A 57,671-nucleotide genomic window follows, 5' to 3' on the forward strand; every position below is an offset into this window, starting at 1 on the left:
CACGATCCACGGCCGCGACTGACGCTTCCCCATGTTGAAACCAACGAGCATCCGAACCGAAAGTCACATGATCAACAACTTCTGTTAGGACCTCTTAGCCTCCCCCTGGCACTCGACGTTCGCCGGTCGACCAGCAATTCGGCCTTGGCGCTGCGTGGCCAGAACCCGCGATTCACCCCGCTCACGCGGGCCCGTTTGGACGGCTCTAGAGGAAACACGGGACTGCTCTGGTGCCAACGACCACCGCTGCTCGCGTTTCGCGTGAGTGTGGTGCGGTGTTGACCTTTCGGAGGATGGCGGTCGTAGGGTCGTGTACGGCCAGACTTGATCACGACTCGAACGGGCTGTACGCCCGGGACGGGGTGGCACGGTGGGCGCGGAAACCAGCCGGGCACGTACGGGCATGGACGGCGAACTGGCGGAGGCGCTCGTGCGCAGCCGCCGGTTCTTCACCCGGGCGGAGGTGTCAGACGACCTGCGCTCGGTGTACAAGGAGGGCGGCCGGCAGGCGGACGACTTCTACCGGGACCGCTGGTCGCACGACAAGGTGGTGCGCTCCACCCACGGCGTGAACTGCACCGGTTCGTGCTCGTGGAAGGTGTACGTCAAGGACGGCATCATCACCTGGGAGGCGCAGCAGACCGACTACCCCTCGGTCGGCCCGGACCGTCCTGAGTACGAGCCTCGCGGCTGCCCCCGCGGGGCGGCGTTCTCCTGGTACACCTACTCGCCCACGAGGGTGCGCTACCCGTATGTGCGGGGCGTGCTGCTTGAGATGTACCGGGAAGCCAAGCAGAGGCTGGGCGATCCGGTGGCGGCCTGGGCGGACATCGTCTCCGATCCCGAGAAGGCGCGCCGCTACAAGCAGGTGCGCGGCAAGGGCGGCCTGGTACGGGCGAGCTGGGATGAGGCGGTGGAGATGGTCGCCGCCGCGCACGTCCACACCATCAAGGAGTACGGCCCGGACCGGCTCGCCGGCTTCTCGCCGATCCCGGCGATGTCGATGGTCTCGCACGCGGCCGGCGCCCGCTTCTACTCCCTGCTGGGCGGCGCGATGCTGTCCTTCTACGACTGGTACGCCGACCTGCCGGTGGCCTCACCTCAGATGTTCGGTGACCAGACCGACGTACCGGAGTCCGGGGACTGGTGGGACGCCGGCTATCTGATCATGTGGGGCTCCAACCTGCCGGTGACCCGCACGCCGGACGCGCACTGGATGGCCGAGGCCCGCTACCGCGGCCAGAAGGTCGTCGCCGTGTCGCCCGACTACGCAGACAATGTCAAGTTCGCCGACGAGTGGCTTGCCGCCCAGCCCGGCACCGACGGTGCCCTGGCGATGGCCATGGGGCACGTGATCCTCAAGGAGTTCTTCGTCCACCGGGCCACCCCGTACTTCACCGACTACGTCAAGAAATACACCGACCTGCCCTTCCTGGTCTCCGTCGACCAGGTGGAGGGCAAGCCGGGCACGTACCGGCCCGGCAAGTTCCTGACCGCCGCCGACCTCGGCGGCGAGTACGCGGAGACTGAGCACGCGGAGTTCAGGACCGTGCTACTCGACGCCGCCGCCGGGACGCCGGTGGTGCCGAACGGCACGCTCGCCGACCGCTACGGCGAAGCGGGCTCCGGAAAATGGAACCTGGACCTCGCCGGCACCGACCCCCTGCTGTCCGCCGAAGGCAGTGCCGACGCGCCGGTCGCCGTGGAGCTCCCCCGCTTCGACGCCCCGGACGGCAGCGCGGGGCGGCTGCGGCGCGGCGTGCCGGTGCGGCGGGTTTCCGGGCGCCTGGTGACCACGGTCTACGACCTTCTGCTCGCCCAGTACGGGGTGGCCCGCGAGGGGCTGCCCGGCTCCTGGCCCACGGGCTATGACGACGCGCAGGAGCCGTACACGCCTGCTTGGCAGGCGGCAATCACCGGCGTCGCGGCGGACAAGGCGGCTCGTATCGCTCGGGAGTTCGCGACCAACGCGGAGGAGTCCGGCGGTCGGTCGATGATCATCATGGGGGCGGGGACGAACCACTGGTTCCACTCCGACACCATTTACCGGGCGTTCTTGACTCTGACGACGCTGACCGGCTGCCAGGGCGTCAACGGTGGCGGTTGGGCGCACTACGTCGGTCAGGAGAAGGTGCGTCCGATCACCGGCTACTCGGCGATCGCGACCGCGGCGGACTGGAACCGGCCGGCGAGGCTGATGATCCAGACCGCGTACTGGTACCTGCATTCCGACCAGTTCCGTTACGACCCTTTCTCCGCTGACACCCTCGCGGCGAGCGGTGCAGGGGGGCCGTTCAGTGGGAAGTCCACGGCGGATGTGATCGCTCAGTCGGCGCGGATGGGCTGGATGCCGTCGTACCCGACCTTCAATCGCAACCCCCTGGACCTCGCCGATGAGGCAGAGGCGGCGGGGCGTCCGGTCGCCGAGTACATCGTGGACGCACTCAAGAAGGGCAGGCTGCGGTTCGCGGGTGAGGACCCGGACGCGCCGGAGAACTTCCCGCGGGTGCTGACCGTGTGGCGGGCCAATCTCCTGGGCTCCTCGGCGAAGGGCAACGAGTACTTCCTCAAGCACCTGCTGGGCACTGACTCCTCCGTACGCGCCACCGAGGCACCGCCAGAGGCCCGGCCGCGGGAAGTGGTCTGGCGGGAGGAGGCCCCCGAGGGCAAGCTCGACCTGCTGCTGACCCTGGATTTCCGCATGACGAGCACGACTGTCTTCTCCGACGTGGTGTTGCCTGCGGCGACCTGGTACGAGAAGCACGACCTGTCCAGCACGGACATGCACCCGTTCGTGCACGCCTTCAACCCGGCGATCTCCCCTCCGTGGCAGACCCGTACCGACTGGGACGCTTTCCACACCCTCGCCAAGGAGTTCAGCCGCCAGGCAGCTGGTCGTCTAGGGGTGCGTAAGGACGTGGTGGCGGCTCCGCTGCTGCACGATACGCCGGACGAGATGGCCAACCCGCGCGGCAGGGTGCGCGACTGGAAGGCGGGGGAGTGCGAGCCGCTTCCGGGCCGCACCATGCCCAAGCTCGTCACGGTGGAGCGTGACTACGGTACGGTCGCTGACAGGATGGCCGCCCTCGGCCCCTTGCTGGACACCCTGGGCGCCACCACCAAGGGCGTCACCTTCAAGGTCGACCGCGAACTGGATTACCTGCGGCACAAGAACGGCACCGCCCGAGGCGGCGCGGCCGACGGACGGCCCTCGATCGCCCGCGACGTGCACGCCTGCGAGGCGATCCTCGCTCTGTCCGGCACCACCAACGGCCATCTCGCCATGCAGGGCTTCCGCACCCTCGAAGCCCGCACCGGCACCCAGCTCGCGGACCTGGCAGCCGAGCACGAGGGCAAACAGATCACCTTCGCCGACACCCAGGCCGCGCCCGTGCCGGTCATCACCTCCCCTGAGTGGTCCGGATCGGAGACCGGAGGGCGCCGCTACTCCCCGTTCACCGTCAACGTCGAGCGGCTCAAGCCCTGGCACACCCTCACCGGACGCCAGCACTTCTACCTCGACCACGACTGGATGACCGCGGTCGGCGAGCAACTCCCCGTCTACCGGCCCCCGTTGAACATGCACGCCCTGTTCGACGAGCCCCACGTCGGCGATACCGGCGAGCTGGGTGTGACGGTGCGCTACCTCACCCCCCACAACAAGTGGTCGATCCACTCCGAGTACCAGGACAACCTGTTCATGCTGTCGCTGTCCCGCGGCGGCCCGACGATCTGGATGAGCACCCAGGACGCGGCCAAAGCCGGAGTGAAGGACAACGACTGGATCGAGGCCGTCAACCGCAACGGCGTCGTCGCCGCCCGCGCGGTCGTCTCGCATCGCATGCCGGAAGGCACCGTCTACATGCACCATGCCCAGGACCGGCTGATCGACGTACCCCGCACCGAGACCACCGGTCGGCGCGGCGGGATCCACAACTCCCTGACCCGCCTGCTGATCAAGCCCAGCCACCTCATCGGCGGCTATGCCCAGTTGTCGTACGCGTTCAACTACCTCGGCCCGACCGGCAACCAGCGTGACGAGGTCACCGTCATCCGACGCCGCAAGAACCAGGACGTGGAGTACTGACATGCGTGTGATGGCCCAGATGGCGATGGTGATGAACCTCGACAAGTGCATCGGCTGCCACACCTGCTCGGTCACCTGCAAACAAGCGTGGACCAACCGCACCGGCGTCGAATATGTGTGGTTCAACAATGTCGAGACCCGGCCCGGTCAGGGCTACCCGCGCCGCTACGAGGACCAGTGCACCTGGCAGGGCGGCTGGGAGCTGAACAAACGCGGTCGGCTCGCGCTGAAGGCGGGCGGCCGTTTCAAGAAGCTGATCCAGATCTTCTCCAACCCGAAGCTGCCGACGCTGGACGACTACTACCAGCCCTGGACCTACGACTACGAGACCCTGACCAACGCGCCGCTGCAGGAGCACACCCCGGTGGCCCGCCCCAAATCGTTGATCACCGGTAAGGACATGAAGATCGCCTGGTCGGCGAACTGGGACGACGACCTCGGCGGATCGGCCGCGACCAGCGAGAGGGACGTCCTGCTGCGCGAAGTCTCCGAGAAGATCAAGCTGGAGTTCGATCAGACGTTCATGTTCTACCTGCCGCGGATCTGCGAGCACTGCCTCAACCCGTCCTGCGCGGCCTCCTGTCCATCCGGTGCCATCTACAAGCGGGAAGAGGACGGCATCGTACTGGTCGATCAGGACCGCTGCCGAGGCTGGCGCATGTGCGTCACGGGCTGCCCCTACAAGAAGGTGTACTTCAACCACCGCACCGGAAAGGCCGAGAAGTGCACCTTCTGCTTTCCTCGGGTCGAGGTCGGCCTGCCCACCGTCTGCTCCGAAACCTGCGTCGGCCGACTGCGCTACATCGGCCTGATCCTCTACGACGCGGACAAGGTCCTCAAGGCCGCATCCACCCCGAATGACACCGATCTCTACGACGCGCAGCGGCAGGTCTTCCTCGACCCGAACGACCCCCAGGTCGTGCGCGAGGCAGAGAAGGCGGACATTCCGCGGGACTGGATCGAGGCCGCCCAGCGCTCCCCGATCCACTCCCTGATCAACACCTACAAGGTCGCCCTGCCGCTGCACCCGGAGTACCGCACCCTGCCCATGGTCTGGTACATCCCTCCACTGTCCCCGGTCGTCGACGCCGTCCGCGACACCGGCCAGGACGCCGAGGACCACCGCACCCTGTTCGCCGCCGTCGGCGCCCTGCGCATTCCCGTCGACTACCTCGCCCAGCTCTTCACCGCCGGCGACTTGGCACCCGTCGACGCCGTGCTACGCCGCCTGGCGGCGATGCGCGCTTACATGCGCGACATCAACCTCGGCCGCCAACCGGACGCCTCCATCCCCCAGGCGGTCGGCATGGGCGAGGAGCAGATGTACGACATGTACCGGTTGCTGGCCTTGGCCAAGTACGACGAGCGGTACGTCATCCCGCCCGCGCACGCTGAGCAGGCCCACCGACTCGAAGAGCTGGCCACCGAGTGCAGCCTGGACTACGAGGGCGGCCCCGGCATGGGCGGCTCCGGCCCCTTCGGTGAGACCTCCGGCGGCGCCGCCCCAATCGCGGTGGAGAACTATCGGGCCCTGCGTGACCGGCAGAGCTCCGACACCCCCGCCGCCCCCACCCGCAAGGCCACCCGCGTCAATCTCCTCAACTGGGACGGCAAGGGCTCCCCACCCGGCCTGTTCCCGGACAGACCAACCAGCGGCAGCAGCAGTACCGGGGAAGACAGCGGCGGGGAGGTCGAGCCGAAGCCATGAAGAGGAAGACCATGCGCACCGTCGGCATGCAGCCTTGGCATCCCTACGCCTGGCAGGTCCAGTCCCTGCTGCTCGCCTACCCCGACGAGCAGTTCGAGCAGCGCCTGGCCCTGACCAGCAGGGTCGCCGCCACCCTGCCGGAACCGGTCGCCCGCGCCCTGCACCGCTTCACCGCCCAGGTCGAGAAGACCAACAGTGCCGACTTGGCCACCGCCTACGTCGCCACCTTCGACCACCGCAAGCGCTGTTGCCCGTACCTGACGTACTACGCGCACGGCGACACCAGGAAGCGCGGCATCGGCCTTCTGCGGCTGAAGCAGACGTACGCCGCGGCCGGATGGCGCCTGGGCGACGACGAACTGCCCGACCACCTCGCCGTCGTCCTCGAGTTCGCCGCCACCGACCCGGAAACCGGACATCGTCTGCTCACCGAACACCGCGCCGGCCTCGAGATGTTGCGCCTGGCCCTGAACGACGACGGCTCGCCCTGGGCGCATGTGCTGGACTCCGTCTCGGCCACCCTGCCCGACCTCGTCGGCGACGAGGGCGAAGCCGTCATGCGCCTGGCTGTCCAGGGCCCGCCAGAAGAGCAGGTCGGCCTCGATGGGTACGCATCGCCAGTGTTCCTGCCCGACCCCGTCCTAGGAGGTCCCCGATGACCGCACCCGAGCAGCCCTTTATCCTGGCGGCCGAGGCCGGCATCGGTGGCATCCTGCTGTGGGTCGTCCTGCCCTACGTTGCCCTCGCGGTGTTCGTCCTCGGTCACGTCTGGCGCTACCGCTATGACAAGTTCGGCTGGACGACTCGCTCCTCCCAGCTCTACGAGAACCGTCTGCTGCGCATCGGCAGCCCCTTGTTCCACTTCGGCATCCTGATCGTGCTCCTCGGCCACGTCGGCGGCCTGGTCATCCCCAAGAGCTGGACCGACACCGTCGGCATCAGCGAGCACACCTACCACATTGGTGCGGTCCTGCTGGGCACGATCGCCGGCGTCGCCACGCTCGGCGGGCTGGCCATCCTCATCTACCGGCGCCGCACCGTCGGCCCGGTCTTTTCTGCCACCACCCGCAACGACAAGGCCATGTACCTCTCCTTGAGTGCGACCATCGTGCTCGGCCTGGCCGCCACGGTGGCCGCGAATGTCGTCGGCCGGGGATACGACTACCGCGAGACCATCTCCCCGTGGTTCCGCTCCATCTTCTACCTCCGGCCCGATCCGGACCTGATGAGCGGCGCCCCGGTCCTGTTCCAGCTGCACGCGGTCAGCGCCCTGCTGCTTTTCGCGGCCTGGCCGTTCACCCGGCTGGTCCATATGCTCACCGCGCCGGTGGGCTACCTGACCCGCCCCTACATCGTCTACCGCAGCCGCGACGCCCGGCTCGGCACCCGCTCCCCGCGCCGCGGCTGGGAACACGCAGGGTCATGAGTGTCCGATTCACGTGGCCAGGGGTGGGCAGGAGACCCAGCTGCCGCCGCAGCAGGGCAGTGGTCGGTCAGAGACCGTTGTCTGGCCGGTAGCCACCCCTGGTCGAACAGGTCAGGGCTTCGGGAAGATCGATGAGAGGGGTTGCTGAAACCCCAGTGCCCATCCACAAGGAGGCCGTTGTATGACTCGCCCTGTCACCGTCGGAGTGGACGGATCGCCCGAGAGCCTGGCCGCAGCCGATTGGGCTGCCCGTGAAGCGACGCTCCGAGGTGCACCTCTCCGCATCGTGCACGCCTGGCTCTGGCAGCCCCTTGACGTAGGGATCGTGCAGGACAGGGAGGCCCAGGCCCAGTCGGCCAACGGTCTGCTGAGGGAGGCCGAGACGCGTGTGGCAAGCCGCCGTTCCAGCCTGAAGGTGACGGCCGAGGTGGTGGCGGACACGGCGGTTACCGCGCTGCTGAGCGAGGCTGAGCGGTCCGAGATGCTGGTGCTCGGCTCACGGGGGTACGGCGCCCTGGCCGGCTTCCTTCTCGGCTCGTACGGGCAGCAGGTGATCGCCGCCGCGCCGTGCCCGGTGGTGTCGGTCCGGGACCCAGGGGGGCAGTCGGCAGCGCCGGAGGGCGGTGAGATCGTCCTGGGCCAGCAGGGTGGGCCCGAGGACTGTGACGCTGTGCTCAAGTTCGCATTCGAGGCGGCTGCTGAGCGAGGCACGAGCGTGCGTGCCGTGCGGGCGTGGAGCCTGCCGCCGATCTTCGCGTACAGCCCGGGCTCGATGCGCCTCGCCGATGAGGCGGGAGGGCTGGAACCCTTCGAGAAGAAGGCCCTGGCGCAGGCACTCGCTCCGTGGCGAAGGAAGTTCCCCGCCGTGCCTGTGACCGAACACGTGGAAATCGGAAGCGCCGGACAGGTGCTGCTGTCGGCTGCCGCAAAGGCCCAGTTGCTCGTGGTGGGGCGCCGCGCACGCCGTGCCCCGGTGGGCCCCCGCATCGGCTCTGCGGCCCATGCTGTCCTGCACCACTCCACTTGCCCGGTCGCAGTTGTTCCGCACGCCCGAGAGTAACTGCCCTTCGGGCCGGGGCGAGCAGTCCGTCTCGCTAGGCGTTCGCAGCCCGGTGAGGCTGTTGGTGGAGCCGGTCTCGCAGCTCGAAAGGCGCTCGGAATCTGCCATGTGGGCAAATCGTCCGAGCAAGGCTGCAGAGCGGCTTCCTCGCCCCTGCGCACCGCGAGTGCGATCTGGTCGATGACAAGCCGCGCTGAAGGCGGTACTGGTTCTTAAGGCAGCCACCACCAGCGCATAACCCACCAGCCTCGGATGGTGGCCACTCGTGTGGGTGAAGCCTTGACGCCGACTGCCGGTCAATGATCGTCACTGGTATGGCGTCAGAGGCGGACGACGACGAGGGCGATGTCATCGTGGGCACCGCCGGCGACACCGAGCCGCGCGAGCAGGGCATCGGCCAGCCGCTCCGGGGCAAGGCCCGTGAGGTCGCCCAAGGCGCTGGTGAGCCGGTTCAAGCCGGTGTCGATGTCCTCCCCGCGGTGTTCGATCAGCCCGTCGGTGTAGAGGAGGAGGGTGTCGCCTGTCCGGTAGGGGATGCCGGCCTGCGGCCGGGGGACGTGCTCGGACCGGGCTCCGAGCGGCGGGTCGGTGGCCTGGTCAAGCAGCTCGCATCCGCCGTCGGTGTGCATCAGCACCGGCGGCGGATGCCCGGCGCTTGAGTAGACGAGCAACCTCGCGCGGGAGTCGACGAGCACGGTGACCGCTGTGGTGGCAAGCGCCCCGTCGATCGAGCGGGCATACATGCCCAGCACCTCCAGGGCCTGGGCAGGTCCGGCAACCGCCCGGCTGGCGGCGGAAAGAGCGCTGCGGAGCATGCCCATGACGGTTGCGGCCTCCAGGCCATGTCCGACGACGTCGCCCACGGCAACGGTGAACCGTCCCTCGGACAGGTCGAGGGTGTCGTACCAGTCGCCGCATACATTCAAGGAGCCGGTCGCCGGCAGGTAACGCACCGCGATATCACTGTGCCGGGCCAGATCCGGGGTGTGCAGCATCGCCTCCTGAAGAGTGACGGCCACCTCCCGCTCCCGGGCATGCGCCGCGCGCAGCTCCTCGTTCAACCGCTGCAGCTCCCGCGCCCGGGCATACAACTCCGCCTCCATCCCCACCTCGCGCTCAGTCAGCCGCCCACCTTCCCCATGGTCCCCGAACTGGCGCGCCTGCACGAACGCGGTCACGTCTTCCACCCGGTGGATGATCCACGCCACCCGCCCGTCCGGACCCTTGACCGGAGTATTGACCGGGGACCACCACCGCTCCTCGAACTCGCCCGGCCGCTCGGCTACCGGGATGTCGTACTTCTGCACCGCCATGGTGTCCGCCTGCCCTGTAGCCAGCACCCGGCCCAGCGACGCCCTCAGATTGCGCACCCCATCTGCGGCCGGGTCGGCAGGGTTGTCCGGGAACGCCTCGAACACATGGCGACCGAGCAGGTCCTCCCGGGTACGCCCGGTCGCCCGCAGATACGCCTTGTTGACATCCACGATCACGAGATCCGGCGCCAGCACCAGATAAGGGCTCGGCGTGGCATCGAACAACGCCCTGCAGTCGACCTCCGGCCTCACGGACCACCGGCTCCTCATTCCGGACACGACGCCCCTGACACCAACCTACGCAGCCTTCGGACCAGCCGCGCGCCGGGAATGTTCCATCCGGCACGACGCAGATGGTGGAAGCGGTCACCTATGGCGGCGGGCGGCCGGATCGCAGGCGGCAACGTGCGCAGCGACCGCGCCGACGCCGGGCGTACCGCTCCAGGTGACCGTCCCTGGTGGCCGACACGGACGGTTCGCGTGGGGACTGCGGCGCTCGACGCGGAACTGCACTGCGCCCGCGCGGACGGCTCCTGCGTGTGCTGGCGGGGTAGCCCGAGGGCGGACGGATTCACCGAATGCGGGCTGCGGACGCCCTCATGGACGTCGGCCGGGTCCGTCATCGGCTGGTGGGCGGAAGCCGGTTGCGGTGGCCCTCACGCCGTGGGCCCGATGCCGAGTTCGGCGAGCAGGCCGCGGATGCGGAGTGCGATCTCGTCGCGGATCGGCCGGACCGCCGCGACGCCCTGCCCCGCCGGGTCGTCGAGCTGCCAGTCCAGGTACCGCTTGCCGGGGAAGTAGGGGCAGGCGTCGCCGCAACCCATGGTGATCACCACGTCCGAGGACTGCACCGCCGCACCGGTCAGGATCTTCGGGGTTTCGGCGGAGATGTCGATGCCGGATTCCCGCATGGCCTCCACCACGGCCGGGTTGACCGTGTCGGCGGGGGCGGAGCCCGGCGCGGGGTCAGCGTCCTCGACCGCGGTGGCCGGGCGGCCGAAGCAAAGCGCGACCAAGCCGAGACCAGCGGCGGCGCCGAGCAGCTGGGCGGCGAGGAAGGGCAGGGCTGCGCCTGCGGCGGCTGAACGGTGCCGCTCACCCCTCTTCCGCCTCGTCCTACTGCGCGGCGTCCGGGTCGCGCAGCTGGCGCAGTCCCTGGCCGGGGCCGCTGGCCTTGATGCTGAACAGGTAGCGGCCCAGGAAGCTGATGTGCCGGTCCTTGAGCGGGGAGGCCCTTGCTTCGTCCTCGTCCTTGACCTCGTGGCCCTCGGTGCGCAGCTGGGCGACGGCGGTGTCCAGGTAGTGGGTGTTCCACAGGACGACGGCCTTGAGGACCAGGCCGAGGGTGGCGAGCTGGTCCTCCTGGCCATCGCGGTACGCCTGGCGGGTCTGGCCCCGGCCGCCGTGGCATCGCGCGGCGAGCCGGTGGCGGGACTCCTGCACGGTCAGCCGCCGGTTCATCAGCCTGCGATAGGTGTCTTCGACGGGTCGACCAGGGCGAGCAGGTGCATGGCCTCGTTGATCCGCCCGTACTCGGCGAACGCCGCTCCCAGCGGGGTCGGGTGACCCTCGCGGCCGCTCTACGAGAACAGGGCCGACCCGGACGCGGCCGGGCCGAACGGCGAAGAGGACTGCACCGAAGACTGAGAACCTCGTCCTCGGCCAGGGGCTCGCGGGGGCAACGGCCCGATCTCGACTTTGTGTGTGGCGCCACCACGGCGGCCAAATAGCCCACTGCGCTGGGCCCACAACAGGCGTGCCCCGACGGTGAAGCCTAACTTCACCAATGGGCAGTAACCCAAGGATTCGGACAGAGGCGTAAGGGCTGTAAGGAGCCGGGACATGACGGTGCGACAACCGAGGGCCCGTAGTGCGAGACGAGGACTGAGCCGCACGGCAGGCGTCTGCGCGCTCGCCGCGGCATTTGCCTTCGCGGGCCCGCCGCTTGCAGCGGCGGGCCCGCGACCGAACCCGCCGCGCCCGTGTGCGACGGAGCCCGCTCCGCCGACTGGCGATGCGACCACCCCCTCGCCGATCACGTCAGGCAGCGGTGTGTGGAGCTTCGTTTCCGAGCCGGGCCTGCACCCGCAGCGGGTGACGGTGACCGCGCGCGAGCCGGGGACGGCTCCCGGCAAGATCTTCGTCGGCCCCTATGCCATCGGCACCGCCGTGTACGGCCAGACCGGGGCACTCATCTCGGACAACTCCGGTGATCCGGTCTGGTTCCGCCCTCTGTCCTCTCCAGACCTCCAGAACGCGGACTTCAAGGTCCAGAGCTACCACAATCCCAGGACCGGGAAGGCGCAGCCGGTGCTGACCTGGTGGCAGGGATCCATCGCCATTCCGCCCACGTACACGAACCTACCGGGTGGCGCTCCCGAGCCGGGGGGGTGCTACTACATCTACGACAACCACTATCGGCTGCTCAAGACGGTCTTCGCGCATCACGGCTTCTATCCGGACGAGCACGAGTTCCTGCTGACCCGCAGGGGGACCGCGCTGTTCATCGCGACCAAGCCGGTCCCCATGGATCTCAGGCCCTACGGGGGCCCTGAGGACGGAGCCATCCTGGACAGCGAGATCCAGGAGGTCGACCTGGAGACGGGCAGGCTCGTCTTCTCCTGGGACCTGCTGGACCACCTGGACCCCGCCGACTCCGAGGTGCCGGCCTCCGATGCGGCGACGTCGGGCGGAGTGTGGGACGCCTACCACCTGAACTCGCTCGATGAGGGGCCCAACGGGGAGCTGTTGATCTCGCTCCGCAACTTCTGGGCGATCTACGACATCTCGAAGAAGACCGGAAAGGTCAAGTGGCAGCTCGGCGGTAAGGACAGCGACTTCACCTTTGGCCCCGGCGCGGACTTCTACTGGCAGCACGACGCGCGGTTCGGGCCGAAGGGCACGATCAGCATGTTCGACGACGGCTGCTGCAACCAGCCGGACGGCACTCCGGAACAGGAGTCCCACGGCCTGGTCCTGGACCTGGCCTTCGATGAGCGCCGCGCGAGCGCCGTGCGGACCTACTATCACGAGCCACCGCTGTTCTCGGCGTCCCAGGGGAACACCCAGGCCCTGGACAACGGCAACAAGTTCATCGGATGGGGACAGAGCTCGTACTACTCGGAATACGCCAACGCGGGAAACACGGCGGGCGACGGCTCGGAGAACCTGCTGTACGACGCGCAGATGCCGGGCTCGAACATTTCGTACCGGGCCTTCCGGAACAAGTGGGTCGGCAAGCCCTACTATCCGCCGAGGGCAGCGGTGAGGACCGACGACGGTGAGTACGTCGTATACGCCTCCTGGAACGGTTCGACGCAGACCAGAGCATGGCGGGTGCTCGCCGGACCGGACCCCGACTCCCTGTCGGTGGTCGTGCGGCACGCCAAGCGGGCCGGTTTCGAGACGGCGATCCCGACGGATGCCCCAGGACCGTACTTCCAGGTCAAGGCATTGGACGAAGAGGGGCGTGTCCTCAAGTCCTCCGATGTCGTGACCCTGTCTCACTGAAGGCCGGGATGACCGATCCTATGACGGAGCCGCGTCCCGATCCCACCCGTCAGACCCGTCGGGGAATGCGCCCAGGCGAACTCGACGGCAAGTGGTACGCGAAGTACTGGCAACTTCAGTCTCACCCGCCCCTTTCAGGTGCCGCGTGAAGCGGGTACTCCAGTGATACTTATGTGGCTCATGTTTACTGCTGAGCCCGAATATATCGGAGAAGAATCGTTTCACGGCTCCGTGTGCCCAATCATCCGAACGGGCCCGCCGAGAATCATGAACAAGCTCTCTCACCCAGCCCCTTAAGTGTGATATTCATCGTTCGGGGCGGCTTCAAGTCATTGTCTGCGCAATGGCGATGGCGGCGGCCCGACTGGGGAGGGAGTGGCGTGTCCACGTCAGAAAGTATGGGTCTCCCAACACGGCTCGTAGGACTGGCAGGACTGACGGAGCAGAGCAATAAGTTGCTGGAGTGGGCGAACACAGCCACCGCTGAGGGACTGAGGTACGCCTCCGAGGGGCGGCGCGGCGCCAACGCCGCACGAGCGCAGAACCATGAGGCGCAGATGGCGAGCGTGCACGAGTCGCATCGGGCACGGGAGCATTCCAGGCTGACGCAGTTGAACAAGCTGGTGTCGTCGCTGGACATCAGGTCTGCTGCCGTGTCGTTCGGGTTCGACACAGCCCGGACGGCTGTCACAGCCTTCGCCGACGATACGGTGAACCGACGTGACCACGACAGGCAACTCGAACGCATTGCCGCCACTCGGAGCGCTGCGGAAAGCCTGGAGTGGAATCGGGCACTTGTGCAGGCGGCGGTCCACCACGAACTGAGCACGCGTGAACGGAATCTGGCCAACAGCCCCTTCTTCGACACGGTCGAAGTGGTGCGCGAGTTTGTCGCGGATGCCACCGGCGGGGGAAAAAGGCCCGCCCTGCTCATTGCGCCCTTTTTTCACGAGGAAGTCGGCGTACACGAAAAGCCGCCAGGCTTCCTGGTCGCGCTGCGCCAGTCCTGGTTGACCGCCCCCTGGCACGACGACCTTGTGCCGCTGGCGGGTGTGGTGGACCGTCCGCTGCACCGGCTCGACGTGGATGTCCGTGCTGTCCAGCGGGCCCTGCACGATCTACCGGTGGTCCTCATCCACGGACAGGTGCAGGAAGGGGGGCGGGTGTGGCCGTCCCTGGCGGCATGGAACCTTCTGCCTGACACCGGCAGCTCGTCGCTGCATCTGACCTTCCCGCACTTCCCCCTCGCCGAGACCGGTGATGCCCCGGCCGTACGCGCTCTGGGTGATCAGTTGGGCCGGATGTTCGCACTGACCGTTGGCAACCTCGGCGACTGGTTTCATCTTCTCCGGTACGAGCGGCCTCCGCGGGTCCACAACCTGCTGGTCGAGGACGAGGCACCGGAACGCGCCGTGCTCGCGACCAGCGCAGCTGACAGCTACGACGTCCTCATGACGGCCGGCCGACTTGACACGGACTGGGCGCAGATTCGGCAGGCTCGCATCTTGACCGAGGGCGGGTTGCCAGACATCGCAGAGCGCATGGCCCGTACCACCCTCGACGGGTTGGCGAGGTCTCCGATCGAGGACGCGAGCGGTCGAATGATGCTTCTGCGGGAACTGCTCGGTGTGTTCGGACTGCTGGGAAGCCACGAAGACCGAGTTCGGGTGGAGGCACTGCATGAAGAGGCCGCAAGTAAGCGCCTCGATGAGCTGCATGGTTGGGGGGTACGGCGGTGACGGCGTTTCAGCCGAAGGTGACTGCGGCCATCGACTTCGGTACGCACGGAAGTGGCTTCGGGTGGGCGGTCGTGTGCGAGGGGAACGACGACAGTGCCACCCGCAAGGTCCTGTCGGTCGACGGGTGGCAGGACCAACCGCACAGCTATCCGAAGAATCTGACTGCTCTGCTCATGGACGGCGACGGGCGCGTCTCCGCGTGGGGACACGCCGCGGTCAAGAAGTACAACTTTCACCGCGGCTCGAACGGCCACCGCTTGGTGAACGGCCTCGACATGAAGATGTCCCTCAAGCCGGAGAGCACCAACAGGGACAGGAACTACGCTGCCGACGGAGTCGAGGAGCTCATCGTCGAGTACCTGCGCCGCCTCTATGCCGATGCCGTGGATCACATTGCGACAAAGGGGGGTTTCGCCGAAGAGGAGATCACTTGGTGCCTGACGGTGCCAGCCATCTGGGACGATTTCGCGCGCCAGACGATGCGGAGAGCAGCGAAAAGGGCGGGCATGCCCACGGACGAGCAGCGATTCCAGCTCTGCCTAGAGCCGGAGGCCGCCGCTCTGTACGCCCGGAACAAACTTGCCGGCGGCGGTATCGACGAGCCCGGCACGCGTCTGGTCATCGTTGACGCCGGAGGGGGCACAGTCGACATCACCGCCTATGAGGTGGAACAGGACGGCCGCCTGGCCGAGCTGATCCCACCGCTGGGCGACGGGCTGGGTGCCGAGTACGTGAACACGGCATTCCGGGAGAAGGTCCTCGTGCCGCGCCTGAGCAGCCCCGACCGCGCTGACGGGTGCACCAACCTCCTCGAACTCGAGAGCAGGGTGCCAGGGCTGCTCTGGCATCTGCTCCAGGATTTCGAGCGGACGAAGGTCGACTTCGATCCCCTGCAGGAGACTCCCTCCCGCCTGGCTCTGCCGACACAGCTCTATCTCGCGCTTGACGACACCGAGCGGGAGACTCTGGCAAGCAAGCAGGACGGCATCGCCTACGAGTTCGTCTTGTCACGAGGAGAGTTCATCAGCCTCTTCGACCATGTGATAGACCCGATTCTGAAGCTGGTGAAGAAACAACTCGACTGTGTGCTAGCCGGTGCCACAGGACCGGTCCGGCTACTGGCCGTGGGAGGGTTCGCCCAGTCCCGCTACTTCCAACTGCGGCTGAACGAACTCCAGGACGACCGAGTGAAACTCGTCATTCCGCCGGCTCCCGCACTGGCCGTTCTCTACGGTGCGGTGCACTTCGCCTACGATCCCTCCGCCCTTCGTGTGCGACGTTCGCGCTATACCTACGGCTGCGACGTCTCCCTGCCTTTCGAGGAGGGGGACCCGGAGACCTCCAAGAACCGCGACGACGGAGGGAAGGAATTCTGCAGCAACCGATTCAAAACGTTTGTTCTTGAATCCGAGCCGGTCGAGGTGGGCTCTGCTTTCACCCACCATTTCACGCCCCTCCGCAAAGCGCAGAAGTCCGTTCTGTTCAATCTCTATCGGACCCCGGAACGGAAACCCCGGTACATCGACGAGCGAGGGTCGGTATCGATCGGGAAACTCGAGATCAAACTTCCCTCCAGTCTCCGGAGCCTATCGGAAGGAGATCGCTGTATCGAACTGTGCATGAAATTCGGCGGCACTGAAATAACGGCGACAGCGCGAATCCTGGCAACTGGCGAGACTCTCGAGACAAGAGTGGAGTTCGAGCCGAGGTGGTAGATCACAGCAAACCCCCGGTGGACACGAGTCGGCTATTTCTCTCGCATGCCGGACAAGACGAAGGGGGGGAATTGATCGACATGCTGGAAAATCTCGCAAAATTCTTCGGACGTCAGAGTCGACGCATTCAGGAACTGGAGCATGAGGTAAAGAAGTGCCATGAGGAAGTCGAGAGATGTATTGGACGAATAGAGCGGTTGGAGAGCCGTTGCAACCACAACGAAGACGAAATTCGACGCAATGGTAGGAGCATCGGCCGTGCACTCGCCTTCGTGAACGAGCAGCGGGACGACGTATTCACCGAGCAGGACAACCGCCATGTCGAACTCGCCCGGCGCTACGAGGACTTCCGTGATCAGAGGATCAGTCCGGCGGCCTCCGACGCGGTAGCCTCGGGGGAGGACAAGAGGCGGGACCCCCAGCGACACGCGGAAGTAACCGCGGAACTGTGCCGGGCCCTGTTCGCCACCGCGTGTCCGGACCTCCAGGCTGTCGGGGCCGCGTTGAAGGACCTAGCTCACGCAGAGGTACTGGCCACCGAACTCGTCGAGATCGCCAGGGAGTTGGTCGACGAAGCCGCCCGGGTTGGAGGCAGTCCGTACTGGGACTTCGACGCCCCGTCCGGAGGCGCGATCGACCTTGACCTCCAGAAGCTCTGGTACGACTCGGCTGAGGACGGGGTGCTGCACATGGTCGTCACGCCCGCGTATCGAGCTCGGGGCCGACAGTTCTGCGTGCAGTACGTACGAACAGTGCCCGCGGAGTGATGGCAGGTGGCTCCGACACGGATGAACGGTCGAGCGCTGCCCATGCCTCCTGGTCGCGACGCGGTACGGGTACGTTTCGCCCCGAACGGCGAGATTCCGTACGCCGCCTTCTTCACCCGCACGATCCTCTACTCGTGGCTGTTCGCCCGCCGCTACGCCGGAGCGTTCGTCCTGCGACTCGATGACACCGACCTGGACCACCAGGTGACCGGCGCGATGCGGAGTTACCTGTCGGGGATGCGATGGCTGGGCCTGGACTGGGACGAGGGCCCTGAAGCCGGCGGCGATCACGGACCCTATCGGCAGTCCGAACGTCTGCACCTCTATCGAGAGGCGATCGACGAACTGCTTTCTCAGGGACACGCGTACCCGTGCTACTGCTCCGCCGAACGCCTACGGGAGGTGGCTGCTGAGGCACGGCGTCCGGGCGCCGTCCATGGCGCGTACGACGGGCGGTGCCGGCACGCGTCGGCGGCCGACATCTCCGCGGCCGAGCGGGAGGGGCGCCGGCCGGCCATCCGCCTGCGGACGCCCGACGACGGTGTCATCGAATCACATGACCTGTTGCGCGGCGCCGTGAGAGTCCGGACGTCCGAGATCAGCGACTTCATCATCTGTCGTTCCGACGGCTGGCCTACGTACCATCTCACGGTCGTGGTCGACGACCGGCACATGGCGATCAGTCACGTCCTCCGGGGTGTCGAGGGTCTGTCCACCATGGCGCCCCAGGCTCTGGTCCACCAGGCGCTGGGTTTCCCCGTGCCCTACTACCTGCACTTCCCGCTGGTGCGGACGCCGGGTTTCACGATGGGTGACCGTTTCCTGCCGCGTGGCCGCCTGTTGTATCTCGATGAGCTTCGCCGCGCCGGGTACTACCCGCCCGCCGTCGTCAACTACTACGCGAACCTGGGCTACAGCGTCCCGTGCGAGGAACACGCATCACTCGACGACCTCGTCGCGGAGTTCCAGTATTCGGGGATCAGCAGGAAGGAGTTCGTCAATCAGTCGTTGGACAAGCTCGCCTGGATGAACCGCACCTACCTGCGTACAACGGCTCCGGTCCGCTTCGTCGAGGACTTGGTGCGACAACGCCTGCGAGACTCAGGCGTCGCTGACGATTCCGCCTCGGCCATCGCCACCCGCTCCGTTCCAGTGCTGAGGTCACGGCTGGCGGTGGGCGACGACATCGGGTCCCTGCTGTCCTTCGCCGTTCGGCCGGCACCTGCCGTGGACGGGGCGGACGACAACCCGGTCGCCCGTCACTGGACGGCGGTCGCTCTGGAAGCGCTCAGTCGGGACGAGCCCTTGGCCGCGAGCTTACGCACGCGGGCAGGCCCCGGGAAGGATGTCAGAGCCGAGGCGATCAGGTCGGTGCTCCGGTCCCTCGGAGCACACGGGACGCCCTTGAGTCCGGATGACGTGGTCACCGTCCTCGGACCCGAGGAAGCGACACACCGCCTGAGGCAGCACCCACGTGCGACCTGACACGCTTCGTCGGCCTCGTGCGATCGAGGGACACGCAGTTGCGGGTGTGTGGACCCCGTCGTCGCCGGCCCCTGCACGGTTCCCGCGCCGCTTCGCGCGAGCGCTGGCGGCGCTGCCCTGCGACGGCTTCGGTGTCCGCCGCGCTCCGCACGCAGAGGCCGACGACGGACTCGTCGCGGCCACACCCCAAGGCCTCGCCGCTGACCTTCACGAGCTGTTGCTCGACCCGGCGGTCGACCTGGTGTTGTGCGCCGCGGGCGGGTACACGACGGTGCGCGTCCTGCCTCATCTGGACTTCGGGCTCATCCGCGCGTGCGGAAAACCGATCGTGGGATACAGCGACGTCACCTCGCTGTTGTGGGCCGTGCTGAGCCGGGCGAACACGGTGACCTTCCACGGGCCGATGGTGGTGTCCGAGTGGGGCGAAGTCGGCGGCGCCAATCCCTATACGACCGCCCGGTTCCGCGATGTCATCTCCCCCTGGACCGGCCCCGTTCGCCTGACCGCCCCCGAGCGATGGACCGATGAACTCCTTGTGTGGGACAAGGAGGACGTGCGCCCACGCCGCACTCACCCGGGCATGTGGCGCGCGCTGATTCCCGGGGTGGCCCAGGGCTGGTTGCTGCCCGGGTGCGCGCCCACCGCTGGTCGGCTCTTCGGGACGCCCTGGATGCCCTGTGCCGACGGCGCGATCCTCTGCCTGGAAACGCTGTACATGGGACCGGAGGAATTCCTTGGTCTGCTGCTTCAATGGCGCTTGTCGGGACAGCTCGAGCGCATAAACGGACTCGTCATCGGACGGCACTGCCGCCCGTTGGCCGATTCCGACGACTCCTCGGCGTTCGACCGGGTCGTCCTCGAAGCCCTGGGCCGGGACGACATCCCGGTGCTGGTCGACGTCGATTTCGGCCACACGGAGCCGCGGCTGACCCTTCCGGTCGGCGTTGCCTGCCGGCTCGACGCCTTCTCTCTCTCGATCACCATCGTCGAAGAACCCGTGACCTCAGGGGGAACGAGCTCGTGAAGACTCGCATCGACACCGTCGACGGAGACATACGCATCATCTACCACCAGCAGCTGTGCCGGCGTTGTGTGCTCCCCGAAACCTTCCCCGACATCTCCTTCGACGCGCGGGGTGTGTGCTCGTACTGCAACGACGAGTGCGAGCGGATCACCGCTGGCCAGGTCGCCCTGACCGACGCCGTCCGTTCCGCGCTCGCCGGAGCCGCGCCGGAGCGTGCCTACGACTGCCTGGTGCTCTACAGCGGGGGCAAGGACAGCTCACTGGCGGCGAAGGTCGCTCGGCGCGATCTCGGCCTGAGGGTCCTGGCCTTCACCCTCGACAACGGCTACCTGTCGGCGGACACCAGCCGGAACATGGAGCGCGTCCTGGACGCTCTGGGCATCGACCACATCCGGTTCAGGCCGCCGGCCCGTCTGATGCAGCCGCTCTATCGGACCAGCATGCAGCTGGACTTCCAGGCCGACACGACGAAGTACGCGACTGGCGGCTGCGGTTCATGCATCTCGATGGTGCTCGCTGGCGGCCTGCGTTTCGCCGCCGCGCACTCCATCCCGCTGCTGGTCGGCGGATGGACACCCGGGCAGTTCACGACCAGTCCACTGGTTTCGGTCTCGTTTCTGCGGACTGTCATCAAGCGCCACTTCGACCCGCTGGCGGTCGAGTCGAGCTCCCTTGCCGAGCACCTGGAGTCGTGGCGGCACTCCACCGGCGAGGCCGGAACGCCCGCCGGTCTGCTGAACCCCCTGTACGGGACGGAGTACAGCGAGGCGGACACCATACGGCAGTTGTCCGACCTCGGCTGGTCCCCACCACGGGACACCGACTCGTGTTCAACGAACTGTCGGCTCAACGGCCTGCTGATCCTTGATCACGTCAAGAGGTACGGCTTCCACCCCTACGTGTACGAGCTGGCGCATCACGTGCGGCTGGGCGCGCTCACGCGTGCGGCCGCCCTGGAGAAGATGAGCTGCATCGGGGTGAGGCCCGAGAACGTGGACAACGTCGCGGAGGAACTCGGCGTGCCGAGCGTCCTGACGCCACAACGGAAAGGCTCCCTCCATGTCTGAACCCGACGCCATCAGCGCCCCTATCACCGCCTTGAGCCCGGACGATGTCCGGGTCCTCGACTTCTCCAGTGTCGTCGGTCTGCTCAACGAGCCGAACATGCCGTCCGGCGGTGGCCGTACGGTGCGCCGCGTCATCGCGATGGCCCGGCTGGCACCGGGCGCTCGCGTACTGGATATCGGCAGCAACACCGGTTACACCAGCATTGAGCTCGCCAGCTGGCTGGACGCACAAGTCGTCGGGATCGACATCAATCCGGTGGCCACGGCCTTCGCCAAGGCCAAGGCCGCACGGTACGGACTAGCCAATGTGCGGTTCGATGTCGCCGATGCCACCGACCTGCCGTACCCGTCGGCCAGTTTCGATCTCGTCTACTGCAGCAACACCACGTCGTTCATACATGATCACCGGCGCGCTCGCGACGAGTACTACCGGGTACTGGCTCCGCTCGGTCGCCTCGTCGCTGTTCCCATCTACTACGCCTCACCGCCCCCAGAGAGCCTTCGCCGGCGCGTCGGCGATGCGATGGGCGTCGATCTCGCGGTCACCGACCAGGACTACTGGCGGGACCTCTTCTCCGACGGCGAGGCCACTCTGATCGAACAGGAGACGTACGAGTACGTCCGCCAGAGCCCTGAGCGCATCGCCTCCTACGTGAAGTCGATACTCGACCAGCCTCATCTGGAATCGGTCGACGCGAGGGTGCTGCAGGCCGCTGCCGAGCGCCTCACACACTTCTACGAGTTGTTCGACGAGAACCTCACGTACGCCCGCTACGACATCCTGATGTACCGATGCGGCCACCCGAACCCCGAACCGGTACTTCACCGCACCCGAGCGGTCCGGTGAGACCCGGTGGACGACCTGGACACCCTGCTGGAGAGGCACGTCCATCCCAACCGGCTGCCCGACACAAATTGGCTCGACCGCTTCCTCGCGCGCTCGGACCGTCCAGGCGAGCCGATCCTCCTCGGCTTGGGTGAGGTCTGGGGGCGTACGCCCCAGGTGCTCGTCGATGGGCTCCGCGACGTGCCCGACGCCGCACACGGATACCAGCTGTCGATGTACGGTCTTCCCCGGCTGCGGTCCGTCCTGCGGCAGTACATTCGCGACACTCATCGCCTCAGCCGGTACGAGGGCGACTTCGAAGTAGCCGTCAGCTGGACCGGGACACGCTCGGCCATGCGCGACTACGCCGAACTCCTGCTCGCCGCGCACCCCCGTGGGACTCCGGTCGCCGCAGCCGTGGCTCCGTCGTGGGACTACGCCGGCGTCCTGGAACCGCTCGGTTTCCGGATGGCCTATCTCGCTACGGCAGACTCCGGACACTGGGAGCCCAGGCCCGACACGGTCGCTGCGTTCGCCTCAACGCTCACCGAGCGCCTCGACCTCGTGATTCTGAACGTCCAACACAACCCGACCGGTCTGAGCTGGACTGTGGACGCGGTGAGGGCCCTGCTCCATATGGCAGCGGAGCATCAGGCGGCGATCCTCATCGACGACGCCTACTACGGATTCGCCGACCCGGAGGGGGAGCCGGCCTCGGCAGTCCGCGAGCTACTCGGACATCAAGGCGCCCGGCACCTGCCATGGCTGGCCGTCCGGTCTCTCGGCAAGCAGTTCAACTGCAACGGATGGTCTCTGGGCGCCCTCACCGGCCCTCCGGCGCTGTTGGACCGCCTGGTCAACGACTATCGCGCGCGGCACAGCTTCAACACAGGCGGCCTGCTCCAGAACGCGATGGCCCGCTGGCTCGAGAGCCGGTCCGCGGTCGAGGACTACCTGCGCGTGGAACGCCGGTTGTACCGGCGGCGACGCGAAACCGTGACCGAATGCCTGATCCGCGCCGGCGTACCCGGCGACGACATCATCTGCGGCTCGTCCGGTCCCTATCTGCTGATGCCGGTGCCCGGCCACGCGGGAGGAAGCAGCAGAGCCGACTACCTGGAGCAGTGTGCGGTGCGTGCGGGCGTTCTCATGTCTGACGCGTGGCCGGCGGACCGCGTCCTGGACACCCGCGGGCGCCACGGCCGTCACGTGCGCATGTTCCTCGGGCGCGAGCCCGAAGTGCTCACCGAGGCGTGTGAGCGCCTGCAGTCCGCCGGTCTGCTGAGTAACGGGGTGCGCCATGAGTGACGTGCACCCCGACCATGAGGCGCTGAAGTGTCACCTGGTGGAGATCACGCCCATGCCGGGGGTGAGGTACAGCCTCAATCTCGGCTACCTGCACGCCGCGGCCGCGGCCGATGTCGCCTGCGAATCGGCCTACGACTTCTTCAAGCACGTGATCTTCCAGGCGCCGGACCTGTTGGAGCACACCGAGGCGTGGCTCGATGGACTGGGCCACGTCGACGTGCTGGCTCTCTCGGTGTACTTCTGGAACCGGGAGCCGTCGATGCGCCTGGCCGAGGCCGTCAAGAGGCGCTGGCCAGGCTGCGCGGTCGTCGTCGGCGGCAACGACGTCACCCACCAGGCCGCTGCCGTATTCGCCGGGTGCGAGGCCGTCGACTACCTCGTTCACGGCGAAGGCGAGTTCACCTTCCGCGAGTTGCTGAAGGCGCTGGCCCCGCCCGGCAGCGGAGCCGGACCGGACCTCGAACGTACGCGGGGCATCACCTTCCGTCGCAACGGCATCCCGTACACAGTGCCGGCGGGCGAACGTATCAGCGACCTGAGTTCGATTCCCTCTCCTTTGCTCAGTGGCGTCTATGGTGTCGACGACATCCGGGACTCCCGCGTCATCATCCTGGAGACCAACCGCGGCTGCCCCTACTCGTGTGCGTTCTGCTACTGGGGCGGCGCCACCCGGTCCAAGGTGCGCCCGTTCCCGCTTGAGCGGATCAAGCAGGAGATCACGTTCGTCGTCACTCACGCACGACCCGACGCCACGTTGTTCCTCGCGGACGCCAACTTCGGGATACTCGGCCAGGACCTTGAGATCGCACAGTGGCTGGTCTCAGAGCTCCGTCGCCTTGGCAAGCGGATATTCCTCTTCACGAACTGGGCCAAGAACACCAGCGCACGAGTGCTGGAGACGGCCGAGATCCTCTACTCCAGCAACGTGATCGCGGCGGTGACGCTGTCGGCGCAGTCGTTCACACCCGAGGTCCTGCGGATCGCTCGGCGCTCCAACATCAAACCGGACTACTACCGCAGCCTGCAGGCCGAGTTCCGGCGTCGCGGCGTGCCGACGTACACGGAGCTCATCTGGGGCATGCCGGGGGAGAGCCTCAGGACGTTCCTGGAGGGCCTCGAGTACGTCATCGCCAGCGGCGGGTTCCCTGTCGTCTACCCCTTGCTGCTGCTGAACAACACCGAGTACACGTCGGCGTCCTTCCGGCACGACCACTCCGTGCGGACCCGCCACCTGCCGTACCAGGTCACCAATCCCGAGATGCGAGCCGAGTTCGTCATCGAGCACTCGCTGATGACCGAGTCCGAGTGGCTGGAGGTGATGGAGCTCCGCCTCGTCATGGCGGTCTTCCACGCTGCGCTTCTGCGAGGTCTTCTCTGCGTTGTCAGCAGGCTGACCGGACGCCGGGTGGTCGACCTGTGCCGTGTGCTAGCCGGGGTCTTCGGAGAGGTAACGACAACCTCGGTACTGGACGCGCTGCTCGACAACCACCGACGGATCCTGACCGATGCGGACGCATTCGACCGGGAGCTGGTGATGGGGATCACCGGATCCGACGCGATCCCGGACCACATGCACTACCAGGCCGTGATGACCCACCTCCTGGCCGGCGACGAGGCCGAGAAGGTCGTCACGGAGGCCGCGGCGCACCTGTGGCGGTCCATTGAAGCGGACGGCGCCATGGACTCGACCACGTTCCAGGCTCTCGTCACCTTTCAGGTGTCGGCGGTACGCGCACTCGGTTGCAGCCTTCGCGGCGAGAGCGATGCCCGCCCGGTCCCGGTGTCGATTCCGGTCACTGTCCACGACCTGCTTGTCGAGGTGGGTCAACTCCATGATGTACGACGAGATGCCGATGGGGAGCAGGTGATTCTCCTGGACGCGGCCCGGTTCGCGGCGACACCGCGGGACTCGCTCCTGCTCGCCATTTATCACGGAAGCGTGCAGATGCCAAAGTCCTTCGAGGTCCTCGCCGAGGCCGCACGGTCGAGCGCCGGGAGGTGATCTCTGTCAACCCACCGACGACGAGGAGCCAGTCGATGTCCGAGACGTTCACCCGAGCCATTTCACCTTCGGGTGCGTGGCGCGCAGTCGCCGGATACCACCGGCAGATCCTGGCCAACCCCTGGTACCGAGGGGTGGCCGCTCTCCAGAATGCGGTGAGCGAGTTCACCGTCGACTTCTGGAGAAGACGTCGAGGTCAGACCCTGCACCTGCCCATTACGACGGGGGCGGTATCCAGCCCGATGGGCCGCGGGAGTGATTCCTCGCCGGTGGCCATCGAACTCGGCGGAGTCCGGACATACTTGGCGGACTCGATGCAGTTCATGCTTGAACTCGGCTGTCGCCTCACAGGAACTGACTGCTACTACATCATGCCGTCGTTCCGGGGGGAGAGTTGCGATCCAACGCACCTGAGCCAGTTCTTTCACAGCGAGGCCGAGATCCGCGGGGGGCTGTCATTCGTTCTTGACGTGGTCGAGCAGTATCTTCGGTTCGTCACGGCCCGCCTGCTTGACTCCCACGCCGACTTGATTGTGTCCCTCGGTGGAACCCTGAGTCAGCTCGAGCGGATGGTGGAAACTGCGAGTTTCCATCGATTGACCTTCCACGAGGCCGCCGCCCACCTGGGCAGCAACGGCATCGTCGATCACGGGGGCTGGCGGACGCTGACCCGTCAGGGGGAACGCGACCTGCTCTCGACGGTCGGCGAGTTCATCTGGGTGACCCACTGGGACCACCTCGCGGTTCCGTTCTACCAGGCGTTCGCGGACGATGACTCCACGCGAGCGCTGAACGCCGATCTGCTGTTCGGGCCCGGCGAAATCGTCGGCGCGGGTGAGCGCCACGAGCGCCCCGACTCGTTGCGGCATGCCCTCCGGCTGCACGAGGTGAGCGAGGAGTCGTACGAATGGTACGTGGATCTGAGGGCGACCGATCCGGTGCGCACCTCGGGATTCGGCATGGGCATCGAGCGCTACCTGATGTGGGTGCTCAGCCACGGCGACATCCGTGACCTGCAGCTGCTGCCGCGTGACTTGGGTAAGGACATCGTGCCGTGACTACCACGGGAATGCCCGGTGGCGTAAACGATTCGAGGTATGGTCCGGGTCCTGTCGACCGCCGACCTCGCGGTCGACAGGGGGGACGGCACCCACTCAGGACCGGCGTTCGTTCCGGGCCTGCACCGGTCCATGTCGTGTCGCCGCGTACGTCAGGCGCCTCGTCACGGACAAACGCCATGTCCGTGACGTCTACTGACCCGGACCCGAGGGGTCGGGCCATGGAAGAAGTGCTCGCAGGGCTCGTCACCGCGGCGAACTGCTCGGATAATCCGATGGGCGCGACAGCCTTCGCGCCGACAGGTGCCGACCACGTCTGCGAGGTGCATGCCGACCCATGAGCGGCGACACGTACGCCGGCGACCCCGGGCTCTTCGGCCCGGGCTCAGTCACCTGGCAGATGCACGGCGACCCCATGATGTGGGTGGCCGGAGTACGCGCGCTCTACCTCCAGGCACTGCACCCCCGCGCGGTACGCGGGGTCATCAGCAACAGCGACTTCCGGCGCGACGCCTGGGGCCGTCTGCTGCGTACCGCCGACTTCGTCGGCACCATCACGTACGGCACCGCCGAGGCCGCCGAGCGGGCCGGTGCCCGGGTCCGGAGGATCCACCGGCTGCTCGGTGTGGACGAGCCCGAGCTGCTGCTGTGGGTGCACTGCGCCGAGGTGGACTCGTACCTCCAGGTCCAGCTGCGCTCCGGGTTCCCGCTGAGTGATGCCCAGGCCGACCGGTATGTCGACGAGCACCGGACCAGCGCCAGGCTGGTCGGTCTCGATCCGGCGCGGGTGCCCGCGTCCACCGCGGAGCTGGCCTGCTACTTCGACGAGGTCCGGCCGGAGCTGGCCGCCGGGGCCGACGCCCGCGCCGTCGACGACTTCCTGTGCCGCCCGCCGGTCCACCCCCTGCTGCTCCCTGCACGTGAGCTGCTCTGGCGGCGGGTGGCGTCGCTCGCGTACAACGCCCTGCCGTCCTACGCCCATGAGCTCTACGGGCGTCCTGCGCCCCCGCCCGACCGCGTCGACCACCGGCTCACCGCCACCGGAAACGCCCTGCGCTGCATCCCGAGCCGCCTGCGCTGGCGGCTTCCACCGGGCCACATCCTGAAGGCCATGGCGCGGCTCGGACCCGGCAGCCGACCCGCGCCGTACACGCTCAGAAACGAGGCGGCCATACTGGACGATCCGGGGAGGGCGAAGAGAAACAACGGGGGCGACGGCACGCGATGGCGGACACCAGGCTGATCCACGGCCGCTACCGGCTGCTCGATCTGATCGGGCGCGGTGGCATGGGCGAGGTATGGCAGGCTCATGACGAGTCCCTGGATCGGCGTGTCGCGGTCAAATGCCTCAAACCGCTCGGACAGCGCAACGACCAGGCCATCAGCGACATCCTGAGGGAGCGCTTCCGCAGAGAGGCCCGCGTGGCCGCCTCACTCCAGCACCACGGCGTCACCGTCGTCCATGACTTCGGCGAGCACGAAGGCGTGCTCTATCTGGTGATGGAGTTCCTGGAGGGACGCAATCTCAGTCAGATCCTCGACGACAACGAGCCGCACCCCTTGACCGTGCCCGAGATCGTGGACATCGCGGAGCAGGTCGCCGACGCCCTCGCCTACACCCATGAGCAGGGCATCATCCACCGGGACCTGAAGCCCGCGAACATCATGCGTCTCACCGACGGCACGGTGAAGATCTGCGACTTCGGCATCGCCCGGCTCGGCCGCGACATCGGCTTCACCTCGCGGCTCACCGGCACGGGCGTCGCCATGGGCACGCCGCACTACATGTCGCCCGAGCAGATCAGCGGGAGCCATATCGACCACCGCAGTGACCTGTACTCGCTGGGCTGTGTGCTCTACGAGATGGCCACGGGCGTCCCGCCGTTCGACCTCGGCGACACCTGGGCCATCCTCGTCGGACACCGTGACACCCCGCCCGACCCGCCCCGAACCCATCGAGCCGGCTTCCCGGGCGCCTTCGACCGCATCATCCTCGACCTGCTCGCCAAGACGCCGGAAGGGCGACCCACCGACGCCAGGGAGCTGCGCCACCGGATCGCCGCCGCCCGGTCGGCCTCCGAGGCGTCCGCGGCCCCCTCCGTCTCCGCGGCCCTCCCCGTGCCCCCGGCGGCCGGCCAGGACCAGGTGCTGCCCTCCTGGACCCACGCAATGACAGCCGGGCACAAGGCGGTCGGCGCCTCCGCCCTCGGCTTCCCGCTGCCCGACTTCACCTCGGGTCTCACCGGCGCCTGGACCAGCCAGACCAATCTGCGCGGAGCCGTCGCCACCGTGCCCCCGCGCGCCGATCGCCCCACCCCGCCACCCGACGCGCTCGCCGTGCTCACCAGCCGGCACGACACGGGGCTCAGCCTCGCCAGGCTCGGCCGCTGGGACGAGGCGGGCGAGGTGCACCGCGCCGTGCTCGCCGAGCGCGAGCATCTGCTGGGCCCCGGGCACCCCGACACCCTCGCCAGCCGCTACGAGGTCGGCTTCACGCTCAGCAGGACCGGCCGCGCCCTGGACGCCCTGGAGGCATTCGGCCGGGTCGCCGAAGGACGCGCTCGCTCGCTGGGCCCCGACCACCCGGACACCCTGGCCGCCCGCCAGGAGGCGGCGTACGTACTCGGCAGGCTGGGCCGCCACTTCGAGGCCCACGAGGTGTACGCGACGGTGCTGGCGTCCCGCGAGCGCACCATGGGCCCCGAACATCCCGACACCCTGCGCTGCCGGCACAACCTCGCGTTCAACCTGAGCCGGCTCGGACGGCTGGAGGACTCCCACCGGATGGCGGCCGAGGTCGCCGCCGCCCGGGGCCGTGTGCTCGGTCCCGCGCACCCGGACACCCTCGTCACCCGGTACGAGGTGGCGTACGCACTGGGTCAGTTGGGCCGCTGGACGGAAGCCCTGGGGACCTACCAGGAAGTCGCCGATGCTCGGGCACACTCCCTGGGGCCGGACCACCCGGACACCCTCGCCGCCCGCTACGAGGTCGGCATCAGCCTCGGCCGCCTCGGCCGCAGCGCGGAAGCCCTCAAGGTGTACGGCGCACTCGTCGGGGACCGCACCCGTGTGCACGGCCCCGAGGACCCCGAGACCCTGCGCGCCCGCCACGGCCTCGGCGTCAACCTGGGGCGGCTGGCGCGCTGGGAAGAGGCGGTGGTGGAGGCCCGGGACGTCTGCGCGATCCGGGAACGGGTGCTGGGGCCGCTCCACCCCGACACCCTCGTCAGCCGTCGTGAGGTCGCTGTGGGCCTCGGCTGGCTCGGCCGCTGGGCCGACGCGCTCGCCGTCTACCGCCAGGTCGCCGAGGCCCGCGAACGCGTGTTCGGCGCCGACCATCCCGATGCCCTCGCCAGCCGTAACGACGAGGCGCACTGCCTGGAGCAGTTGGGCCGGGGGGCCGAGGCGGTGGAGCTGTACCGCCGTGTCGCCGCGCTGAGACAGCAGAGCGGCGCCGGCCCCCACTGAGCCGCCGCCGCTCACCCCCACGGACGCCTGGGCAGGTCAGGCCGCCGCACCGGGCGCACAATGTCCCTATGACGGACTCCGCCGAGCAGGAGCAGCGCGGCCGTGCCGCGCGCAAGCAGGTGCCCCGCTCCTCGCACGGGCGCTGGATCCCCGCCGCGGACCGCCGGGACCCGCTCGGGATCCTCGAGGAGCAGGCCAGGAGCCGTGAGCCGGACCTGGTCCCGATCCGCTACGGCCGGATGGCCGTCTCGCCGTTCACGTATCTGCGCGGTGCCCCGGCCGTCATGGCGGCCGATCTCGCCCCACAGCCCCACAGCGGGCTCACCGTCCAGCTGTGCGGCGATGCGCACCTCCTCAACTTCGGCGCCTACGCGTCGCCGGAGCGCACGCTGCTGTTCGACCTCAACGACTTCGACGAAACCCTGCCCGGCCCCTTCGAATGGGACCTCAAACGACTCGTCGCGAGCATCGCCGTGGCCGGACTCGACAACGGCCACTCCGAGGCGAAGGCCCGCCAGGCCGCGCTGACCGGGGCACAGTCGTACCGGACCACCATGCGCCGCCTCGCCGGACTCGGTGAACTCGCCGTCTGGTACGAGCGCATCGACGCGTCGGACCTCCTCTCACTCGCCGGCAAGGTGGACCGCGCACGCGTCGAGACCCAGATCGCCAAGGCCCGCCGCCGCACCAGCCTGCAGGCACTCGAGAAGCTCACCACGCTCGTGGAGGGCCGGCGTCGCATCGTGTACGACCCGCCGCTGCTCGACGTGCTCGACCTGCTCGACTCCTCGGCCGTACGGAAGATCCTCAGCGACTACCGCAGCACGCTGCCCGAGGACCGCCGGATCCTGCTGGACCGGTTCCGTTTCGTCGAGGCCGCCCGCAAGGTCGTGGGCGTGGGCAGCGTCGGCACCCGGTGCTTTGTGGCGCTGCTGACCGGCCGTGACGACGGTGATCCGCTCTTCCTCCAGATCAAGGAGGCGCAACGGTCCGTGCTCGAACCCCATCTGCCCCGCTCGGGTTACAAACACCAGGGCCAGCGGGTGGTCGCGGGCCAGCGGCTGCTCCAGGCCGCGAGTGACATCTTCCTCGGCTGGGTGAGCGGCCCGGCCGGCCGGCACTTCTACTGGCGGCAACTGCGTGACATGAAGGGCTCGGCCGATGTCCCGTCCATGAACCCCGCGCTGCTCGGCGAGTACGCGGGGCTCTGCGGCAGGGTGCTCGCCCGCGCCCACGCCCGTACCGGCGAACGCATCGCCATCGCCGCCTACCTCGGCTCGTCCGACCGGTTCGACCGGGCCATGGCCGACTTCGCGATGGCCTACGCGGCCCGGACCGTCGCCGACCACGCGGCCCTGGAGGCGGCGATCACGGCCGGCACCATCACCGCGAAGCGGGGCGTGTGAGGCACGGCCACGCTTTCGCCCTCTGGTCCCCGGCGATCACCACGTGCTACGAAGAGGCATGCCAGCAGCCGAAGCATTCTCCCGAGCCGTGTACGACGCCGTCATCGTGGGCGGTGGCCACAACGGACTGGTCGCCGCTGCCTACCTGGCGCGGGCGGGGCAGAACGTCCTGGTCCTCGAGCGTCTGGAGAACACCGGGGGAGCAGCGATCTCCACCCGGCCGTTCGCGGGAGTCGACGCACGTCTGTCCCGCTACTCGTACCTGGTCTCGCTGCTGCCCGGCAAGATCGTCAACGATCTCCGGCTGCCCTTCGCCGTGCGCGGGCGGACCGTCTCCTCGTACACTCCGACCCTGCGCGGCGGCCGGGCCACCGGGCTGCTCGTCGGCGGTGACGAGGAAGGCACACGCGCCTCGTTCGCGGAGCTCACCGGGTCGGACGCGGAGTACGCCTCCTGGCTCCGCTTCTACGAGCGGACCCGGACGGCTGCCGAGCGGCTCTTCCCGAGTCTCACGGAGCCGCTGCCGTCCCGCGAGCAGCTGCGGGCCCGGCTCGGCGACGACGCGACCTGGCGCATGCTGTTCGAAGAACCCATCGGAACGGCGGTCGAGGAGCACTTCACCGACGACCTGGTCCGGGGAGTGGTCCTCACCGACGCGCTGATCGGTACCTTCGCCGACGCGCACGATCCGTCCCTGGTGCAGAACCGCTGTTTCCTCTACCACGTCATCGGTGGCGGCACCGGAGACTGGAACGTACCCGTCGGCGGCATGGGGACGTTCACCGACGCACTGGCCCATGCGGCGCGCGGTGCGGGTGCGGAGATCGCCACCGGTCACGAGGTGCTGCATGTCCACACCGACGGCCGTACCGCCGAGGTGGTGTTCCGCACGGAGGACGGCGAAGGCACCGTGGCCGCGCGCAGGGTCCTGGTCAACGCCTCGCCGCAGGCCCTGGCCGCGATGCTCGGCGAGGAGCCCCCGGCCGCACCCGAGGGTGCCCAGCTCAAGGTCAACATGCTGCTGCGCCGGCTGCCCAGGCTCCGCGACCACTCCGTCGACCCGCGCCAGGCGTTCGCCGGCACCTTCCACACCGCCGAGGGCTACGAGCAGTTGGCGACCGCCTACGCCCAGGCCGCGGCGGGACGGCTTCCCGAGGCCCCGCCGTCGGAGATCTACTGCCACTCCCTGACGGACTCGTCGATCCTCTCGCCGGAGCTGGCCGCGCAGGGCTACCAGACCCTGACGCTGTTCGGCCTGCACACCCCCGCCCGGCTCTTCGCCGATTCCCCCGACGCCACCCGTGACGCTCTGCTGAAGGCGACGCTCGCCGAACTGGACGCCCATCTGGAGGAGCCCATCACCGACTGCCTGGCCCTGGACGAGGCCGGGCAGCCCTGCATCGAGGCCAAGACCCCGCTGGACCTCGAGCGCGACCTCAGGCTGCCGGGCGGCCATATCTTCCACCGCGATCTCGCCTTCCCGTACGGGGACGCAACGACGGGCCGCTGGGGCGTCGAGACCACCTACCCGAACGTGCTGCTGTGCGGGGCGGGGGCGGTACGCGGCGGCGGGGTGAGCGGAATCCCGGGCCACAACGCGGCGATGGCGGCACTGGGGCGGTGACGCCGCAGGTGTGACGGGGCCGGGCGGCTCAGGCGGCCCGGCCCTCAGCCGCCGCGTGGAACGTGCGGCGGTACGCGGCCGGTGAGACACCCACCAGCTCCCGCATGTGCTGCCGCAGCGAGTTCGCGCTGCCGAATCCCGCGCGGTCCGCGACCAGATCGATGGACAGATCGCTGGCCTCCAGCAGTTGTTTGGCGACCTCGATGCGCTGGGCGGTGAGCCACTGGCCGGGAGTGACACCCGCCTCGTCGCGGAACCGGCGGGTGAAGGTGCGTACGCTCATCCGGGCATGGCCCGCCAGCTCGGTGAGCGTCAGCGGCCGGTGCAGCCGCTCCAGCGCCCAGGCGCGGGTAGGCGCCGTCGTGGCCGTCGTCGGGGCGGGCACGGGCCGCTCGATGTACTGGGCCTGGCCGCCGTCCCGCCACGGCGGCACGATGCAGCGCCGCGCCACCTGGTTCGCGAGCGCGCTGCCGTGGTCGCGCCGCACCAGATGCAGGCACACGTCGACGCCCGCCGCGGCTCCCGCCGAGGTCAGCAGATCGCCGTCGTCGACGAAGAGCACGTCCTCGTCGAACCGCACCCGCGGGAACAGCCTCCGGAAGTGCTGCGCCTCGGCCCAGTGGGTCGTGGCAGGGCGCCCGTCCAGCAACCCGGCCGCCGCGAGCACGAACGCCCCGGTGCAGATCGACACCGTCCGCGTGCCCGGCCTGATCCGTGCCAGCGCTGCGGCCAGCGGCTCCGGGAGCACCCCGTCGGTGCCGATGGCACCCAGCAGGTGGGTCGGCGCGATGATCACCGTGTCCGCGCGCTCCAGTGCCTCGGGGCCGTGCTCCACGTCGATGGAGAAGCCCGCCTCGGTACGCACCGGGCGCCCGTCCGGTGTGCAGACCACCACCTCGTACAGTGCCGTCCCGTCCGCGGACCGTGCGCAGCCGAAGATCCGTGCCGGGATGCCGAGCTCGAAGGTCATCACCCCGTCGAGGGCGAGCACCGCGACCCTGTGCGGATCTGGTCCCGGCGGGACGACACAGCCCTCGTACGCGTTCCACTCGTCCTGCTGCTCCATCGTGGTCATGGCCAGATTCTGTCACATCATGGCCATCAGGCCAGTTCAGGATCTTGCTCACGGCGCCGATGGTGGTGTCGTACCGAGTGAACGCAAGGAGCGGAGAGACTTCCCATGAACGACGCCACGACGATGCGCGCGATCAGCCCGGCCTCCTGGGGCGGGCCCGAGGTGCTGGGCGCCGTGACCATCGAGCGACCGGTCCCGGGTCCGACGGAGATCCTTGTCAGGGTGCACGCCGCGGGCGTCAACCCCATCGACTGGAAGACCCGGGCCACGGGAGGGTTCGGGATGCACGGTGAGCCGCCGGTGCTGGGCTACGACGTCTCCGGTGTCGTGGAGGCCGTCGGCATCGGCGTCACCCTGTACCAGCCGGGCGACGAGGTCTTCGGCATGCCCGAGTTCCCCCGCCAGGCCGGCGGCTACGCCGAGTACGTCACCGGGCCGGCCCGGCACTTCGCCCCCAAGCCCGCGGCGCTCAGCCACATCGAAGCGGCGGCACTGCCGCTGGCCGGGCTGACCGCCTGGCAGGCCCTGGTGGAGACGGCCGGGGTGAGCACGGGGCAGCGGGTGCTGATCCACGCGGCATCGGGCGGCGTGGGCCACCTCGCCGTGCAGATCGCGGCAGCGCGCGGAGCCCATGTGATCGGCACGGCCCGCGAGGAGAAGCACGCCCTGCTCAAGGAGCTGGGCGCCGACGAGCTGATCGACTACACCCGGCAGGACTTCGCGGAGGCGCTGGAGAAGGGCAGCGTGGACATCGTCGTCGACGCGATCGGCGGCGACTACGGCACCCGCTCCCTGACCGTCCTGCGCGACGGCGGCACCCTCGTCACCCTGCCCTCACCCGACGAGGTCCCGCCCGCCGTCGAGGCCGACCCGCGGAGCAGCCGCTCCGGCTTCACCCTGGTGGAACCCGACTCCACGGGAATGCGGGCCATCGCCGAACTGGCCGCGGAAGGACGGCTGCGTCCGCTCGTGGAGAGCGTCTTCCCCCTGGAGCGGGCCGCAGACGCCCACCGTCAGGGTGAGACCGGCCGCACCCGGGGCAAGATCGTGCTGTCGGTGCTGGAAGGCTGAGTAGAGGACCGGGCCCTGGGCGTGCCGGGCGGGGGCCGCCCTCCAGGTCCTCGCCATCCGGGGCCATTCGGGCAACCTTCCCGGGCCCGCGGCGCCGGCAACGCTCTGGGGTCTCCCCGGGCAAGGGACCTGGGCGAGGCCTCTGCCCGGCGCGGAGGGCCGGCCCTCAGGGACCTTCCGGGCGGGACCTGCCCGGACGCGGTCCGGCGACCGCCTCGACGAGCAGACGGCGCCCGGCCGGAGTGGTGAGCACGCCGCGTAGCACCGTGTCGCGTACAGCGCGGGCGGGCGCCGAGCGCAGGGTCCAGGCACGGGTGGCGAGGTCGGTGCGGGCGAGCACCCGCAGGGCGTCGGCGCGGCGGGCGCGGCGCCAGGCGGTGAGCCCGTCCGCCGCCGCGCCGCCGTCCGAGGTCGCGGCGGGGAGCACGTCGGCGAGCGTCACGGCGTCCCGCAGGCCCAGATTGAGGCCCTGGCCGCCGACCGGGCTGCACACATGCGCGGCGTCGCCGATCAGCAGCACCCGCCGGCTGCCGCGGGGTGCCGCGATGCGCCGCTGGGTGCGGAAGGTACTGGTCCAGCGGCATTCGCGGACGTCAGCGATCCAGCCCCGGGCCGCCGCCTCGGCGGCCAGTGCCGCAAGACTGTCGCCCCGGTCGTCCGAGCCGCCCTGTGCGGCGCCGTGAGGCATGTGCAGGACCACCCTGGCCCAGCCGTCGAGGTGCATCGGCAGCACCACCAGTAGCCCGCGCGGCCCGCCGACCATGTGCACCCGCGCCGGATTCAGCGAGGGGTTCTCGACCCGCAGGTCCGCGAGCTGCCAGGTGCCGGCGTACGTGCGACCGCGGAACGCCGTGCCGGCCAGGGTACGCAGGGTGCTCGACGCACCGTCGGCCGCGACCACCCAGCCGGCACGCAGCGGACCAAGGCCGTCCGGCACCACGGTGACGGCGTCGGCGTCCTCGACTACCGAACGGACGGGCGTCGAGCGGTGCACGCGCACGCCCGCCCGTTCGGCCTCGGCGGCGAGCAGGCCCTCCGTCGCGCACTGCGGGACGGTCAGGATGTACGGGTACGGGGAGCGCAGCCGGGCCATGTCGAAGCCGCCGAGCCGCTGCCCCTGCGCCCACATCTCCACCGTGTCCACGCGACGGCCCAGCGGGTGCAGCGCATCGGCCAGCCCGCTCGGGGCCAGGGCCTCCAGTGTCCGCGCGTGCAGATCGGTCGCCCGTGACTCGGTGACCGGGCCGGGACGGCGCTCCAGCACCACCACACCGAGTCCCGCCCGTGCCAGCAGCAGCGCGGCGCTCAGACCCACCGGACCTGCCCCCACCACTGCCACATCCGTGTCGACAGCCATGATCCGCACCCTATCCGGCAATCCGGTGCTTCAGTCGGCCTCGGCAGTCCAGCCCGACGCCGTGATCCGGGCGGCATCCTTGGGCCGGGACTCGTCGAAGAGCGTCCGTCGGCCGTCCTCGACCCGCAGACCGTTCACGTACACCCCGCGTCCCACGGACGACTGGGCCGTCGTACAGCGCCAGCGCACCGCGAGCGGACCGCCACTCCACGACGACAGATCTGCCTCCACGCGGTGCCAGACACGGCCGGACCAGCCCGCCGCCCAGCCTTCGGGGTGTCCCAACGGCGGCTGCCCGCCGCCCACGGTGGTGAACGGCACGGGCCGCCAGGTCGCGCCACCGTCCGCGGACGCTTCGAGCGAGACCTTGCCGGAGCCCGGTTCGGTGTCCCACCACAGGGCGCAGCACAGCCGCACCCGCCCGGTGGCCGGGGCGAGCCGGGGCAGTGTGAGGGTCGCGGTGGTGGCGGGGGACATTCCGGAGAACCATGCGGTGCGCCCGCGCCGCGGACGTACGGCGACGGCTCGCGCCAGATGGTTGGCGGCGGCGACGCGCGGGGCGCTGCCGGAGCGCCAGGTGCGCACCGGGTGGACGGAGTTGCCGAGCAGCACGAGGAACGAGTCGGTCGACGGGTCCAGGACCAGGCTGGTGCCGGTGAATCCGGTGTGCCCGGCGCTGCGGGGGGTGGCCATGGCGCCCATGTACCAGTGCTGGTACAGCTCGAACCCGAGCCCGTGCGCATCCCCCGGGAAGCCCGAGTTGAAGTCCGTGAACATCAGCTCCACGGACTCGGCGGCGAGGATTCTCGACCGCCCGTACACCCCGCCGTTCAGCAGGGCGCGGGCGAGCACGGCCAGGTCCCAGGCGCAGGAGAACACCCCGGCATGGCCTGCGACACCCCCGAACGCAAGGGCGTTCTCGTCGTGCACCTCACCCCACACCAGCCCCCGGTCCAGTCCGGACCACGGCGGACGGGCATCCTCGGTCGCCGCGATCGAACGTCTCCAGGACGCCGGCGGATTGAACAGGGTGCGCCGCATCCCGAGCGGAGCGGTGATCTCATCGTGGAGCAGCGTCCCCAGACCGCGGCCGGTGATCTCCTCCAGGACCAGCTGAAGAGTGATCAGATTGAGGTCGGAATAGAGGTACTTCGTGCCGGGAGTATGTACGGGCGCCTCCTGCCACAGGCGACGCAGCCGCGCCTCGCGGGTCGGTTCCCCGTACAGCGGGATCCAGGGCCGGAACCCCGACGTATGGGTCAGCAGCTGGCCGACGGTGATGTCCCGCTTCCCGGCGTGCCCGAACTCCGGGAGGTAGGAGGTTACCCGCTCGCCGAGCTCCAGCGGGCCCCGTTCGAGCTGCTGGACGGCCAGGACCGAGGTGAACAGCTTCGACACGGACGCCAGATCGAAGAGGGTGTCCGGAGTCATCGGGATCTGCTGGTCCGCCGGGAGTTCCACCCCTTCGTCCCGCACCTCGTCGTAGGCCGCGTAGCGCACCGCCGTGCCGATCGCCCGGTGCAGGGCGACCGTGTCCCCGCGCCCGGCGAGCAGCACGGCCCCCGCGTACCAGGGGTGCTCGGGGGAGGGGGAGAGGTACGACTCGGCGGCGGCGACCAGCCGGTCCAGATGCGTGCCGATGAGACCGGCGCGCTCCGGGGTCCCGTGGCGCAGGGTCGCTTCCGGAGCCACCGCACCGGTCCCGGCGCCTGCACCGTCCGGGAAGGCTCCCACCACCAGAGCACCTCCCAGTGCCAGCATTCCGCCGCCCAGCCGACGACGGCTGATCCCCGTCATATCGCGCCTCCCTGAAGGAATCCTTCAAACGGCATGCAACGCGGGAAACTTTCTTGCCGTTGCGGGAGGCCGTCAAGGGACACGCGGCACGCGGGGACGGGAAGGGAGATGTGTGACCGGCGTCCGTCAAATCTGACACTGCATCAGAAAATCTCTTCCCTCGGCCGTTCCACTGCGGCATCCTGCGCCCATGGAGACGGAGCTGAGCAAGCGACTGGGCGTGCAGCACGCCATCTTCGGCTTCACGCCGTTCCCCGCGGTCGCCGCCGCGATCACCCGGGCGGGAGGCTTCGGAGTGCTCGGCGCGGTCCGCTACACCGCACCCGCCGACCTCGCCCGCGACCTCGACTGGATGCAGGAGCACACGGACGGAAAGCCCTACGGCCTCGATGTCGTGATGCCCGCCAGAAAGGTCGAAGGCGTCACCGAGGCCGACGTCGAGGCGATGATCCCCGAAGGGCACCGCCGCTTCGTCGAACAGACCCTCGCCAAGCACGGCGTCCCCACGCTCGCCGAGGGCGAGGCGTCCGGCTGGCGTATCACCGGCTGGATGGAGCAGGTGGCCCGCAGCCAGCTCGACGTGGCCTTCGACTACCCCATCAAGCTGCTCGCCAACGCCCTCGGCTCCCCGCCCCCCGACGTCGTCGCCCGTGCCCATGACCACGGGGTCCTCGTCGCGGCCCTCGCCGGCAGCGCCCGGCACGCCCGCCGCCACGCAGAAGCCGGTATCGACATCGTCGTCGCCCAGGGCTACGAGGCGGGCGGTCACACGGGCGAGATCGCCTCCATGGTGCTCACTCCGGAAGTGGTGGACACCGTCGCGCCGCTGCCCGTGCTCGCAGCCGGGGGCATCGGGAGCGGTGAGCAGATCGCGGCGGGGCTCGCACTCGGGGCCCAGGGGGTCTGGCTGGGCTCGATCTGGCTCACCACCACCGAGGCCGACCTGCACTCACCGGCCCTCACCCGCAAGCTGCTCGCCGCGGGCTCCGGCGACACGGTCCGCTCCAGGGCCCTGACCGGCAAACCCGCCCGCCAGTTGCGCACCGAGTGGACCGACGCCTGGGACGACCCGGACGGACCCGGGGCGCTGCCCATGCCCCTCCAGGGCCTGCTCGTCGCCGAAGCCGTCTCCCGCATCCAGAAGTACGAGGTCGAGCCGCTGCTCGGCACCCCGGTCGGCCAGATCGTCGGACGGATGACCGCCGAACGCAGCGTCCAGCAGGTCTTCGACGACCTCACGCGCGGATTCGAGCGCGCCGTGGACCGCATCAGCCGTATCGCCGGAAAGACCGGAAGGAGCGCATCATGAGTGAGCAGCCGGGCGGGTCGCCCCTGTCGGAGACCCCCGGAGGCTTCTGGGCCCAGGCGGCAGCCGACCCCGGCCGCGTCGTGCTGATCGCGCCGGACGGCGAGGAATGGACGGCGGGCCAGCTGCTCGCCGACACCAACCGACTCGTCCACGGACTGCGCGCCGCCGGACTCGAACGCGGCGACGCCTTCGCCGTCGTACTGCCCAACAGCGTCGCGTTCCTCACCGCCTACCTCGCCGCCACCCAGGCCGGGTTCTACCTCGTCCCCGTCAACCACCACCTCGTCGGGCCCGAGATCGCCTGGATCATCGCCGACTCCGGGGCCAAGGTGCTCATCACGCACCAGCGCTTCGCGACCACCGCGACCGCCGCGGCCGACGAGGCGAAGCTGCCCGCGAGCCACCGCTACGCGGTCGGCAAGGTCGGCGGCTTCCGCCCGTACACGGAACTGCTCGACGGGCAACCGGAGTCGGAGCCCGCCGACCGCACACTCGGCTGGGTCATGAACTACACCTCGGGCACCACCGGCAGACCCCGCGGCATCCGCCGTCCGCTGCCGGGAAAGCTCCCCGAGGAGACCTACCTCGGCGGGTTCCTCGGGATCTTCGGGATCCGGCCCTTCGGCGACAACGTCCATCTGGTCTGCTCGCCGCTCTACCACACGGCCGTGCTCCAGTTCGCGGGCGCGTCGCTGCACATCGGCCACCGACTGGTGGTGATGGACAAGTGGAGCCCCGAGGAGATGCTGCGGCTGATCGACACCCACGCCTGCACCCACACCCATATGGTCCCGACCCAGTTCCACCGGCTGCTCGCCCTCCCCGAAGAAGTGCGCCGTCACTACGACGTGTCGTCCATGCGGCACGCGATCCACGGTGCGGCACCCTGCCCCGACCATGTGAAGCGGGCGATGATCGACTGGTGGGGGACCTGCGTGGAGGAGTACTACGCCGCGAGCGAGGGCGGCGGGGCCTTCGCCACGGCGGAGGACTGGCTGAAGAGGCCCGGCACGGTCGGCAAGGCCTGGCCCATCAGCGAGCTCGCCGTGTTCGACGACGACGGCAACCGGCTGCCTCCGGGAGAACTCGGCACGGTCTACATGAAGATGTCGACCGGCGGATTCAGCTACCACAAGGACGAGGCCAAGACCCGTAAGAACCGCATCGGCGACTACTTCACCGTCGGGGACCTCGGTGTCATCGACGAAGAGGGCTATCTCTTCCTCCGCGACCGCAAGATCGACATGATCATCTCGGGCGGCGTCAACATCTACCCGGCCGAGATCGAGTCCGCTCTGCTCGGCCACCCGGCCGTGGCCGACGCGGCGGCCTTCGGTATCCCCCACACCGACTGGGGCGAGGAGGTCAAGGCCGTCGTCGAACCGGCGGACGGCCAGATCCCCGGTCCCGCCCTGGCCGCGGAGCTCCTCGCCCACTGCGAACAGCGGCTCGCCGGCTACAAGCGCCCCAGGAGTATCGACTTCATCGATGTGCTGCCCCGCGACCCCAACGGCAAGCTCTACAAGCGCCGGCTGCGCGACCCCTACTGGGAGGGCCGCGACCGCGCGCTGTGACCCGGATGGCCGTCGGCGTTGGTCAAGGGGGAGGAGCCCCCATCGGCTCATCACTCCGAGCGCGCCGGGTGCCCGCCTGACAGCGTGGCCCCATGAAGACCGGCACACCTGTGACGGCGGCGCAGTGGACCACCTGGGTACCCGTCGCCGCCGCGGTCGCCCTCATCCTGGGCTGGGGCCGCGCCCTGCCGGGCTACGCCGTCGCGCTGGTCGCCGTCTGCCTGGTCGGCGCGGTCCTCGCGGCCGTCCACCACGCCGAGCTCATCGCGCTCAGGGTCGGGGAGCCCTTCGGCTCCCTGGTACTCGCCGTGGCCGTCACCGTCATCGAGGTCGGCCTGGTCGTCACCCTGATGGCGGGCGGCGGCGCCAAGGCGTCCACGTACGCCAGGGACACCGTGTTCGCCGCCGTCATGATCACCTGCAACGGCATCGTGGGACTGTGCCTCCTGGTCACCGCCCTGCACAAGCGGGTCGCCGTCTTCCATGCCGAAGGTTCGGGCGGGGCCCTGGCCACGGTCTGCACCCTCGCCACCATGACCATGGTCCTGCCGACCTTCACCACCAGCCACCCCGGCCCGGAGTTCACCGCGGTGCAGCTGGCGTTCGCCGCCATCGCCTCGCTCTGCCTGTACGGGCTCTTCGTCACCGTACAGACCGTCAGACACCGCGACTACTTCCTGCCCATCGCCCGGGACGGGCACGAGAGCGACCCCGACGAACACGCCCCGCCGCCCACGCTCAGGAAGACCTGGTGGAGCCTAGGGCTGCTTTTCGTGGCGCTCGTGGCCGTGGTCGGAGACGCCAAACTCGTGTCACCCGCCATCGAGACGGGCGTCGGTTCCGCGGGACTGCCGAACTCGGTCGTCGGCGTGGTCATCGCCCTGATGGTGCTGATGCCCGAGACCCTGGCCGCCGTGCGCGCCGCCCGCCGCGACCGCATGCAGACCAGCCTCAACCTGGCCTATGGCTCCGCCATCGCCAGCATCGGCCTGACCATCCCGGTGATCGCGCTGGCGACGATCTGGCTGCCCGGACCGCTCATCCTCGGTGAGGACGCCACCCACATGGTGCTGCTGGCGCTCACCGCACTGGTCAGCGCCCTCACGGTGGTGCCAGGGCGGGCCACGCTGCTCCAAGGCGGTGTGCACCTGGTGCTGTTCGCCGCCTTCGTCTTCCTCTCCTTGAGTCCCTGACCACCCCTGACCGTGCTGCGGCATGCTTGACGGTCGCCCCGCAGCCGCCAAGGATCCAGCCATGGCAGCCTTGGAGCGACTCCTCAGCAGCACCGTCGACGGCCTCGTGCACCACAGCGCGCGGCGCGCCCCCGACCGCATCGCCGTACGCTACTCCGACCGTTCCTGGACCTACGAGCAGCTCGACCAGGCCGTCTCCACCGCGGCCGGCGTGCTGGAGGACCACGGCCTCGGCCCGGGGGACCGGGTCGCCACCTACGGACACAACTCCGACGCCTATCTCATCGCCTTCCTGGCCTGCTCGCGTGCCGGGCTGGTCCACGTGCCGGTCAACCACCACCTCACCGGTGGCGATCTCGCCTACCTCCTGGACCAGTCGGGCAGCTCGCTCGTGCTCGCCGATCCCGCACTCACCGGCCATGTCCCCGAGGGCTTCTCCGTGCGGGCCCTGCGTGACACGGACGACTCCCTGCTGAACGCCCTGTCCGAGCCGAGGTACCACGCCGTCGGCAACCGCGCCGACGCCCTCGTCCAGCTGCTCTACACCTCGGGCACCACGGCACTGCCGAAGGGCGCGATGATGACGCACCGCGCGCTGGTGCACGAGTACGCCAGCGCGATCACGGCCCTGGATCTGGACGAGGACGACCGCCCCGTCCACTCGCTGCCGCTCTACCACTCCGCCCAGATGCATGTGTTCCTGCTGCCGTACCTCGCGGTCGGGGCAGCGAACACCATCCTCGACGCACCCGACCCTGCACGGATCTTCGACCTGGTCGAGGCAGGACGCGCGGACAGCCTCTTCGCACCGCCCACGGTCTGGATCGGTGTCAGCGGCCACCCGGACTTCGCCACCCGCGACCTGACCGCCCTGCGCAAGGCCTACTACGGCGCCTCGGTCATGCCGGTACCCGTGCTGGAGCGACTGCGCGAGAAGCTGCCGGGGCTCGGCTTCTACAACTGCTTCGGCCAGAGCGAGATCGGCCCGCTGGCCACGGTGCTCGGCCCCAAGGAACACGACGGCCGGATGGCCTCCTGCGGCCGGCCCGTCCGGTTCGTGGAGGCCAGGGTCGTGGACGAGGACGGCCGGGACGTCCCCGAGGGCACGCCCGGCGAGATCGTCTACCGCTCACCCCAGCTGTGCCAGGGGTACTGGGACAAGCCCGAAGAGACCGCGGATGCCTTCCGGGACGGCTGGTTCCGCTCCGGGGACCTCGCCGTACGCGACGGCGACGGCTACTACACGATCGTCGACCGGGTGAAGGACGTCATCAACTCCGGTGGGGTGCTGGTGGCCTCGCGTGAGGTCGAGGACGCCCTCTACACCCACCCCGCGGTGGCCGAGACCGCGGTCATCGGCCTGCCGCACCCGCGCTGGATCGAGGCCGTAACCGCCGTTGTCGTGCTCCGCGACCCTGCGACGGCGACGGAGGACGAACTCCTCGCCCATGCGCGTGAGCGCCTCGCCGGTTTCAAGGCCCCGAAGCGGATCGTGTTCGTGGACGAACTGCCCCGCAATGCGAGCGGCAAGATCCTGAAGCGGGAACTCCGCGCCCGGCTGTCGGACTGACGGGGCGTCGCGTGGACGCACCGGTACGTTTCGCGACCCCGGCGGCGCCACCGCGCGTGCCTCGCCGCCCTACCGGAGGTCCACGATCCGCTTGATCTTGCCGACCGAGCGCTCCAGGGCCTCGGGATCCACCACCTCCACCGCGACCGAGACACCGATCGTGTCCTTCACGGCCGCCGCGATCAGCCCCGCGGCGGCCGTCCGCTGCCCGGACGACACGTCCCTGCGAGCCTCGGCCCGCACGGTCAGCGTGTCCATCCGGCCCTCCCTCGCCAGCCGCAGCTGGAAGTGCGGGGCGACACCCGGCGTACGCAGCACGATCTCCTCGATCTGGGTCGGGAAGAGGTTCACGCCCCGCAGGATGATCATGTCGTCGCTGCGTCCGGTCACCTTCTCCATGCGCCGGAACACCCGGGACGTCCCCGGCAGCAGCCTGGTCAGATCCCGGGTCCGGTAGCGGATCACCGGCATGGCCTCCTTGGTGAGCGAGGTGAACACCAGCTCGCCCTCCTCGCCGTCCGGCAGCACCTCACCCGTGAAGGGGTCCACGACCTCCGGATAGAAGTGGTCCTCCCAGATGTGCAGCCCGTCCTTGGTCTCCACGCACTCCTGGGCCACACCCGGCCCGATCACCTCGGAAAGCCCGTAGATGTCCACGGCGTCGATGCCGAACCGCTCCTCGATCTCCCGCCGCATCTCCTCGGTCCACGGCTCCGCGCCGAATATCCCCACCTTGAGCGAGGTCGACCGGGGGTCGACGCCCTGCCGTTCGAACTCGTCGAGCAGGGTCAGCATGTACGACGGTGTCACCATGATGATCTCGGGCCGGAAGTCCTGGATCAGCTGGACCTGGCGGGCCGTCATCCCGCCCGACGCCGGGATGACCGTGCAGCCGAGCCGCTCCGCGCCGTAGTGCGCGCCCAGCCCGCCCGTGAACAGCCCGTAGCCGTAGGCGACATGGACCTTGTGCCCGGGACGCCCGCCCGCCGCGCGGATCGAGCGGGCCACCACGTCCGCCCAGGTGTCGAGATCGCGGTCGGTGTAGCCGACCACGGTGGGCCGCCCCGTCGTGCCGCTGGAGGCGTGCACGCGCCGCACCCGCGACTGCTCGACAGCGAACATCCCGAAGGGGTAGTGGTCCCGCAGGTCGGCCTTCGTGGTGAAGGGGAAACGGGCCAGGTCCGCCAGGGAGCGGCAGTCGCCGGGCCCGAGCCCGGCTTTGTCGAACGACTCGCGGTAGAAGCCGACGTTCTCGTACGCGTGGCGCAGGGTCGCCCGCAGCCGCTCAAGCTGGAGCGCCCCCAGTTCCTCGCGGCTCAGCCGCTCCCCGGTGTCCAGCAGGTCCGCGGGCGGTGGCGTCGCGTGCGTCGGATCGGCCATGCGAAGGACTCCCTTGTCCGGCCAGGTCGACGACCGATCATTCGGTCGATCCGTTCGGGATCAGTAATCCAGGCACCCGGCCGCGGGTCAAGACTCCGGGAGCGGGCTGCGCTGGCGTGATCGCTGAGCCACGGCGAGGATCGCGTTATGCCGGTGTTCAGCGCATACGACGGGACCGCGCTCGCCTACCACCTCGAAGGGACGGGCGAGCCGCTGATCTGTCTGCCCGGTGGCCCGATGCGGGCCTCCGCCTACCTCGGCGACCTCGGTGGTCTCGGCGCCCACCGCCGCCTCGTCCGGCTGGACCTGAGGGGCACCGGGGACTCGGCCATGCCGTCCGACCCCGGGACGTACCGCTGCGACCGGCTGGCCGACGACGTGGAGGCGCTGCGCGAGCATCTGCGACTGGACCGCGTCGACATCCTCGGGCACTCGGCGTCCGGCAACCTCGCCGAGCTGTACGCGGCAGCCCACCCGCTGCGGGTACGCACCCTGACCCTCGTCACCCCCGGCACCCGCGCCGTCGGCATCGAGGCCACCGAGCAGGATTGGCGCGATGCCATCGCCCTGCGCGAGGGCGAACCCTGGTACGAGACCGGACGGGCGGCGTGGGAGGCGTTCCTCGGCGGCGGCGCGCTGGACGACCTCTGGTCCGACATCGTGCCCTTCATGTACGGCCGCTGGGACGCCGCCGCCCAGGCGCACGCCGCGGCCGACGCCCACCAGTCGAACCACCAGGCGCGAGGTGTCTACTACGCGGACGGCGCTTTCGACCCGCCCGCCACCGTACGGGCGCTCGAGGCGCTCGACGCACCCGTGCTGGTGCTCGCGGGCCAGTACGACGGCGGCCCCACGCCCGCCCGCGCGGCCGAGCTCGCCGCACTGTTCCCGCACGCCAGGACGGTCGTCCAGGCGGGTGCGGGGCATTACCCCTGGGTGGACGACCCCGAGGCGTTCCGCCGCGCCGTCGCCGCGTTCCTGGACGATCCCGACTCATGACGGACCCGGGGGCCGGGCCATGTGCGCCACCCGCACGGAGTACCGCGCCCGGGCCGTACCACCCGGCTCCTCCAGGCGCCGCGGCCCTGACCAGGACACGGCGCAGGGCCCTTTCCACGCAGGCGAGTTGGACGGGCGTCCGATCGCCCGCGCCTGGCCGGACGGCGAGCGCGTGAAGATCTCCTGTGGGTCCGCTTAAGAAATCCTCGATGGACTGCACGGTCCAAGGTCGGCAGATTGGAGCCCGTTGCCTGACCGGAACGATCTCAGCGTCGTGCCTGGTCGGAACACGTCCCGCCCCGCAATGCCTGGAGCCGCACCATGAAGGCACTCGTCAAGCAGCACGCCGAGCCCGGGCTGTGGCTCATGGACGTACCCGAGCCGGAGTACGGCTCCGGTGATGTGCTGATCAAGGTGCTCCGTACCGGCATCTGCGGCACCGACCTGCATATCCGCTCCTGGGACGGCTGGGCGCAGCAGACGATCACCACCCCGCTCGTCATCGGACACGAGTTCGTCGGTGAGGTCGCGGCGATCGGGTCCGACGTGCAGGACATCGCCGTCGGTGACCTGGTCAGCGGAGAGGGTCACCTCGTCTGCGGCAAGTGCCGCAATTGCCTGGCTGGCCGTCGCCATCTCTGCCGCAGCACGGTCGGGCTCGGCGTCGGACGCGATGGGGCGTTCGCCGAGTACGTGTCGCTGCCCGCGTCCAATGTCTGGGTGCACCGCACCCACGTCGATCTGGACGTCGCCGCGATCTTCGACCCGTTCGGCAACGCCGTGCACACCGCGCTCTCCTTCCCCCTGGTCGGCGAGGACGTCCTGATCACCGGAGCGGGCCCGATCGGTGTCATGGCGGCGGTCGTCGCCCGCCACGCCGGCGCCCGCAGCGTCGTGATCACGGACGTGAGCGAGCCGCGCCTCGAACTGGCCCGCAAGGTGGGCGCCACCCTCGCGGTCAATGTCGCCGAGTCCAGCATCGCCGAGGCGCAGCGCACCCTCGGTCTGAAAGAGGGCTTCGACGTCGGCCTGGAGATGTCGGGCCGCCCCGAGGCGGTCCGCGACATGATCGACAACATGACCCACGGCGGCCGGATCGCGATGCTGGGTCTGCCCGCACAGGAGTTCGCCGTCGACTGGTCCAGGATCGTCACCTCGATGATCACGATCAAGGGCATCTACGGCCGTGAGATGTTCGAGACCTGGTACGCGATGACGGTCCTCCTGGAGGGCGGACTCGATCTCAGCCCCGTGATCACCGGCACCTACGGGTACCAGGACTTCGAAGCGGCCTTCGACGAGGCCGCCACCGCCCGCAGCGGCAAGATCATCCTCGACTGGACGGCATGATTCCTGGGGTCGGTTCTCCTCGGGGCGCTCTGAGCGTGCGCCGACGGCCGAGCGTGCTCGGCCCCCTCGTACTCCGGGGGGGCCGTGGGCGCTCTCCCTTTCGGTACCCGCGCACCCCTTCGGATCACTCGCCGGCCTCACCACCCACCGAAGGCCCGTCCGGCCCCACAGCATCCGCCCGCAGCCCCCGCCATCAGGGAGACCCACACATGTACGCGTCCGTACGCGACGACCTCCGCGCCACTCTCGACGAGATCCGCGCCGCCGGGCTCCACAAGCCCGAGCGCGTCATCGGCACCCCCCAGTCCGCCTCCGTGGCCGTCACCGCGGGCGGTGTGCCCGGCGAGGTGCTGAACTTCTGCGCCAACAACTACCTCGGGCTCGCCGACCACCCCGAGATCATCACCGCGGGCAAGGATGCCCTGGACCGCTGGGGCTACGGCATGGCGTCCGTACGCTTCATCTGCGGCACCCAGGAGGTCCACAAGGAACTGGAGAGCCGGCTCTCCGCCTTCCTCGGGCAGGAGGACACGATCCTCTACTCCTCCTGCTTCGACGCCAACGGCGGAGTCTTCGAGACCCTGCTCGGCGCCGAGGACGCCGTCATCTCCGACGCCCTCAACCACGCCAGCATCATCGACGGCATCCGCCTGTCCAAGGCGGCCCGCTACCGGTACGCCAACCGCGACATGGCCGAGCTCGAGGCCAGGCTGAAGGAGGCCTCCGAGAGCGGTGCGCGGCGCAAGCTGATCGTCACCGACGGGGTGTTCTCCATGGACGGCTATGTCGCCCCGCTGTCCGAGATCTGCGATCTCGCCGACCGCTACGACGCCATGGTCATGGTGGACGACTCGCACGCCGTCGGCTTCGTGGGCCCCGGCGGCCGGGGCACCCCCGAGCTGCACGGCGTCATGGACCGGGTCGACATCATCACCGGCACCCTCGGCAAGGCCCTCGGCGGCGCGTCCGGCGGCTATGTCGCGGCCCGCGCCGAGATCGTGGAGCTGCTGCGTCAGCGCTCCCGCCCGTACCTGTTCTCGAACTCCCTCGCCCCGGTCATCGCCGCCGCCTCGCTCAAGGTGCTCGACCTGCTCGAATCGGCCGGTGACCTGCGCGAGAAGCTCGCCGCGAACACGGCGCTGTTCCGCTCGAAGATGACCGAGGCGGGCTTCGAGGTCCTGCCCGGCGACCACCCGATCGCCCCGGTCATGATCGGTGACGCGGCCGAGGCCAGCCGCATGGCCGAGCTGCTCCTGGAGCGCGGGGTGTACGTGATCGGCTTCTCCTACCCGGTGGTGCCGATGGGCCAGGCGCGGATCCGCGTGCAGCTCTCCGCCGCGCACTCCACCGAGGACGTGGAGCGGGCGATTGCCGCCTTCGTCGACGCCCGGGCGACAATGGCTGGGTGATCGACCCGCGCAGGCTCCGCATTCTGCGTGCCGTGGCGGACCACCGTACGGTGACCGCCGCGGCCGCAGCGCTCTATCTGACCCCATCGGCCGTCTCCCAGCAGCTGACGGCGCTGGAACAGGAGAGCGGCCACACGCTGCTCATCCGCAGCGGACGCGGAGTGCGGCTCACCGCCGCGGGCGAGATCCTGCTCGGCCACGCCCACACCGTGCTCGCACAGCTCGAACGGGCCGAGGCGGAGCTGGCGGCGTACGAGGGCGGCGCGGTCGGCGAGGTCACCGTCGCCTCCTTCGCGACCGGTATCGCCGAGGTGCTGGCCCCCGCGATCGGGCGCCTCGCCGACGAGCACCCCGGCATCCGGGTCAGGGTCAGGGACGCCGAAGGCGACGCGAGCCTGCCCATGGTGCTGGACGGCGAGGCCGATCTCGCACTCGCGGTCGAGTACCGCGGCGCGCCCCGCGAGAGCGACCGCCGTCTCGCCCGCGTCCCGCTCTACGCCGAGCCCTTCGACGCCGTGCTGCACTGCGGCCACCCGCTGGCCGACGCCCCGCGTGTGCGGCTCGCCGACCTGGCCGACAGCGACTGGATCGGCCAGTACCCCGGCAACCCCTGCCATGACGTGATGCTCCGTGCCTGCGAGCTCGCCGGCTTCGAACCCCGGATCACCCACTCGTCCGACGACTTCCGCGCCGTCGTGGCCCTCGCGGGCGCGGGCGCGGGAGTGGCCCTCGTGCCGCGGTCCGCACTGCGCGGAATGGAGCTCAAGGACACGGTGGTCCGTCCCGTGGAGGGCCCCGCCGCCACCCGGCGGGTCTTCGCGGCGGTGCGCCGGGGCGCCGAGACGCATCCGCTGCTCAGCACGGTCCTCCAGGCCCTGGCCCGCGCGGCGGCGGGGCTGTCCACGGGGTGACGGTGCGTCCGGTGCGTACGAGAGGATGCTGCGCCCTCTCCGTACGGAAAGGGTCAGGACGCGACGGGCGGTGAGTACGGTGGGGCGGTCGCCGTCACGGGGTCGCCGGCCGAGGCGTCGGCGCGGACGACGGCCTGGTCGCCCCGTGGTCCGAACAGATGCAGGATCTCCACGGCCGAGTCGGTTGCCGGACCGAACCAGTGTGGTTCCCTCGTGTCGAACTCGGCGGCCTCACCGGGGCGGAGCGTGGACTCGCGGTCCCCGATGATGAGATGCAGCTCGCCGGCGAGGACATAGAGCCATTCGTAACCCTCGTGCGTCACCAGCTTCGGATTCCGCTTGCGGGGAGCCAGCACCTGCTTGAACACCTGTACCCGGCCCGGGTACTGGGTCAGGGGCACGACGACGCTGCCGTCACGTCTGCGCCGCGGCGTCAGATGCACCCGGGGGTCACCGGTGGCCGGTGCGGCCACCAACTGGTCGAGTGCGACACGGTGCGCCCGTGCGAGCGGGATGAGCAGGTCCAGTGTCGGGCGCCGAATGCCCGACTCGAGACGGGACAGTGTGCTCACCGAGATGCCGGTGGTGGCCGCCAGGGCCTCCAGGGTGAGTCCTCGGTCCCGGCGCAGCGTACGCAGCCGTGGGCCGATGCCGTCGATGATCTGCTCCAGCTCCGCGTCCACGGGATCCAGTGTGCACCTCCTTGCGGTTTCCGCAAACGTCCTCGTCGGGGGCCGTCGGCCTGACCGAGCCTTGCCGGGCAGGTACTTCCGTACTCCCGGATGTGTGAGGCAGACCGTGACCGCGACCGTGATGACCGCGACTCCCCCTTCCCCGCCCGTGCTGAGCGCGCGCCGGCGCTGGACGGTGCTGGCCGTCTGCTGCCTGAGCATGTTCCTGGTGGGTCTCGACACCACCATCGTCAACGTGGGCCTTCCGTCCATCGGGCGAGGACTGGGCGTCGGGACGCGCGGTCTCGAGTGGACCGTGGACGCGTACACCATCGCCCTGGCCGGATGCCTGATCTCCTCCGGCGCGCTGGCGGACCGCCTCGGACGCCGGCGGGTGTTCCGGACCGGACTGGTGGTGTTCGGTGCGGCCTCGTTGCTCTGCGCGGTGGCCCCGTCGGTGGGCGCGCTGGTCGCGGCCCGCGGCGTCCAGGGCATCGGCGCCTCGATGCTCAGCCCCGTGGCCCTCGCGATCGTGGTGAACGCGATGCCCGACCCCAGAGAGCGTGCGCAGGCGATCGGCGTCTGGGCCTCGGTCTTCGGACTGAGCATGGCCGTCGGCCCGGTCACCGGCGGGGCCATTGTCGAGGTGCTTCAAGGCAGAAGACCTGCCGGGGCAATGGCCGCGACGCGGGACCCGCACCGGCCTCAGTCGCTGCGGGTCGCCACCGGCCGCGGCAGGTGGACGTACGGCGTCGTCGGGCCCAGTGCGGTGAAGCCCAGGCGCCGAAGTACCGGCCGGCTCGTGGGCAGCGCGTCCACCTGGAGGAGACGGTGGCCACGGGCCGCCGCGATCCGGGCCCGGAAGTGGACCATGGCCCGGTAGATTCCCCGACCCCGCCACTCGGCCAGCGTGCCACCGCCGTACAGTCCGGCGAAGTCCCGTCCCACCGGCAGGTCCACCCGCGAGGACGCCACCGGCTCCTGCCCGGCCATCGCCAGGACCACCGCCATCGTGGGCTGCGGAGCATCGAGCTGGGCCAGCAGACGGCCGCGCAGCCCGGAAGCGTCCGTGCCGAACACCCGCTCGTGGACCCGGGCCACGAGGCCGACACCGGCCGCGTCGGTCACCTCCCGCAGCTCCACCCCCTCCGGCGCACCCGTACCGGCCGTGAGCGCGTGAGTGCCGGCGACCAGCAGGGTCTCCTCCGCATCGGGTACGAACCCGGCCGCGGTCAACCGTTCCGCGAGATCTCCGGGCCGGTCGTGCCCGTACACCTTCCACTCGAACTCCCGCCCGAGCGCGTCGAAGTACCGCAGCTGCTCGGCGATGGCCGCGTCCGCCGTGGACGCGGCCAGGTCCGACCAGACGATCCCGTTCCAGCCGTCGTCGCCGGTGGCGGCGGTGTGCCGCACCACGTCACCCACCCGTTCCACCCGCGCCCCGGGCCCGTCGGCCGGTGCGTGCCGGCGCATCTGGAGGTCGTAGCGCGCCAGTATCCCCTCACGATCCATCCGGCCACCTCAGCAGAGGCCGCAGGTGCCGGGCAACCGGATTCCCCGGACCCCGCGGGCGCAGGAATCAGGCCCCGCTCACCAGCCGGTCGACGGCGGCCGTGCCCGAGCCGTACGCACCGTAGGGCAGCGCCAGCGCGGGCATCGGACCGGGGCCCTGCGACGCGGGTACCGGTACCGGTCCCTGATACGGCACGAGCGCCGGCCCCTGTGCCTGCACCGCGGCCGGCCGCTGCGTCGGGGCCTGCGGCGCTGCGTACATCGTGCGCTCCAGACCTGCCACCAGCCGCTGCACATCGGGCTGGGGCCGCACCACGAGACGCAGATAGCGGCTCGAACTGCCGATCTTGTTGCCGCACTCCCGCACCAGCACGCCGTGCTCCTCAAGCAGCCGGTCACGCAGCGCCGCCCCGTCGACCCCCTCGGGCCGCCGCACGTACACGAAGTTGCCCTGCGAGGGGTAGACCGTGAGCCCTGGCAGCCGGCTGAGCTGCCAGATCATCTCCTGGCGGTCGCGCTGCACCAGACGCAGACTCTGCGTGTACTCCGTCTGGTGCTCCTTCAGCATGAAGACCACTGTCTCAGCGAAGGAGTTGAGGTTCCACTTCGGCAGCGCGGCCCGAATCCGCCCCGCGAGACCCGGGTTGGCGACCAGATAGCCGAAGCGCACACCGTGCAGGCCGAAGTTCTTGCCGAGACTGCGCAGCACGATCGTGTTGGGACGCAGTACCGCGTCGGCGACCACACTGGAGTCCGCCTCCGCGTCCGCGAACTCCAGGAACGACTCGTCCACCACGACGAGATCCAGGTCCTGGAGCTGGTCCAGCAGAGCCAGGACCCCGTGCCGGGGCAGCAGGCCGCCGTCCGGGTTGTTGGGGTTGCAGATCACGGCCGTACGGGAACCGCGGCTGCGCACGAAGTCCACGAACGACGCCGGGTCGAGAGCGAACCCGTTCGTCTCGGGCAGGGGGAACATGTCGACCCGCTTGCCCGTCTCCATCGGCTGGTCCGTCCAACGGCCGAAGGTCGGCACCGGGACCGCGAGCGACTCGCGCACCAGCAGATGGTCGATCCAGGTGATCAGCTCGGTCGAGCCGTTGCCCATGGCGACCGTCTGCGGATTGAGGCCGAGGACCGAGCACAGCTCCGCGGTGATGGTGTCCGCGCTGCTCGGGTAGTACGTGAGGATGTCCCGCAGCCGGTCGCCCAGGTCGTCGAACATCGCGGGCGTCGGGAAGTACGGGTTGCAGGGGATGCAGAAGTCAGTGATCCCCGGTCCGTCCCCCGCTCCGCCGTGCCCGGCCGCCCCCGCCCTGCTGAGGGTGAAGTACGAAGGGCTGTGCGCCGTGGACGCGCGGAAGAGCTCGGTGACATTGCTGCCGGCTTCGGCCATGGGGGGTCCTCCGGAGATGGCTTGCTGCCCGGGAGTACGTACGCGCGGACGACCTTGCTCAACGGGAGCCGGCCTTGCTCGGCGGGAATGCCGCGAGCGGCCGCGGTACCCGGGCGAACACCTTACGAGTCTGTGACGCGCCCGGGGTGTGTGGGGCGGATCCGGAACGCGTGTTGCCAGAGTGAACCGCCAGCGGGGGCCCGTCATCCGGGAACTCCACCCGGGGACGGTCGGGCACGACAGAAAGTGAGCGCACTCCATGAAACAGCGGCACAAGGTGAACCGCGCCCGCCGCAAGGCCTTCATCGCCATGGCGGGACTGGTACTGGGCGGTGGTGGCCTGGTGGCCGTCAACGCCGCGGCCAACGCCGGCAGCGCCGGGATCCAGCGCGCCGGAGTCGTCTGTCCTTCGGTGCGGGACCGGCTGCCGGTCATCCCCGCAGAGGCCCGAGCGGACGTACACCGCGAGCTCGACACGATGCGGCGCGACGTCGCGGCGGCAGATGCGCGCCTCCACTCCGGTGAGGGCGTCGCCCCGCGCAGCGTCCTGGGACCGCTGTGGTCCCAACGCTCCGCCGCCCTCGAGCGGATCGAGATAGCCGTCGAACGTGCCGGAGCCGAGCGGCCACAGAACCTGCAGAGACTGGCGGCCTGTGCGACCGGCGCACCGGGTGCGGACCAGGCGAAGGCCGTGGGCGAGGGCGTGCAGGTGCCACCCGGTCAGGCCGCGCAGCAGCCGCCTTCGGGCCCGTCACCGGACGACTTCGTGGACATCACCAAGGTCGCCCCGAACGTGCGGAAGGCGTGGGGCGGCCAGGGGGCGTCCACGGGCAGCTTCCGGTCGCGGTGCGGGGTGAACGCGCGGGGCCTGTTCAACTCCGACAACGTCATCGTGGCGCCCGGAGTGTCCAACGGCGCCCACCACACCCACGACTACGTGGGCGCGATCGGCGTGGACGGCTTCACCAGCAACACATCCCTGGCCGCCAGCAGGACGACCTGCACCAATGGTGACCAGTCGACCTACTACTGGCCAGTGCTGCGGGACCGGCGCGGCGTCCAGCGGTCCGACGCCGACAAGCCGGGCGGCGGTGCCGAGGGCAACACCGGCAGGATCCTCACCCCCGCGGTGGTCAGCCTCGAGTTCGTCGGCAATCCGCGTTCCAAAGTGGTCGCGATGCCACGCTTCCTGCGCATCATCACCGGAGACGCCAAGGCCAACGCCAACGGCGGAGCCAACGCCAACGCCCGCTTCACCTGCACCGGATTCGAGAAGCGCGTGGAGCTGAAGGACAAGTACCCCGTCTGCCCGCGGGGCAGCAGGCTGGTCCGGGTGGCCAAGTTCCAGAGCTGCTGGGACGGCAGGAACACCGACAGTGCCAACCACCGCTCGCACGTCGCGTTCGCCGACGCGCGGGGCCGGTGTCCCGCCGGGTTCCGGGCGATTCCCCAACTGGTCCAGCGCATCACCTACAACGGACTCGCGGGTTCCAAGAGTTTCGCCATCGACAGCTTCCCCGAATCGCTCCACAAGCCCGTCACCGACCACGGTGACTTCATCAACGCGATGACCGACGCGCTGATGAAGCAGGCCGTGGCCTGCATCAACACGGGTCGTCGTTGCGGTTGACGGCCGTTCGACCGCGGGGCGGTGCGGGGCGGCCGGTCCACGGACCGGTGGCGCCCCGCACCGCCCGGTGGTCTCAGAGGGAGGACAGTTCCGGCAGGTCCGCGAGCACCACCGGCAGCGCCGCACGCGAGGTGATGTGCAGCTTCCGGAAGATCCGGGTGAGGTGGCCCTCGACGGTCTTGGCCGAGATGAAGAGATCGGCCGCGATCCGGGTGTTGGTGAATCCGCGGGCCGCCAGCTCCGAGATACGGCGCTCCTGCTCCGACAGCAGGATGCCGAGGGGGTCCCGGTGGCCGTCGCGGGGCTTTCGGGCGCCGATGCGGCGCTGGGCGTCCACGGCGAGCGCGCCGAGGTGCGGTGCCCCGAGGGCGTCGGCGAGCTGCTTGGCCCGGCCGACGGCGCCGGCGGCCGCCTCCAGGCGGCGGCCGGCGGCGAGGTGGTGCCCGAGAAGCAGGCGGGCACGGCACTCGGCGATGACGAGGCCACCGGCGGCGAAGTGTTCGGCGGCTTCGGCTGACGCCTCGGCGGCGGCGTCGGCGTCGTCGTGGACTGCGGCGGCCCGGGCGAGCGCGCCGTAGCCTCGCCGCCCCGGCAGGTCCGCGGACTCGGCGGCCGCCGCCCGGGCCGCCCGGGCGCGGGCCGCCCGCAGATCGCCCGTGGCCGCCGCGGCCCGGGCGGCCATGGCCCACCACATGGGCCGCAGCGTGTACGTCGCCGGGGGGACGTCCGCCGCCACGAGGGTCCGCAGCAGTTCCAGGCACTCGTCGGGACGGTTCTGGTCGAGCCGGAGCGGCGCGAGTAAAGACACCGACAGCTCCCACATCCGACCGTACCGGCTGACCGCGCCAAGGGCCTGCTCGACCTCGGGAATCGCGGCGGTCGGGCCGCACCGTACCGCCGTCACCGCCGCACGCAGGGCAAGTGCGTGGCCGGTGAACTCCGTCCGTTCGATCATCCGGGCGGTCTCCTCGGCGTCCGACGCCGACGCCAGTGCGCCGTCGAGATCGCCGGTCGCCAGCTGGGCGTGCGCCCGGTGCACCAGCAGGTACGGCAGCACGAACGTCTGCCCGGTCCGCCGTGCGACCCGCACACCACGGCCCAGATGCCGTACGGCATCGTCATGGCGCCCGGCCAGCAGCTCGGCCAGCCCCAACTGGCCGACCTCGTCGAGGAAGGTCTCCAGCTCCATGTCGCCCATGGCGTCGATCGACGTGGCCGCCTCCGTGGCGCAGTGCCGCAGGGCGGCGGTCCCGCCGCGGTGGGCGGCCCCCAGGGCCCGGCAGACGGCGACCGCCGTACGGGTCCTGGGATCGGTCGGGGCGGGGCTGCGGGCGAGGAGCGTTCGGAGCTGGGCGTCGGCCTCGCCGTACCGACCCAGGGCCATGCCCACCGTGGCGAGTTGCAGCCGCAGGGGGTCGGGGCGCGGATCCTCCGCCAGCCAGTGGGCCAGTTCCTCCTCGAGGACGCGCACCGCCGCGCGGGGGCTGCCGAGCACGCGCTCGACGACCCCACGCAGCACCGCGATCGGTATGCGCTGGTCAGGCCGGTCGTCCGGGACGAGTTCCAGGGCCCGGGCAAGAGCGTCGCGGCTGGTTGCGAGGTCACCGGTCATTCCGCTGGCACGGGCCAGTCCGAGCAGCAGACCGAGGCGTTCGAGGGCCGTGTCCCCGTCGCGCCGTGTGGCGCACAGGTCCAGGGCCGTACGCAGCCACTGCCCCGCCATCGACGGTGCCGTGTGGAGCGTCAGCGTCGCCGCTTCGGACAGGATCCGGACCGCTTCACCGTCGCCCACCCGGGCCGAACGCGCGACATACGGCGCGCGCTCCACCGGCCCCGCCCCACTGCGGCGCAACGCGTGATCGGCCCGCCGGTTGGCGGCCAGCCGCCAGCCTGGCGGTGTCTCCCATGACACCACGTCGCGCAGCAGCGGGTGCCTGAACCGGAGCAGCTGGCGGGTGTTCTCCCGCTGCCCTCGCTGCCCGGGTGTGCTCACGCACCTGACGAGGTCCCTGCTGGCGAGGCCGTCCAGTGCCCCCAGTGCGGCAGGGGACGGCAGGGCGGCGACAGGAGCCAGGAGCAGCGGGTCGAAGGGATCGCCGAGCACGGCGGCTGCGCGCAGCACACACAGCTGCTCGTCGGTCAGCAGCGCGCAGTCGCGGGCCAGCGCCGCCCGCAGGGAGACAGGAAGCCCCGGGAAGCCGTCGGGACCGGGGCCTGCGGCGGCCAGCTCGCTCATCACCTCCAGATAGAAGGGATTGCCACCACCGGCCGTGTACAGCCGGTCCCTCTCAGCGGGCAGGAGCCCCGTGCCGAGCAGGGCGTCACAGGACTGCCGCTCCAGCGGGGCGAGCGGGACGCTGACCGTGCGGTACCGCGCGGCAGCCGCACGGAGGGAGGCGATGAGCTTCGGCTGTGCCTGCCGCAGCCGGTAGCCGCACGCCAGGACGAGCGGCGCCGGGGGCGGTTGCCGCAGCACATGGTGCAGCAGTTCGAGTGTGCCGTCGTCGGCCCAGTGCAGATCGTCGAGACAGAGCAGGATCCCGCGACCGCGGTCCGCGGTGGTGAGCGCCCCGGTGACAGCGTGGCGCAGAGGGTCCCGCTCGCCGCCGGAGGGCGGGGCCAGCACCGCGTGTGTACCGTCGCCACGGCCCAGCACCAGTTCGAGGAGCGCTCCGGTCTCGTTGTCCCAGGCTCCCGTGAGCGGCCATTCCGGCGCCGAGCCTGATGAAGTGCCCTGGTCGTCGGGGAGGCCGTCGGCTCGCAGGCCGGCATCGGCGAACGCCCCGGACACGCGCCGGCGCTCGAACTCCGAGGCCCGGCCCGCGAGCGTCACAAGTCCCTCGGCACGGGCCAGCACGCCGAGTTCGGCCAGCATCC

At 69.7% G+C, this 57,671-nt stretch carries 40 protein-coding genes and 2 pseudogenes (1 of these 42 running past the window's edge); 31 read left to right on the plus strand and 11 right to left on the minus strand.

Annotated features, from left to right (window positions below; translation table 11 throughout):
- Positions 1–403: 403 nt before the first annotated feature.
- The 5 genes from ABZ532_RS23675 to ABZ532_RS23695 all read left to right on the plus strand — a co-directional run bounded on the left by ABZ532_RS23675 (position 404) and on the right by ABZ532_RS23695 (position 8,281).
- Positions 404–4,087: a nitrate reductase subunit alpha gene (locus tag ABZ532_RS23675; RefSeq protein WP_361287417.1), complete on the plus strand. Its 3,684-nt coding sequence runs from the start codon at positions 404–406 to the stop codon at positions 4,085–4,087.
- A 1-nt stretch (position 4,088) separates the two neighbouring features.
- Positions 4,089–5,795 carry a nitrate reductase subunit beta gene (gene narH, locus ABZ532_RS23680; protein WP_361287117.1) on the plus strand — a complete coding sequence of 569 codons (1,707 nt, stop codon included), beginning with the start codon at positions 4,089–4,091 and terminating at the stop codon, positions 5,793–5,795.
- Positions 5,792–6,454 carry a nitrate reductase molybdenum cofactor assembly chaperone gene (narJ, locus tag ABZ532_RS23685; protein ID WP_361287120.1) on the plus strand — a complete coding sequence of 221 codons (663 nt, stop codon included), beginning with the start codon at positions 5,792–5,794 and terminating at the stop codon, positions 6,452–6,454. The genes narH and narJ overlap by 4 nt, the downstream gene beginning before the upstream one ends.
- The gene (narI, locus tag ABZ532_RS23690; RefSeq protein ID WP_361287123.1) at positions 6,451–7,221 is read left to right on the plus strand and encodes a respiratory nitrate reductase subunit gamma; all 771 of its coding nucleotides are present in this window, start codon (positions 6,451–6,453) and stop codon (positions 7,219–7,221) included. Before narJ ends, narI begins: the two co-directional genes overlap by 4 nt.
- Before the next feature lie 181 nt (positions 7,222–7,402).
- Positions 7,403–8,281 (plus strand): universal stress protein, encoded by an 879-nt coding sequence (locus ABZ532_RS23695; RefSeq protein ID WP_361287126.1) that lies wholly within the window; start codon positions 7,403–7,405, stop codon positions 8,279–8,281.
- Positions 8,282–8,601: 320 nt separating this feature from the next.
- Here ABZ532_RS23695 and ABZ532_RS23700 read toward each other — a convergent pair whose 3' ends face one another.
- The 3 genes and pseudogenes from ABZ532_RS23700 to ABZ532_RS23710 all read right to left on the minus strand — a co-directional run.
- On the minus strand, positions 8,602–9,846 hold the full coding sequence (locus ABZ532_RS23700; protein WP_361287129.1) for a SpoIIE family protein phosphatase: 1,245 nt from the start codon (positions 9,844–9,846) through the stop codon (positions 8,602–8,604).
- Between the two features lie 404 nt (positions 9,847–10,250).
- The gene (locus tag ABZ532_RS23705; RefSeq protein WP_361287132.1) at positions 10,251–10,610 is read right to left on the minus strand and encodes a phosphotyrosine protein phosphatase; all 360 of its coding nucleotides are present in this window, start codon (positions 10,608–10,610) and stop codon (positions 10,251–10,253) included.
- 100 nt (positions 10,611–10,710) lie between these two features.
- Positions 10,711–11,162: pseudogene (locus tag ABZ532_RS23710) on the minus strand (Tn3 family transposase); the annotation flags it as partial.
- A gap of 484 nt (positions 11,163–11,646) precedes the next feature.
- Here ABZ532_RS23710 and ABZ532_RS23715 point away from each other — a divergent pair.
- The 15 genes from ABZ532_RS23715 to ABZ532_RS23785 all read left to right on the plus strand — a co-directional run bounded on the left by ABZ532_RS23715 (position 11,647) and on the right by ABZ532_RS23785 (position 32,593).
- Positions 11,647–13,104 (plus strand): arylsulfotransferase family protein, encoded by a 1,458-nt coding sequence (locus ABZ532_RS23715; protein ID WP_361287135.1) that lies wholly within the window; start codon positions 11,647–11,649, stop codon positions 13,102–13,104.
- A gap of 611 nt (positions 13,105–13,715) precedes the next feature.
- Positions 13,716–14,843 carry a hypothetical protein gene (locus tag ABZ532_RS23720; protein WP_361287138.1) on the plus strand — a complete coding sequence of 376 codons (1,128 nt, stop codon included), beginning with the start codon at positions 13,716–13,718 and terminating at the stop codon, positions 14,841–14,843.
- The gene (locus ABZ532_RS23725) at positions 14,840–16,558 is read left to right on the plus strand and encodes a hypothetical protein (protein ID WP_361287141.1); all 1,719 of its coding nucleotides are present in this window, start codon (positions 14,840–14,842) and stop codon (positions 16,556–16,558) included. Before ABZ532_RS23720 ends, ABZ532_RS23725 begins: the two co-directional genes overlap by 4 nt.
- 71 nt (positions 16,559–16,629) lie before the next feature.
- Positions 16,630–17,325, plus strand: coding sequence for a hypothetical protein (locus tag ABZ532_RS23730; protein WP_361287144.1), 696 nt, complete (start codon positions 16,630–16,632; stop codon positions 17,323–17,325).
- A gap of 21 nt (positions 17,326–17,346) precedes the next feature.
- A complete protein-coding gene (locus tag ABZ532_RS23735) occupies positions 17,347–18,810 on the plus strand; it encodes a glutamate--tRNA ligase family protein (RefSeq protein ID WP_361287147.1) in 1,464 nt (487 codons plus the stop codon).
- A 46-nt stretch (positions 18,811–18,856) separates the two neighbouring features.
- Entirely contained in the window at positions 18,857–19,834 is a 978-nt protein-coding gene (locus ABZ532_RS23740) for a S66 peptidase family protein (protein ID WP_361287150.1), read from the plus strand.
- Positions 19,831–20,901 carry a hypothetical protein gene (locus ABZ532_RS23745; protein WP_361287153.1) on the plus strand — a complete coding sequence of 357 codons (1,071 nt, stop codon included), beginning with the start codon at positions 19,831–19,833 and terminating at the stop codon, positions 20,899–20,901. Before ABZ532_RS23740 ends, ABZ532_RS23745 begins: the two co-directional genes overlap by 4 nt.
- The gene (locus ABZ532_RS23750; RefSeq protein WP_361287156.1) at positions 20,894–21,748 is read left to right on the plus strand and encodes a methyltransferase domain-containing protein; all 855 of its coding nucleotides are present in this window, start codon (positions 20,894–20,896) and stop codon (positions 21,746–21,748) included. Before ABZ532_RS23745 ends, ABZ532_RS23750 begins: the two co-directional genes overlap by 8 nt.
- Positions 21,749–21,754: 6 nt before the next feature.
- The gene (locus ABZ532_RS23755; RefSeq protein WP_361287159.1) at positions 21,755–23,035 is read left to right on the plus strand and encodes a pyridoxal phosphate-dependent aminotransferase; all 1,281 of its coding nucleotides are present in this window, start codon (positions 21,755–21,757) and stop codon (positions 23,033–23,035) included.
- Positions 23,028–25,037, plus strand: coding sequence for a radical SAM protein (locus ABZ532_RS23760; protein ID WP_361287162.1), 2,010 nt, complete (start codon positions 23,028–23,030; stop codon positions 25,035–25,037). Before ABZ532_RS23755 ends, ABZ532_RS23760 begins: the two co-directional genes overlap by 8 nt.
- 35 nt (positions 25,038–25,072) lie before the next feature.
- Positions 25,073–26,095 (plus strand): amino acid--tRNA ligase-related protein, encoded by a 1,023-nt coding sequence (locus ABZ532_RS23765; protein WP_361287165.1) that lies wholly within the window; start codon positions 25,073–25,075, stop codon positions 26,093–26,095.
- Positions 26,096–26,432: 337 nt separating this feature from the next.
- Positions 26,433–27,338, plus strand: a complete 906-nt coding sequence (locus ABZ532_RS23770; protein WP_361287168.1) for an oxygenase MpaB family protein — start codon at positions 26,433–26,435, stop codon at positions 27,336–27,338.
- Complete coding sequence (locus tag ABZ532_RS23775) at positions 27,320–29,563, plus strand: serine/threonine-protein kinase (RefSeq protein WP_361287171.1); 2,244 nt, start codon at positions 27,320–27,322, stop codon at positions 29,561–29,563. The genes ABZ532_RS23770 and ABZ532_RS23775 overlap by 19 nt, the downstream gene beginning before the upstream one ends.
- A 68-nt stretch (positions 29,564–29,631) precedes the next feature.
- Positions 29,632–30,969 carry a DUF2252 domain-containing protein gene (locus ABZ532_RS23780; protein ID WP_361287174.1) on the plus strand — a complete coding sequence of 446 codons (1,338 nt, stop codon included), beginning with the start codon at positions 29,632–29,634 and terminating at the stop codon, positions 30,967–30,969.
- A gap of 58 nt (positions 30,970–31,027) precedes the next feature.
- Positions 31,028–32,593, plus strand: coding sequence for an NAD(P)/FAD-dependent oxidoreductase (locus ABZ532_RS23785; protein WP_361287177.1), 1,566 nt, complete (start codon positions 31,028–31,030; stop codon positions 32,591–32,593).
- A 28-nt stretch (positions 32,594–32,621) separates the two neighbouring features.
- Here the strand turns inward: ABZ532_RS23785 and ABZ532_RS23790 are convergent, their stop codons facing one another.
- The gene (locus ABZ532_RS23790) at positions 32,622–33,659 is read right to left on the minus strand and encodes a helix-turn-helix domain-containing protein (protein WP_361287420.1); all 1,038 of its coding nucleotides are present in this window, start codon (positions 33,657–33,659) and stop codon (positions 32,622–32,624) included.
- Positions 33,660–33,773: 114 nt separating this feature from the next.
- Between ABZ532_RS23790 and ABZ532_RS23795 the strand changes: the two genes are divergently transcribed.
- Complete coding sequence (locus tag ABZ532_RS23795) at positions 33,774–34,739, plus strand: NADP-dependent oxidoreductase (protein ID WP_361287180.1); 966 nt, start codon at positions 33,774–33,776, stop codon at positions 34,737–34,739.
- A 166-nt stretch (positions 34,740–34,905) separates the two neighbouring features.
- Here the strand turns inward: ABZ532_RS23795 and ABZ532_RS23800 are convergent, their stop codons facing one another.
- Positions 34,906–36,096 (minus strand): NAD(P)/FAD-dependent oxidoreductase, encoded by a 1,191-nt coding sequence (locus tag ABZ532_RS23800; protein ID WP_361287183.1) that lies wholly within the window; start codon positions 36,094–36,096, stop codon positions 34,906–34,908.
- Between the two features lie 30 nt (positions 36,097–36,126).
- Positions 36,127–37,893, minus strand: coding sequence for a serine hydrolase (locus tag ABZ532_RS23805; protein ID WP_361287186.1), 1,767 nt, complete (start codon positions 37,891–37,893; stop codon positions 36,127–36,129).
- Between the two features lie 190 nt (positions 37,894–38,083).
- Here ABZ532_RS23805 and ABZ532_RS23810 point away from each other — a divergent pair, with 190 nt between their 5' ends.
- The 4 genes from ABZ532_RS23810 (at position 38,084) to ABZ532_RS23825 (ending at position 43,539) form a co-directional block, all read left to right on the plus strand.
- Positions 38,084–39,202 (plus strand): nitronate monooxygenase family protein, encoded by a 1,119-nt coding sequence (locus tag ABZ532_RS23810; protein WP_361287189.1) that lies wholly within the window; start codon positions 38,084–38,086, stop codon positions 39,200–39,202.
- On the plus strand, positions 39,199–40,776 hold the full coding sequence (locus ABZ532_RS23815; RefSeq protein WP_361287192.1) for an acyl-CoA synthetase: 1,578 nt from the start codon (positions 39,199–39,201) through the stop codon (positions 40,774–40,776). The genes ABZ532_RS23810 and ABZ532_RS23815 overlap by 4 nt, the downstream gene beginning before the upstream one ends.
- Positions 40,777–40,868: 92 nt before the next feature.
- The gene (locus ABZ532_RS23820; RefSeq protein ID WP_361287195.1) at positions 40,869–41,969 is read left to right on the plus strand and encodes an ionic transporter y4hA; all 1,101 of its coding nucleotides are present in this window, start codon (positions 40,869–40,871) and stop codon (positions 41,967–41,969) included.
- A gap of 70 nt (positions 41,970–42,039) precedes the next feature.
- On the plus strand, positions 42,040–43,539 hold the full coding sequence (locus ABZ532_RS23825; protein WP_361287423.1) for an acyl-CoA synthetase: 1,500 nt from the start codon (positions 42,040–42,042) through the stop codon (positions 43,537–43,539).
- Positions 43,540–43,608: 69 nt separating this feature from the next.
- Here ABZ532_RS23825 and paaK read toward each other — a convergent pair whose 3' ends face one another.
- Positions 43,609–44,919, minus strand: coding sequence for a phenylacetate--CoA ligase PaaK (gene paaK / locus ABZ532_RS23830; protein WP_361287198.1), 1,311 nt, complete (start codon positions 44,917–44,919; stop codon positions 43,609–43,611).
- Between the two features lie 147 nt (positions 44,920–45,066).
- On the opposite strand from paaK, the gene ABZ532_RS23835 reads away from it, so the two are divergent.
- The 4 genes from ABZ532_RS23835 to ABZ532_RS23850 all read left to right on the plus strand — a co-directional run bounded on the left by ABZ532_RS23835 (position 45,067) and on the right by ABZ532_RS23850 (position 49,588).
- Positions 45,067–45,918 carry an alpha/beta hydrolase gene (locus ABZ532_RS23835; protein ID WP_361287201.1) on the plus strand — a complete coding sequence of 284 codons (852 nt, stop codon included), beginning with the start codon at positions 45,067–45,069 and terminating at the stop codon, positions 45,916–45,918.
- A 321-nt stretch (positions 45,919–46,239) separates the two neighbouring features.
- A complete protein-coding gene (gene tdh / locus ABZ532_RS23840) occupies positions 46,240–47,268 on the plus strand; it encodes an L-threonine 3-dehydrogenase (RefSeq protein WP_361287204.1) in 1,029 nt (342 codons plus the stop codon).
- 209 nt (positions 47,269–47,477) lie between these two features.
- Complete coding sequence (locus tag ABZ532_RS23845) at positions 47,478–48,677, plus strand: glycine C-acetyltransferase (RefSeq protein WP_361287207.1); 1,200 nt, start codon at positions 47,478–47,480, stop codon at positions 48,675–48,677.
- Positions 48,674–49,588 (plus strand): LysR family transcriptional regulator, encoded by a 915-nt coding sequence (locus ABZ532_RS23850; protein ID WP_361287210.1) that lies wholly within the window; start codon positions 48,674–48,676, stop codon positions 49,586–49,588. Before ABZ532_RS23845 ends, ABZ532_RS23850 begins: the two co-directional genes overlap by 4 nt.
- A gap of 53 nt (positions 49,589–49,641) precedes the next feature.
- On the opposite strand, the gene ABZ532_RS23855 is transcribed toward ABZ532_RS23850, so the two are convergent.
- Complete coding sequence (locus ABZ532_RS23855) at positions 49,642–50,271, minus strand: XRE family transcriptional regulator (protein WP_361287213.1); 630 nt, start codon at positions 50,269–50,271, stop codon at positions 49,642–49,644.
- Between the two features lie 208 nt (positions 50,272–50,479).
- Between ABZ532_RS23855 and ABZ532_RS23860 the strand changes: the two are divergent.
- Positions 50,480–50,902, plus strand: a pseudogene (locus ABZ532_RS23860) (MFS transporter); the annotation flags it as partial.
- Between the two features lie 62 nt (positions 50,903–50,964).
- Here ABZ532_RS23860 and ABZ532_RS23865 read toward each other — a convergent pair.
- Complete coding sequence (locus ABZ532_RS23865; RefSeq protein ID WP_361287216.1) at positions 50,965–51,771, minus strand: GNAT family N-acetyltransferase; 807 nt, start codon at positions 51,769–51,771, stop codon at positions 50,965–50,967.
- 67 nt (positions 51,772–51,838) lie between these two features.
- Entirely contained in the window at positions 51,839–53,164 is a 1,326-nt protein-coding gene (locus tag ABZ532_RS23870; protein ID WP_361287219.1) for an aminotransferase class I/II-fold pyridoxal phosphate-dependent enzyme, read from the minus strand.
- 259 nt (positions 53,165–53,423) lie between these two features.
- On the opposite strand from ABZ532_RS23870, the gene ABZ532_RS23875 reads away from it, so the two are divergent.
- Positions 53,424–54,794: a DUF1996 domain-containing protein gene (locus ABZ532_RS23875; RefSeq protein WP_361287222.1), complete on the plus strand. Its 1,371-nt coding sequence runs from the start codon at positions 53,424–53,426 to the stop codon at positions 54,792–54,794.
- A 73-nt stretch (positions 54,795–54,867) separates the two neighbouring features.
- On the opposite strand, the gene ABZ532_RS23880 is transcribed toward ABZ532_RS23875, so the two are convergent.
- On the minus strand, positions 54,868–57,671 hold the 3' portion of the coding sequence (locus ABZ532_RS23880; protein ID WP_361287225.1) for an AAA family ATPase. 442 nt of this gene lie beyond the right edge of the window; the window shows 2,804 of its 3,246 coding nt (coding positions 443–3,246); the start codon falls outside the window, past its right edge; it ends in the stop codon at positions 54,868–54,870.

This window comes from Streptomyces sp. NPDC019396 (genome assembly GCF_040632375.1).
In the GTDB taxonomy this organism is placed as follows: domain Bacteria; phylum Actinomycetota; class Actinomycetes; order Streptomycetales; family Streptomycetaceae; genus Streptomyces.

What these genes read in the sequence shown, in the direction of transcription:
- narI (WP_361287123.1), top strand. Translation starts at nt 6,451, where the DNA reads ATGACCGCACCCGAGCAGCCCTTTATCCTGGCGGCCGAGGCCGGCATC.
- ABZ532_RS23835 (WP_361287201.1), top strand. Translation starts at nt 45,067, where the DNA reads ATGCCGGTGTTCAGCGCATACGACGGGACCGCGCTCGCCTACCACCTC.
- ABZ532_RS23810 (WP_361287189.1), top strand. Translation starts at nt 38,084, where the DNA reads ATGGAGACGGAGCTGAGCAAGCGACTGGGCGTGCAGCACGCCATCTTC.
- ABZ532_RS23845 (WP_361287207.1), top strand. Translation starts at nt 47,478, where the DNA reads ATGTACGCGTCCGTACGCGACGACCTCCGCGCCACTCTCGACGAGATC.
- paaK (WP_361287198.1), bottom strand. Translation starts at nt 44,919, where the DNA reads ATGGCCGATCCGACGCACGCGACGCCACCGCCCGCGGACCTGCTGGAC.
- ABZ532_RS23790 (WP_361287420.1), bottom strand. Translation starts at nt 33,659, where the DNA reads ATGGAGCAGCAGGACGAGTGGAACGCGTACGAGGGCTGTGTCGTCCCG.
- ABZ532_RS23800 (WP_361287183.1), bottom strand. Translation starts at nt 36,096, where the DNA reads ATGGCTGTCGACACGGATGTGGCAGTGGTGGGGGCAGGTCCGGTGGGT.
- ABZ532_RS23805 (WP_361287186.1), bottom strand. Translation starts at nt 37,893, where the DNA reads ATGACGGGGATCAGCCGTCGTCGGCTGGGCGGCGGAATGCTGGCACTG.
- ABZ532_RS23775 (WP_361287171.1), top strand. Translation starts at nt 27,320, where the DNA reads ATGGCGGACACCAGGCTGATCCACGGCCGCTACCGGCTGCTCGATCTG.
- ABZ532_RS23875 (WP_361287222.1), top strand. Translation starts at nt 53,424, where the DNA reads ATGAAACAGCGGCACAAGGTGAACCGCGCCCGCCGCAAGGCCTTCATC.
- ABZ532_RS23815 (WP_361287192.1), top strand. Translation starts at nt 39,199, where the DNA reads ATGAGTGAGCAGCCGGGCGGGTCGCCCCTGTCGGAGACCCCCGGAGGC.
- ABZ532_RS23765 (WP_361287165.1), top strand. Translation starts at nt 25,073, where the DNA reads ATGTCCGAGACGTTCACCCGAGCCATTTCACCTTCGGGTGCGTGGCGC.
- ABZ532_RS23795 (WP_361287180.1), top strand. Translation starts at nt 33,774, where the DNA reads ATGAACGACGCCACGACGATGCGCGCGATCAGCCCGGCCTCCTGGGGC.
- ABZ532_RS23760 (WP_361287162.1), top strand. Translation starts at nt 23,028, where the DNA reads ATGAGTGACGTGCACCCCGACCATGAGGCGCTGAAGTGTCACCTGGTG.
- ABZ532_RS23675 (WP_361287417.1), top strand. Translation starts at nt 404, where the DNA reads ATGGACGGCGAACTGGCGGAGGCGCTCGTGCGCAGCCGCCGGTTCTTC.
- ABZ532_RS23865 (WP_361287216.1), bottom strand. Translation starts at nt 51,771, where the DNA reads ATGGATCGTGAGGGGATACTGGCGCGCTACGACCTCCAGATGCGCCGG.
- narH (WP_361287117.1), top strand. Translation starts at nt 4,089, where the DNA reads ATGCGTGTGATGGCCCAGATGGCGATGGTGATGAACCTCGACAAGTGC.
- ABZ532_RS23785 (WP_361287177.1), top strand. Translation starts at nt 31,028, where the DNA reads ATGCCAGCAGCCGAAGCATTCTCCCGAGCCGTGTACGACGCCGTCATC.
- ABZ532_RS23820 (WP_361287195.1), top strand. Translation starts at nt 40,869, where the DNA reads ATGAAGACCGGCACACCTGTGACGGCGGCGCAGTGGACCACCTGGGTA.
- ABZ532_RS23780 (WP_361287174.1), top strand. Translation starts at nt 29,632, where the DNA reads ATGACGGACTCCGCCGAGCAGGAGCAGCGCGGCCGTGCCGCGCGCAAG.
- ABZ532_RS23770 (WP_361287168.1), top strand. Translation starts at nt 26,433, where the DNA reads ATGAGCGGCGACACGTACGCCGGCGACCCCGGGCTCTTCGGCCCGGGC.
- narJ (WP_361287120.1), top strand. Translation starts at nt 5,792, where the DNA reads ATGAAGAGGAAGACCATGCGCACCGTCGGCATGCAGCCTTGGCATCCC.
- ABZ532_RS23735 (WP_361287147.1), top strand. Translation starts at nt 17,347, where the DNA reads ATGAACGGTCGAGCGCTGCCCATGCCTCCTGGTCGCGACGCGGTACGG.
- ABZ532_RS23870 (WP_361287219.1), bottom strand. Translation starts at nt 53,164, where the DNA reads ATGGCCGAAGCCGGCAGCAATGTCACCGAGCTCTTCCGCGCGTCCACG.
- tdh (WP_361287204.1), top strand. Translation starts at nt 46,240, where the DNA reads ATGAAGGCACTCGTCAAGCAGCACGCCGAGCCCGGGCTGTGGCTCATG.
- ABZ532_RS23695 (WP_361287126.1), top strand. Translation starts at nt 7,403, where the DNA reads ATGACTCGCCCTGTCACCGTCGGAGTGGACGGATCGCCCGAGAGCCTG.
- ABZ532_RS23750 (WP_361287156.1), top strand. Translation starts at nt 20,894, where the DNA reads ATGTCTGAACCCGACGCCATCAGCGCCCCTATCACCGCCTTGAGCCCG.